Genomic DNA, 57,671 nt, shown 5'->3' with positions numbered 1-57,671 from the left:
AGTAAATAATCTTTTTGCAATCTAGAATTTGGTATTTGATGATAAATTTCCATACTGGGGTGATACCAAACTTCCCATCCTGCCTTTTGGATGTAACATAGTACTTCTAAATCTTCACTAGTGAGCATATTACCAGGGGTTCTACCAGTTAATATGGTTTTTTGTGGTACGCTTTCTAACCAAGCTTGTCGCCTCACAACTAGTCCCGCAGAGGGAGGTAATAATTTCTTTTTAGGTTCGTAGAGTAAAGGTACATCTCCACGTTCTGTAATTGCTAAAAAAGGAGCAATACGTCTTTGAAAATCTTCTGATGGTTCTGTTTCCCAATCTGGATGAATTTGACTACCATAAGCTCCAGCTTGGGGGTATTTTTGAGCAAAAGTATAAGCCTCTGCTACCCAATTTAATAGCGGGTAGTTATCGTCATCAAGAAACCCTATCAATTTACCTGAAGCTTCTGCTACTCCACGTTTTCGTGCGTAAGCTGCTCCTTGTTTGGCTTCAAATACATACTTTAAAGGATAGGGATATCGCCAATTTGCTTGATAACTTTGAACAACTTCGGCAGTATTATCTGTACTGTTATTGTCTACAACAATAATTTCCCAAGTGATATTTTCAGTATGTTGTTGATTTCGCAGTCTTTCTAGTAGTTCAGGTAGGCGAACTGCTCCATTGTAAGTTGGAATAGCAACGGTAAAATCTAGGCTTTTAGTCATGTCTTGATGGTTGTTTTTTTTGAGATTCTACTTTAAAAATGTGAAGAATAAAATGTATGTACAACACTCCTAAATAGAGTGTTGTTTATTTTAATTAATCAATTGCTAAACAGGTAAGATTTAAACTCGGTAATCTGTACCTGATATTACAATTTTGCTATCAAAACGTAGTTATATGTACCGTATTTTTATGGATTTTTTTGCTAAATTTTAATTACACTCACTATCTCTGACTTTGAGAGTTGAGCCTAAAATGCTTTTTACTATCACACATCGCTTTATAGTATTGTTAGATGCAGCAACGACAATTTTTAATCCGGGTGGTTCTGTAGAACCTGTTGGTGGTGTACCAAAGTTTGTAGGTAAAGTCAAAGTCCCCATATAGTCAAAGGTAATTTTTGTAGGTGCAGTTAAACTATATGAGACGGAAGAACCAGCAGTGTTTTCACTAGTAAGATTTGAACCAAGTAAAAATTTATTAGAAGCAACATTTAATTCTGCTAATAAAGGCTTCCATGCAATTTCACTAGACTTGAAATCAGTACCATCATCTTTTTTCGTGCGATAAATAGCAACTTCTATAACTTTGGTTGTGCTATTTTTCTGAAAGCTGACACTGTAACTTAGTTTTTTCTGTTTAGCTTGTTGCTGTGCTTCTTGTATTGCTGCTAAAACAGCATCATTGGCTTTATTTACCTGCTGTCGGTTAACAAAACTAAACCAGCTAGGAAGGGCGATCGCTGCTAAAATACCAATCATTAGAAAGACTACGATTATTTCTATAAGTGAAAAACCATCATCACTTGTAGTTGCTTCATTATGGTTATAGTTAAGTTTTTTGATTTGGATAAATTCATGTGCCAGGGAAAAGCCTAGCTTTGACATTAAAACATCGGTATTTTTCTTGCTTTTCATAGTTCAAAATTACAGAATTTTACAGAAATTAGATATTTATTTACTAAATATAAAACTGCGTCCTTCTACACGAATTTTAGTTGTGGGAAAATAAACATTTTGTGCCTTAGAGTAAATTATTTTGCTTTCATCATCAGTCAGTCGAGCTAGTGCATTTCCACGTAAGTAAATTTCAGCAATACTGCGATTTTCTTCAGTCAAAGAAGTAACACAAGCATAAAAACCTGTCATTGTTATACCGGTTGGAACTACTACCATATTAGATGGACAACTTGCACTTGGTACTTCCTTATTATTTGTAGTAGCACTTTGATCAACAAAATCTATCAAAACTATAGGTTTTTGGGTATATGCTTGTGATGTTTTAGTCCAACTATTCATTTTTTCTGCTAAAGTTTTATCTTTTTGAGAAAGATTTAATACTTGAAATCCATCATCAGGACATTGACTAAAGATGCTAGTTGTATCATAAGCTTTAGTACACTTGCTACCATTTTTATTAAGTACACCATCTTTAATCTGAAATCTAGCAATTCTAGCAGCCTTAGACCAAGGCTTTGCCTTGTCTTGAATTAAATAGTAAGCAACTAAAGAGTTAACAAAAGCATCATCATAAAATGTCTTGTCTTTGAGTTTTGTAACTACCGCATCTTTGGAAATTTCACGTTTCCAAAATACTAATACAGGGATTCCATTTGTGACTGTAGGTAATTGACTTTTAATAGCGTCAACTCCTGTAGCATCATAAATGTAAATAGCTTGTTGTAGATCGCGTGCAATATAATCAGTGGCGGCTTGAATTTCTTGCTCAGAGTTTGCTTTAGCTTGTTCTCTGCGATCTGTTTCTAACATACTTATCATTACCCCCATCAAAGGAGTAATAACTAACACTGCTAATAGCATAGCGACTAAAAGTTCAATTAATGTAAAACCATCATTTGTTGATTGTTTATAAAAATAATTGAATTGTTTTTTTAAAAGCCACTGCAATACGTTCATTGTAATGGTACCTCCGAAATAAAATATTTTGGTTACTGGAATTTATCTAGAACCATGAATTTTTAACTACAACCACCAATGCGAAGACATAAATTGTTGTATGAAGGTTGCCCTGTAACAACATCAGTGGTTATTTCTAGTAATGGTGCTTTGCGATCGCCTAATCCTTCTGCAACTGTCTTTTGTGTTACCTTATTGGGGGCATTTTTTCCCAAAGCACTACTGTCTCGAAAGCCATCTGCTCTGTAAACCCTTATTTCTAGTTGATATCCTGCTGTTGCATCGGTTGTTGCTTTGTTATAACGAAATGCTTGAATTACAAAATCCCGGCTGTTATCACTCGTACATTTGCCATCAGTATTGCCATCTATACAAAATAAATTGTTGGCTGGTGTTGCAGGTACAATACAGTATTTATTTGCATCACAGGTAAGGCTTCCTGCTGTGGGAACACCAGATGGTGTTGTATTTGTCTCTGCTGGAGGATCTATGGTTCTAGCTTGAACACCATCTATGTATGTTTTTGCAGCTTGAGTTGCTAGTTCTACACGTCTGCTTTGTAGGCGAGTCGCTGTAGACATAACTAATACTGGTGCAATGGCAGTTAACAAAATTGCGGCTACAAGTAGAGCTACTAGTGATTCAATAATGGTAAAACCAGACTCGTCTGAATAAGTAAATAATCGTAGTAATTGATGTGATTTCATAGTTACCAATTCAGCTAATTTTTGACTTCAACTCATGATTAAATTTGCTTTTGAGTTATTTAATTTGTCCTCTCCCAGTGTATTTATTACAAATAAGCTGGGAGAGTAATTGCTACCGATTCTTTTTAATCGGGTTTAATTTTGACACTGGCTAGGACGTTGATTTTTTGGTAGAGCATATTTAGTACTCTTTTTCTTACTGGATTCTATTTGTATCTCAAATCCAGTACCGAATCCGTCTTTTGTCGTTGTGTCCTGAACTGCACATAACAGAGCTTGCACCCAAGGATCATCCCGTGACACTTCTCGATAGTATTCATCTGGTGGGTCAGTGGTGGGAATTACAAAGCGTTGGGCAAACAAGTCTGGAGTTTGTGATAAGAGTCCTACATCAAAACCCCAGTTACGTAAAGGTGGCATGTAATAAGGTGCTAGTCCTATACCCGCACTGTCTGAGTGATAGTAGCTATTCTGACGTTCTGAAAATAAACTGTTGGCAACAGCGTTGCCGCTTGGAGATGGCCTTACAAATACTTGGAAAGGAGCCGTAGCGTAAATACTACGTTTAAACTGGATAAATGAACCAAGAATATTAGCTTTAACATCATCCCAGTTCTCTAAAAAGCGAGGAAAGTTATGTAAGCCTCCATTAATTTCATAGTAAGGATTAGTAGTGTTGCCAACACGAATTGGGGTATCACCAGCAGCAATTACCAAGTTAAATGTAGTTTCTGTAGCTTTAGGCAACCACTTAGTATTCTTGACACGCTCACTTTCTGTACCTAAGTCAGTTATTTTGCCGTAGTCTTTTTCGTCTGAAGGGGTGGCTTTAGGTACGTTGATTTGCAAAATTGGCTCTAAAATCGGTTGATCAGTTGATGTAGCACCAGTTGCGAATCTGTAGAATAGGCGAGTTTCTTTGTTGTAGTACTTTCTCGTTAATAGTGGCGGGTTGGCATTCTGATTTTTCTCTACAGTTGTAAACCAGAGAGCATTATCTGTTGCGTTAGGTACAGATCCTGAAGCATCAACTTTACCTGATACAATTCCTAAAGCGACAGGAGGTTTAGTAATTGCTGTTGGATTGATTATGTTGTTATCTACATCAAGTAACCTACCACTCGAATCTCGTTTGAATGCAACTCGACGAGGAAATTTTGTATAATCTTTTTCTGTTGATTTTCCCTGGTCGATTATTTTTGCTGCTTTTGCGGTTGTTCCAGCTATTAGTTTTCCAACATCTTGACCGACTACATCACTAGATTTTTTAGTTGTATCTGCATCTAAACCGATATACCAATCAGTTGCACTACATTCAGCAACATCTAACTTAAAACACATCTCCATGACGTACTCTGGAAAGTTAACACGGCGCTGAATAGGAGTGACGAAATTATTGAAGTAGGAACTGTTAGCACCAGCAGCAGTATTACTACTTGAATAAAGAGTATCTGTGAAATTGCGGGAAGTAACAAAGTTGTTGTCCCAAAAACCACTTTTCAGACGATTGTTTTTGACTGTGGCTGCATCACTAGTATCGGTGCGGTTGTTTCTCAAATCAAAGTCACCATCGCTGCGATACCCTTCCTTAAAGTTGCTTGACAATAAAGTAACAGCGTCAGCTAAAACAGAAGCAGGTCGCCATTTTTCACCTTTATCACATTTAGGTAATCTCGGATCGTTAGGACGGCAAGCGAAGTTGGTATTCGTTGATTTACGTTTATAAAAATTACTCCAGTAATCGCTAGAACTCAGGGTATAGTCAGTAAATTCTTCGTGTTCGTGTTTATTAAACTCACCCTGAATATAAACTGGTAAATCTGTAGTGAGAATTAAGCCTTTTTCTTCTGCTCTGTAATCTGTTTTTCGACTTAAATCTGCGCCATTAACCAACATAATGGCGTTGGGGCGGCGGTTGGGATCAAGTTTATAGTCGGTGGCACTGACGTTAGCACTTGAATCGCTGCTATCGGCTTTAGCATCATCACGGGTAGCATAAATAACGCCACTATTAGGCAACAGGTATTCATCAGACCAGGTATCAGTAATTGCTTGCTTACGAAGTATATCTAGATCAATTTTAGTGGCACGAATTTCTAAAGGCTGACGTTGTTCCATTTCCAGGTCATATTGTCCCGTTGCTGGTGTCAGTTTATCTATGCTTTTGATTTGCCTAGCGTCAAGAAAGGCTGTTTCTTTAATCGCATCATTAGGAACTAAAGTTGCATTCCGCGTAAGAGTACCATCAGCAATTTCTAAGGCACAAATGGTAGAATCAATGGCTGCTTGCTCTGACAGGCTGAGGGGTTTAGATGTTGCTTTTTTCAAAGCCTGACGCAAGAGGGGATTAACAAATTGTCCATTAGGGAATACCAAGTTAGCTTGATACTTCAAGCGTTCTGCCAAACCAACAGTTTTTTTAGCTACATCAGCAGCAGTAGCAGAAGTGCTAAATAACCCATTGGCATCTGTAGTTAGCCCTCTGGTAATATCGGCAGATGATGTCTTAGAAACCTCATAACTAAAGCCATTATTAGATTTGTCTATCTTAGTTGCGTCATTAGGGTCATAACCATCAGTTGTTGCAGTGGTTAAATTTGTAGGGTTGTAGTAGCTACTAACGCAAGCAATTGGCTTTTGATAGTTATCACCAGTTTTTGGATCGTAAGGGTCTTTATTGTAGTGATAAACTGCCGTAGCACGCATGACCAAATGACCACGAGTTTGTTTGCTAGGATTGGTGGGGTCACTAGGATCTGGTACTACCATTGGCATGGTATCAGGCCATACAACGGGTGCGTTGTTTTCTTTTTCCGTTGTATTAGGATTATCAGTAGCTGTGGGCGGTGCTGGTAAATTAGAACCTGCTGGGCTGTATACTCCTGCACCTGTAATTATTCGCAAACCACCAACTACATCTACTGCATCAGCACGAATACTAGCAGCTGATGTTTCCCAATAGCCGTCCCGTCCTGTAACACCAAGGTCTGCTAACTGTCTGACGCGGGTTGTACGGGTACGTGTTTTGTTGCTATCGGTTTTACCATCTTTTTGTTTCCATTTTTCTCCAGAAATTTCTTCTGTAACATCTTCACCAACAAATTCCTGGCGAGTGCTATTCCATCGCAATTCAGGTAGGTTGTTACCTACAAGAATGCGATCGCCTATTAGTACTTCTGTAACAGGATTCTGGTCAACGGTTTCTGGATCAGTGGCTGGTAACTGGGATTTATCTATGGTTAACTGAGTGTTTGTATCTGTGGGGTATACCCAAGCATCTAGCGGACGTAGCGAATCATTATCACCTTGTAGAACTTCACTAGATGTATATAAAGTAGTACCAGTTTTAGTGAGTCCAGATGTACCTAAAGGAACTTCCTTGAATGGTACACGCCTAGTACGCTGACGGAAGTAGACTTCTAATTCTTCTTTTCTGACTTTATCTGTGTCTAAGCCAGGGTCTTTGGTTATGCGATTATAGATGTTATCCTTGACTACCTGCGGATCATTACCTTTATCCCGACTGAATTGAGCTTTGACCAAGAAATCAATGCGTTCTGCGTAAGCTTGGCTGTTGTAGGCAACTTCGTTGGGTAAGTTATTAGTAGATTGATTTGTTTCTACTGTTAGCTTTGTATTGGTAGGAGTAGAATTTTCCTTGAATAAATCTACGGTGCTACTGTCGATTTTATCGTAGTTCTCAGCTATGGCAGTATTTGTCGCTACGTTACCACCAATAATTATTTTGCCATTTTCGCGATCGTAGTAGCAAGACTCTGTACTGCTGACTTGATAGAATTTAATTGAGCCAGTACCACTACCTGTAGCTTGTCTGTTAAAGAAATTACTATTAGTAAAAATCCGTCCATTCAAATTTAAAGCAGGGCCTGGTGTAATCTCTAAATCATCTTCATAAACTACGGCATTGTTGGTCAGTGGTAGTTGTTTGCGATCTTGTTGCAATTCTATAGCTGAAAAGCCAAAGTTACCTTTGTAAGCTTTATATTTACTCTGAATAGTCGTGTCAAAAGTACTAATATCCGTGATAGGAACTGTAGCGGCGTAGATAAAAAAGCTCTTTTTCAATTCTCCAGTGATGACTTTATACCAACTAGAACTACCAACTAAACTTGCACTGGTACTGCCACTAGCATCACACACTTTCCCTAATACTGGAGCAGTTCTGGCCTCAAGAGGACTACGTTTCCGCTCAGGATCACTACCAACGTAAGCGGGGTTACGAAAGTAAACACCATAGAGAGTAAAACTATCAAATTTACCATCATTATCAGTATCTACAGGGAATTTCCACGCTGTTTCTAGTACTTCCTTAGATTCTAAGGCTCCATCAGTGGGAGCTTCGATAGTTTTATCTCCATCTATGTCATATCCTAATGTTACTGAAGTTTCGTCACCTAATGTGTAGTTACTTAGTTTAGTCACTAAGGTTTTATAAAGGGTTGCATCAGATGGTACTGCTCTTGGTAATGTAGGGTCAGTGAATAGTGCATTAAGTTTTGCTTTAGCACGCTCCAAGGCGGGAGTTGCAGCTTGTAGCACAACTTCATTCACTCGCACGTTACTAGCATTTTTAGCTCTTTCAAAAGACCTAAATAAAATGGCGGTAGTCAATAAAACAACTACCAGCGCAACCATCGCCACTGTTGGCAATACAAAACCAGCATTTACAGAGTCTCGTCGTCTCCTACTGAGAAATAAAGTCCGTAGCAGCCAATTAATCTGCTTTTTTAACGTGAATAAAGAGTACTTACTAAGTGTTTTGGAGATGATTTTGATAGTCTTGACTAGCTGGCGTTTTAAAGACATAGCTGCTTTCCTGTCAAGTGGTTTGATGCTAGTTGATTTTTGGGCAATTGTGAAATTTACCTGTTGAGTGATTCTTCAGGTTAAATAATTTTTTTATTGATGCTAATTCTTGCTTAACCTGTTGAGTTAATATCTCAACACAGTAAAACACCAGACAATGATTTTTAAGTTATACCATTGCTAAACTTTTTATATTTTCTGGAAAATACTGATTTTTCCACCTCAATGAATTTGTTGCTGATCTGGGATAAAATACGTAGGCTTCATCTTAACTTTAAAGATGTGTACTGCATTTGCTGACAACTTTATGAAGGTATGTTTGACAAGATAAACTTAGGCTACCCAACTGGAGAAGAAAAAATATCAATTGAAGATAAAAAGTATGAGTTACAGGACGTACGCACAAAGATTGTCTGTGGAGATTGGGTACAGGGGTGAAAGGGTGTTGGGTGTAATGGTTGTAGATACATACACTCCTACACCCTTATACCATCGTCAAAACTCTTGATTTTTCGTTTTTATGCGTAAGTCCTAATTAATTAAAAACCTCCCATTTACAGGGAGGTTAATAGCATCAATAATTAGGATTTTTTTGGCTATTGATACATTGTGTGGCAGTAATTTCAACGAATATCTCGCTTATCCTTGTAATTACCAAAATTGCAGAAGAATTCAGAAGCCAGAACAAAAGTATGTGGCGAAGCACCAACAACAGTGAGAAGCAGCAAATTAAGAATTTTGTGGGAGTTTTAAACCTTTTATTCAGCCAACACTCGCACAGGATTCAGTTCTGAATTCTGGCGACTGACTCCTGAATTCTATTTTGATAATTTCAAACTAGGTATTTATGTACTTCTTGTACACAAATACCATCTCGTTGAATTTGCTTTGCTTGATAATTTAGTAATGGTTCAGGTTAATACCTGCTTCTTTAGCCATTGCTTCTAAACCTTTGATTTCTAAGGTTTTGATAGCTTTGGTAGATATTTTCAGTTTGACCCAACGATTTCCGCCTGGCCACCAAACGCGCTTGGTTTGGAGGTTGACTTGTTGAAGACGCTTTGTACGGCGATGGGAGTGAGAAATTGCAAAAGCGTTATTTGCTTTTTTACCAGTTAGTTGACAGCGACGAGACATAGGAATTTGGATTTTAATACAACCTTTCTATTTTAGGGCTTCGGAAACAGAATCGGGAGAGTGAGTAGTGGGACTACTTGATTAAACCCGAATTTCTCACGCATGAGTGGGGAGTGTGGGGGGTGTAGGTGTTCAAAACCCTTACACCCATTTCAACAGGCAACTTTTCTGTGTCAGCCTGGTGCTAACAGCACTATTTACTGACTTGTTCTGTTAGTTTGGTGAGTACATCGTTAGAACGCTCGACAAAAGATTTCATTCCTTCTGCGTCAAATCCTTTTTGAGACATCAGTGCTAAATCATAAACGTGTTGACAAATCATATTGACTAGCTGACCTGTCGGGGACTCTGCACCATCTTGAATGATGCTACCTTGGTTGAGATTTGCCAAATTTTGAATTAGGGGATGGGCAGTGTTGACCAGTAAGATATGGTCTTCAGGAAATTCTGCGTTTTGCTGCTGCATCATAGCGTTCATTTCTCGCAAGCGGCGAAGAATTTCTGGTAAGAGTACCATTGCTGGGGGTGTGCCTTGAGGATCTTCAGATTTTAAAGCTTCGGTGCGAATGTTAACTTTGGGTTTGTTGAGAGCTTTTTCAAAGAGTTCTTTGATGACTTCACTCTTGGTTTTATTGGTTTTGGGGTCAACGATTTCGCCAGATTTGTCTTGTTCTAGCAGTGTATTATCTAAGTCGGAGTCTACACGGGAAAATTTGACATCATTATATTCTCGTTCCAAGAAGTTAATGAAGTGAGTATCAATGAAGGAGTCCATAAATAGAACTTCCAAGCCTTGATTTTTGTGTAATTCTATGTATGTGGCTTGGCTGGCTTCATCGGTACTGTAGAAAACGCGGTTTTCGTGGCGTTCTTTGTTGCGTTCTAAGTATTCTTTGATGGTGGTGTAGGGAGAGGTGCTAGATTTGGCTGGGCTGACATCTTGCCAAACGTCACCTTCTTGAGACTGTACTTCAACGGCGGGAGTTTCCGTGGCTGTTTGGTCAAATTTGGCAGTGCTGCGGAAGATGATAATATCTTCGACTTGTTTTTTGAATTTTTCGTCGTTGAGAGTGCCAAACTTGACGAAAGTGCCGAGATCCTTCCAAGCATTAATGTACTGCTCACGGTCATCTCGGTACAGTTCTTTGAGGCGATCGCCTACTTTTTTGGCTATGTAATCGCCGATTTTGCGGACGGTGCGATCGCCTTGTAGCGCACTGCGGGAAACGTTCAACGGAATATCGGTGCTATCAATGACACCCCGCATTGGCATTAAGAATTGCGGAATGATTTCGTCACAGTTGTCGCTGACGAAAACTTGATTGCAGAATAACTTGATTTGCCCTTTTGTCACATCCACATCTGGGCGCATTTTAGGGAAATACAAAATACCGTTGATAATAAACGGATAATCTGTATTCAGATGCACCCACAGCAACGGTTCTTCTTGGAAAGGATAAAGATAGCGATAAAACTCTAAATAATCTTCTTTGGTTAAACTGTTGGGAGAATCTCGCCAAGGCGCTTTTTGTCTATTTAATACTTCACCATCCAATTTGATGGGTACTGGCATGAAGTCGCAATAAGTCTTGACAAGATTCTTAATACGTGCAGCTTCTAGATAATCTTCCTCATCTGGCATTAAGGTGAGGGTGATGGTAGTACCGCGAGTAGTGCGGGAAGAGTCATCTAAAGTAAATTCTGGTGAACCATCGCAAATCCAGTGAACTGCTTGTGAACCTTCTTTATAAGATAGGGTATCAATTTCTACTTTTTGTGCCACCATAAACGAAGAGTAGAAACCTAACCCGAAATGACCGATAATTGGTTGGTCTGCTTTCCCTTCATATTTGTGGATAAATTCTTCCGCACTGGAAAAAGCAACTTGGTTAATATATTTTTTGACTTCCTCTGCGGTCATCCCAATACCATTATCGGTAATGGATAGCGTTTTTTTATCTTTGTCAATAGCAATTAGAATTTCTGGTTCGTCTACATCACCATTGTATTCTCCGGCGCGGGATACCATTTTCAGCTTTTGGATCGCGTCTACGGCATTGGAGACTAATTCCCGCAGGAAAATTTGATGATCTGAGTAAAGGGACTTCTTGATAATCGGGAAAATATTCTCAGTATGAATACTGATAGTGCCTTGTTCTAGCATGATTGGTAGTTTTGGATGATAGTATCTGAAATTTTCAGGTTATGGCGCATACACCTTGGTCTACTGCAATTAGAGGTAAATCCAGATAGTACAGCCAGCCATGATACCAATTAGGATTTTAAAAGCATAGCTTAAGCGATCGCACTTTGTTCGAGGCTTGTTTGCCCCCAAGCTATGATGCGGATTTCCCTACCTTTGAGAAAGTATGATACTGAGTGAACAACCTTAATTGTTTTCGGTGGTTTTTTCCAAGACTAAAAAATAGTGATAAGGATTCACAGGATCGGTAAATTCTTGTTTTACCTTTAACCCTGCATTAGTAATTGATTTTAAAATCCGCTTTTGGGGATAGCCTTTTAACCCTACTTCCCAGTAATGCTGATCAGATATGGGTTTTGTACTCCAGAATTTGGGAATTTTAAGTGATAGATATCTTGGTCTGGGTATGTCGGAGACTCTTAATTGTAATGCTAAATATAGGCTATTATAAGGAAGCGAAATTACCAAATATTTCTTTGTGGCTGCTGCCAGTTTTTGTAAAGCTTTTTCTGACTGTTCATAAGGTAGGTGTTCTAAGACTTGAAATAGCACAATAACATCAAATTTATCTTTTGGTAATGCAAAATCTTGTGCTAAATCTAAAGTTATATCTGGGTTGAGATGAGGGTCAATATCTGCTGTAGTTACTTCATAACCATTGCGCTTGAGTATTTCGGTTAATAAGGAATTGTAAATTCCTATTTCTAAAATATGGTTAACTTTTTTACCAAGGGAAAATATCAATCGCAACTGATGGTGATAACTGATGAATCTGTCTTTCGATAAATATTCTGAATTTTTTAGGTCTAATGATGTAATTAGCTGCATAAAAAATTACCTGTTTTATCTAGGTTTAGGGAGTATATGATTCAAGTTTTCCCACAAAATCACTTTAAGTAACAGTTTATAGCGTTTCTCAGTTGAGTGCAGTACACGTAGATAGGGAACAGAGGCTAGGGACTAGAGGCTAGTACAACAAGGCAAAAGTAAAAAGGCAAAAGTAAAAAGAAAGAATAACGATACCACAAGCCTTTTAGCAATTTCTTATGGTCTGTTTATTTACGCCGACCTGTACTAGGGGCTAGATGAATGTACCTAATGGAGATGAAAAACGCTGTAAAGGATAAGTGGGTTCACAACTATTTCATTTTGAAAAAAATTTACTAGCCAGTCTTTGACGCTGCGAGTTGCGTGACAGTCGTCTTCGTTGTAGCGTTGGATGATTTATAAGAAAGAGCGATCGCCTGCGAGATAATTTACCAATCAGTACTTGTACTACAACAGGATGGTTTATAGAACTGTAGCTGTTTGTTGTACAGATTGAAGAAAATGAATCACTTCTTGAATTACTGAATTCTGGCGTAAAATTTTCAGATCATCATTTGTCAATTGCTGGGTAATCGAAGATTGGCTATAGTCTCTTTGAGACTGAGATAGAAGTTGTTTTAGAACTTTATTGGGTTGAGAAGTTGCCAAACTTAGCATTTCTGGAGATGGTTCATATCCTAGCAAGCGAGACAATAGACTTCTATCTTGGAAAAAGATAATTTCTATTGAGGGAACAGCCAGAATAACTTTAACTTGCGTATCAATAGCTACACTTTTCACTATCTCTTCAATACTACTGAGACGTTCCTGAACCACCTCTGGAGCTACTGAATCCGCATCAGCGACAATAGCGATTGGTACTTGTCGGCGAACAACTAAAGAACGCGCCAGTGATTTAATCGCAGATAATCCACCAGCAGCAACAATTTCAATGTTATTCAGTAGTTCTTTTGGCAGAACACGTTGAAGTAATTCAACGTCGGAAGCTCCTTCGCAAACAATGTAAGCGATCATGGAATATCTCTCTCCCTAACGTCATAATCAAAAAAAATATCTTATTATTCAGAATGGTAACAAGGAGGATAAGTAAGACAAGGGGGATAGAGGTTTTGTTGAGTAAACAAATTTTTGGAATAGATTTACAAACTGACTTCTGATTCTTGAATGATGCTGCATTCATTCTGAAAAAAATTTACTAGCCAATCTTTGACACTGCGAGTTGCGTGACAGTCGTCTTCGTTGTAGCGTTGGATAATTTCTAAGAAAGAGCGATCGCCTGTTTCTAACCATTGATCATACCAGTAGATACATTTAGCGCCACTGGCTTCTTTATCGCGCCATTCAAAGCCTAACCATCGCGCAATTACTTTCAGGGCATAACTTTCTACAGGTAAGGCCACACTTTGAATTAATTGTTCGTAGACATCTACAAATCTATTTAAAACAGGATTAACTAAAGATTTTGGTGTGTGATATAGCTTGGCTAATCTTTTAACTGTGTCAAATTCGTAAACACAAAAATGATAAATTGGGGCATCGGGATATTGCCAAACTAAGTTAATAAATTGTCGCCAAACTAATTCTTCATCTTCTGGATTTTCCGCTAAAAAAGAATGAAATTGTTGTGTATTATTTTGTCTATCAACAACTAAAACGCCTAACAGGTAATCTAAATCTAAGTCGGGCTGGGCTTCAATATCAAAATACAGTTCTATAGGAGCAGTAAAGGTCAGTTCTGCTGGCGGTAAGGAACTTGGTAAAATTAACGGACGTTGTTCAATAACCGCTTGGGCTTGAATAGTTAACTTAGTTGCTACTACGCTATCAAACCCTGGTAAGTCTTCTAAGATAGCGGGATTTGTATTGGCTAAAGATTCTAGGGTGGTGAGGGAAAGGGCTTGGAGTTGGGCGTAACGTACGGGTGTGACTCCTGGTAATAAAGAAAGATGTTTTTGTGCTTGGGCGATCGCATAACATTGACTATGCCAGTGGCAAAGATTACACTTTTGCCGTGAAATAAACATCTCTGGCGGTTCTGGTGATTTGATTGCTGCAATGAACTCCTCTAGAATTTGCAACATCTGGGGTGTCCATTTCGCCAAATCTACGGGATAGCTAATGTCTTTGGTACGTAAGATTAACCAAGCTTTATCAGGGGTGACTCCCTGAATTGTGGCTAAGGCTTGGGCGTGAAATGCTGACACAACTTGATATTCTTGTTTGGGACGTTTACCAAGTTCCATATTTGCAGGAACATACATCCAATCACCAAAGCAAGACTCTCCTGACTGTTTTACCAGTAAATCTGGACGGCTGAGGAGTGTATAGTTTTCGCTGGCGGTTTCTACCCAGTCTTGATAATTGCTTAACAGTACTCCCTGGTAAATATACTCAACACCACGCTGCATTAATTCTAATGTGGCGGCTTGGGCTGCTTCCCGATTTCCTTGTGGATATTGCGGTTTTTCATAGTCAAACCCTGCCAAAATCCCTTGATGATAGATAACTTTGTCTTGTTGCAATTTAGACAACAAGTCATTCGGTGCATCTCTCAGGCTTTTGTCAGCATTAATATCTAAAATTGGTCGGCGTTTACAGCGTTGGTATTGTAGTAAATGTTCAGCATTAATCAACATTAATTTAAGCTAACAATAATTGTGGCTTTTTGGGGTTGAGATCAAGGTTACAGGTTACAGTTTACAGAAATTATTCTGTTCACTTGTCGCTGTTCCCTACCCCAAGGGTTGAGAGTAAAAATATTGAGATTCGACACATGACTAGTGTTTCTGCTATCCAAACTGACTTGCATCACCATCGAGATCAATTTCCCGCTTTAGCTAATAAGCTTTATTTTAACTACGGTGGACAAGGGCCGTTACCCAAACAGGCAATTGCAGCCATAATTCAAACTGAAACTCATATTCAGCAGTTAGGCCCCTTTGGTAATGAAGTTGGACGCTGGATAGGTTCTTATATTCAAACTATCAAACAAGCGATCGCCACGGAACTCAACGCCCCCCCTGAAACTATCACTCTGACAGAAAATGTGACTGTGGGCTGTAATATTCCTTTGTGGGGACTTGATTGGCATCCAGGCGACCATCTGTTATTGTCGGACTGTGAACATCAAGGGGTAATTGCCGCAGCTAAAGAAATTGGGCGACGGTTTCATGTAGAAGTTACCACCTGTCCGTTAATGGCAACTTTAAATGCAGGTGATCCGGTGGCGGTTGTTGCCCAAAATTTACGCCCCAATACCCGCTTAGTAATTCTCAGCCACGTCCTTTGGAATACTGGCCAAGTTCTGCCCCTTGACAAGATTATAGAAGTATGCAGAGATAACCATTCTTTAATATTAGTAGATGCTGCCCAATCTGTAGGTTTATTGCCGTTAAATTTAACGCAATTGGGGGCAGATTTTTATGCGTTTACTGGGCATAAATGGTGGTGTGGCCCGGCGGGTGTGGGTGGGTTATATGTCAAACCAGAAGCCTTAGAAAAACTTGCGCCGACATTTATTGGTTGGCGTGGTGTGATTAAAGATAGTCAAGGACAGCCGATAGATTTGTTTCGTGATGGGCGGAGATATGAAGTCGGGACATCGGCTTATTCATTTTATGCGGGATTGGTAGAGGCGATCGCCCTGCATCAAAAATGGGGTACAGCCGAGGAACGTTATCAACAAATTTGTCGCAACAGTGAATATCTCTGGCGTAAATTATCCGTCTTACCGCAAATTAAATGTCTGCGAACTTCCCCACCGGAAAGCGGTTTAGTTTCCTTTCAATTTGTCCAGCATGATTCTCAAACTAGTTTCAAACTAGTGCAGTTTTTGGAAAATAACAAGATATTTACCCGTACAATTGCTAAACCTGATTGTGTTCGCGCCACCGTTCACTACTTTACTTTAGAGTCAGAGATGGATGAGTTAGTCGAACAAATAGAGAAATTTAGTCAATAGTCAAACGACTAAATAATTAAGATTTCATACTTCATACTTCACACTTCATACTTTTCCATGAAACGCCCCATCTTATATGTAGCTATAACTAATCACGGTTTTGGTCATGCTACTCGTACAGCATCGGTAGCGGCAACTATTCAAAAGTTGTGTCCTGATGTACTTTTAATTATGGTGACGACCGCACCGCGTTGGTTGCTGGAGTCATATATCGAAGGTGATTTTATCCATCGTCCCCGCGCTTTTGATTTGGGTGTTATACAAGCTGATAGTTTGACAATGGATAAAGACGCAACTTTAGCAAAATTATTAGAAATTAAAAAGCAGCAAAATTCTTTAATTGCATCGGAAGTTAATTTTATCAGACAAAATCGGGTTGATTTAATTTTGGCTGATATTCCGTTTCTTGCGCCTTTGTTTGCCAAATCTGCAAGTATTCCTTGTTGGATGATGAGTAACTTTGGTTGGGATTTGATCTACAGAGATTGGGGTGGTGAGTTTGTGGCGATCGCAGATTGGATTAGTGAGTGTTATTCTAAGTGCGATCGCTTGTTTCGTTTACCCTTTCATGAATCAATGTCGGCTTTTGAAAATATCATCGATGTGGGTTTAACAGGTGGTTCACCACGTTATTCTGCCGATGAATTACGCGCTAATTGGGGCATAACTGCACCACAAGATAAAACTATTTTACTCACATTTGGCGGCTTAGGTTTACAACAAATACCTTACGCAAATTTGCAAAATTTCCCAGATTGGCAATTTATCACCTTTGATAAATCTGCACCAGATTCAACAAATTTATTCAAAATTCATGATAATAAATATCGCCCTGTAGATTTTATGCCAATTTGTGGACGGATAGTTTCTAAACCGGGTTATGGTACTTTTTCTGAGGCGACAGGTTTAGAAGTTCCTTTAGTGACAATTCCCCGTGATGATTTTGCCGAAGCCAGTTATCTTTTAGAGGGAATTACTAATTACAATCATCATCAAATTGTCACCCCCGCAGAATTTTTTACAGGTGATTGGAATTTCCTCCATGAATTACCCCAACCACCACAGCAAAGCCAAAAAATTGCCAAGGATGGAAATGAAGCGATCGCTCAGGCTATTATCGAGCGAATAAGGTAGGTTTTTGATGGGACGAGGGGGACAAGGGGGAATTTTGACTGGTTTAGGTTCACAACCCTTACACCCATAAACCCTTACACCCTTAAATCTCTATACTGATTTACCTCCGGAATTAATGCTTGTGCGATAAGGATAGATATGGCGCATTTCAAAGCGACATTGTTCCCATAGTGGTAATAATGCTTGTTTAGCTACATTTAATTGACCTTGCGAGTGATTAATTTTGCCATTTTCGATAATCCAAATAAATATTCGTGTAATTAAATCTGCTTCCCAACTAGGAATATATTTACAATTATTTATCTTGGCAACTTGGTTATCTAAACAATAAATAACATCTTTAAAATTCCAAATTTCTTGTCTGGATATCTCGGCTGAGGGATGTTTCCAGATTATTTTTTGTAAGTTCATTGTGATATAATCTAAGCCTGCGATCGCAGTATCGGTATTCCTCACTAAATCGGTGAATACTTGATAATATTGCTGTAAACAACCAGTGGCAATATTTACAATATATGCTCTTAACCATACTTGGATATCCCGCAGATAAGGCAGAAAATCTTTAACATCATTTATTTCTTTAAATGCTGTATGTTGACTAGGGTAATTTAAGATATTTTTCTCTAAATCAAATTCTAAAATTTGAAATTTTTGCGAGTGATAACTCATCACTTGCGGAATATATTTTTCGATTAACCAAGTTTTTGTATATTTAGCTGTCCATGTACCTCTTATCCCGATATCTTCTTGCCAAGAATTAAGGTTACTGCTTTCTAATGTGGCGATGTGACTATCGTTGATTTCGTACAATATATCAACTTGATTATTAGATAACGCCGAGTAAGCATTACTGAAACGCGGCACAATAAAAGCATGATCCCTAATTCCCCGACTGACGCGAATAGAAGTACTATCTTGGTCAAATACATGCCATTCTGATTTACCTTGAGCGTAATTAAATTTTTTAATAAAATTGTGCATAATTTTCCAGAGTTTTACATCTACAGAAAATAGATGAAAGCCTCTAACATCGGGAAATTCAACAAATTTAAAATCCCAGGTTTCTAAATAATTCTCAAATTCAATAATTTTATTTTGATACGCCTGACAAACAGCATCCACACATAAACATAAATCTGCCGCTTCTAACTCAGATACAATGACTGTTGTTTGTCCTAAATAAGCCTCAAAAGTATCTGTATCTAGTTGTTTTAAAAAACGACGACAACCCCATTCAGGCTTAGTGTAGAGTCCCGTCATTAATTGACCTAAAATTTGCTGATGGTTGAGGGAAATTTTCAACCCTCTCAGCATCACGCTACTAAATTGAATTACACAATCACCTTTGCCAAAAGCCTGTGGTAAATTGCACTCCATCAGCACTTTTGGTTTAACAACAGTTAAGTGATTACCTTTTTTTAGTAAACAAGGTTCAAACTCAGCCTTTTCTAAAATATGGCTAAATTCTTGATGTCGTCTTAAATATTTTTCTATGCTGCTAAATTCAGGAGATTTAAAATTATTGACTGTAGTTTTAGGAATTTTTCTAACTAAATCAAAATTAAGCTGATAATAAAGATTTTCAGCAACTTGACTATTTCTCAATGTATCAATTATCCCATCAAATATCAATTCTTCTCGATGGTAAGGAAAATATTTGAATATTTTGAGACTATATCCATTAGTAATGATGAAAAATATAGGTTTGAGATAAGTGCTGTAAAATTTAGCTTGGGTAATAGCTTCAGAAAAATATTGTGTATTTGGTGCTAAATAAATAATAATTATCAATGATGTGTCAGAATTTTGCTGAACTACATCATCGGTAGCAAAATAAATTTGAGAATTTTTGAGTTGTTTGGCTGGGTTCTCTGAATTATTACTGGTTAAACTATACTTACTCTGCCGATATGAATCTGGATAACCCAAATATTGAAACATCGGCAAAATAAACTTTTTTTCGACATCTCCTTCAGTTTGTAAAACACGAATATCAAATACTTGTATCCACCTAATAAATAATTGCAGCGAGTCAGGAATATACATTAGAGAATCCTGCGAATACTCTGTCAGTTGCCACAGAGATTTTAGATTTTGCCAAAAATATTAGATAAATTCTATGTGCGTTGATACAAAAAGGGCGTGGGGAGTGGGGAATAGGGAGTAGGAAAGAACTTAGCCCCGACGAATGGAATTTGTGGCCATAAAAAACAAAGTCCGCACTTCGACCCTTCTCCTGCCGGAGACGCTACGCGAACGACAAGCTCAGGGCATCGCAAGCTCAGTGAACACCTACGCGGACTTTCTAAAAACCCGCGCAGGCGAGTTTCGTTTGTATAGCCCCAGACTTCAGTCTGAGGGCTATGTGCCGATACCAATTCTATAAATGAGAAGTAGAGACATTGTATACAACGTCTCTACAACAAAATCAACTAGCATCTTCATTGAGAAGCGGGATTATTTGCTATGGTTTCCAAAAAAGTCAACCCTAAACTACAGCAGCGACTTTTTCTAACAATCCTTGAAATAAACTTAATCCATCACTATCACCAAGCATCTTATCAGATGCCCTTTCTGGGTGTGGCATCATCCCCAAAACATTGCCTTGGCGATTGCAAATCCCGGCAATCTTGTTGAGTGAACCATTGGGGTTCTCGCCTGCATAGCGGAATACCACCTGGCCATTGTCTTCTATTGCCGATAAAGTGGCTCTATCAGCATAAAAGCGCCCTTCTCCGTGGGCAATGGGTAGGGTGATGGTTTGTTGACTGGTGTAAGCTTGTGTCCAAGGAATATTTGTATTTTCGACTTTTAACGGGACGCGATCGCAAATAAAATGCAAATCTCGATTTCTCGTTAATGCCCCAGGTAACAGCTTGGCTTCAGTTAATACCTGAAACCCGTTACAAATACCGAGGACAAACTTACCTTTTTGCGCGTGTTCAATCACCTGCTGCATCACAGGCGAAAATCGAGCGATCGCACCACAGCGCAGATAATCACCATAACTAAAGCCTCCTGGGATGATAATTACATCCAAATCAGCTATGTCGGTGTCTTGATGCCAAACCATGCGCGTTGGTTGACCTAACAAGTCTCTGGTGACATAAGCCACATCGCGATCGCAATTAGACCCTGGAAAAACAATAACGCCGAATTTTGTCATTTGTTATGTGTCATTGGTCATTTGGATATGGACAAGTAAAAATTAAAAAGGCAAAAGTAAAAAGGCAGAAGATTTAGTCCTTTTTACTTTTACCTTTTACCTTTTACCTTCTAAAACACTCCCGTCTGCGTTTCGACCTCAATTAAGTCAAATCGATAGTTCTCAATTACAGGATTGGCTAACATTTGGTCACAAATGTTATCTAAGTCCCTCCGTGCTTTAGTCTCATCCTGAGAGATGATGGTAAGTTCTATGTACTTACCAATCCGCACGTTTTCAACTGTTTCGTATCCCATCTGCTTGAGACCAGATTGTACAGCCACACCAGCAGGGTCTAGGACTGAAGGACGAAGCGTTACATGAATTTTGGCTAAATACTTCCGTTGCACAGTTTTTTTGCTGAATGCTGCGATCGCTATACTATAACTTTCTGTTCCAACTGAGTGAAAATAAGATTGTGAAACAGTTAAAGTTAATTTATTAGATAGCCAGTATAACAGCTTCCACTACAGTGGCGAATATCCACAACTACTTATGAGAGCCATACGCACCCGCAGTCAAGAGCGGATTTTAAACCTACTGAAAAGCGTCAAACAAGGCATTTCCGCCCAAGACATTTATATTGAATTGCGGAATCGCAATCAAAATATGGGTTTAGCCACAGTTTACCGTTCCTTGGAAGCTTTAAAACTTGAAGGTTTGGTGCAAGTGCGAACTTTAGCTAATGGTGAAGCCCTCTATAGCTTAGTACAGCAGGACAAACACCACCTCACCTGTCTGCAATGTGGTATGTCAATTCCTATTAATCAATGTCCAGTCCACGACCTGGAAGACCAATTACAAGTAAGCCACAAATTTAAAATTTTCTACCACACCTTAGAATTTTTCGGTTTGTGTGATCAGTGTCAGGTTAGTCAATAGTCATTTGTCCTTTGTCATTTGTTACTAATCTCTGACACTGTTCTCAGTTAACATAATAGCTGATGGGAAAAGTAACACCAATGACTAATGACTATTGACCAATGACCAATGACTATTGACCATTCACATCAGGTATTTCCTTACCCAGCCAAGCGTTAGAATCTACATTAGTGTCAGACACTATTGAGCGAATACCCTCAAAAGCCGCCGGAATTGTGCGGGGATCGATAAACATGACTTTGCTGCTATCGCTTTTACCAATAGTCGCGCCCATATCGAGATAACCCAACGCAAACAGAACTTCTAAAGCTTTACTCGCGCTGGGTTGAGAATTAATTTTTTGGGCGATGATTTCGGCTGATTCCGCAATGGCTTGGGCTTTGAGAACTTGTTGTTGACGTTCGGCTTGGGCTTTCAGAACAATGGCTTTTTGTTCAGCTTCAGCCTGCAAAATTAATGATTTTTGCCGCGCTTCTGCATCGAGAATTTGGGCTTCTGCTTTACCTCTAGCACTATTAACTGCGGCTTCCCGTTCACCTTCAGAATTTAAAATTGCAGCCCGTCTGCGGCGTTCGGCGGACATTTGCAATTCCATTGATTCGCGTACTGCTTGGGAAGGAATAATATCTCGCAGTTCTACCCGTGTGACTTTCACTCCCCAAGGGTCGGTAGCAATATCTAAATCTCTCAATAAAATTTCATTAATTTGGGAACGGGCAGTAAAGGTTTCATCTAACTCTAGTTGTCCCATTTCTGAGCGAATTTGAGTTAGTACTAAGTTGGTCATTGCTGACTGAAGATTTTCAACTTTGTACCAAGCTTTTTCCATATCAACTATTCGCCAGTAGACCACCGCATCTACTTCAATACCCACGTTGTCACGGGTAATACATTTTTGTGGCGGAATATCTAAAACCTTTTCGCGGATGGTTTGTTGGTAAACGATTTTATCTAAAAAAGGCACAACAAAATTCAGTCCTGGTTCGAGCTTTTTGTTATAGCTACCCAATCTTTCTACCAAAGCTTCATTACCTTGATTGACCACTTTTACAGAACCAGCCAAAGTAGAACCACCAAGGGCTAAAAAAATTAATAACAAAAACTGTTCCACTGTAAATCTCCTGGTTATTAAATCTCTTAGTTGTTAACCTTTATACTTCACACTTCATATTATGAATGCAACAAATTTTCTGGCATGACAATTAACGTAGTACCTTCTCTTCTGACTACGTAAACACGTTGGTGGGGAGCGATATCAAGTTTGTCATCATCACATTTAGCCCGCCAAGAATTGCCTTCATATAGCACTCGTCCAGTTTTGCCTGCCGGAATTTCTGTTAAAGTTTCCGCTACAATGGCATCCTGAATTTTTGATTTGCGTCGTTGCGGTTGTAAATATCGCCGAGATAGTACTATTAAAATTGTGGACAGCAATAGCCAAATTGCTACTTGTAGCCATAAACTCAAACCAAATTGGGAAAGTAGCGCCACCGCAAAGGCACTAATACCCATCATGAAGGCGACAAAAGCCGACGGTAAAAACAGTTCTAATAAACACAAACCTGAGCCAGCTAGGAGCCAAATTAAAGTAGAACTTGGCATAGCGCCATCCTAGAAACTACATTTACGAAAAAGATTTCTAAGATTAGATTCACTGAGAAATCGGTGTTTTACAGAAAACTAAATTTGTCTTGTGAAAATTAATTGTGATTAACATCGATGACAAGATGTAGCCAGAGGTACACAAAACCAGTCTATTCTAGGCAGCAAGGCTTTGACATCTAAATGTAATCGAAGTTCACTAAAAAAGTGCTGAGTTGAAAGTGCTGAGTGCTGAGTTAAATCAGAGTAGCATTACTGAAGAGTTGAGTGGTGGAGCGATCGCACCTTATAAATTCTGAATATTTACCTGATAAAATCAGGTGGAGCTTTTGAATTAGGTCACAAGCCTTGTTAGCAGCATTACTTTATGGTCAGGAAGATTTACGGTTAGAGCAAGTAGCTGACCCCACACCAGCAGTCGGTGAAATCGTGATTCAAGTGGGTGCAGCGACAACTTGCGGTACAGATTTGAAAGTTTGGCGGCGTGGTGGTCATGCCAAGATGTTGAAACCACCAACGCTATTTGGTCATGAAGCCGCAGGGACAATTGTTGCGGTGGGTGCAGGTGTGGGTAATTGGCGAGTGGGCGATCGCGTTGTGGCCAACAACTCTGCGCCTTGCATGGAATGTTTTTTTTGTCAACGCCAAGAGTATTCTTTATGCCCGAATTTAACTTGGAATAATGGCACATTTGCCGAATACTTAAAAATTCCTGCACCCATTGTCCAGCATAATTTATTGCACCTGCCCGATGAATTACCTTTTGCATTGGCGGCGATGACTGAACCATTAGCTTGTGTATTGCATGGTGTCGCTCGTTCCCATATCAAACCCAAAGATAAAGTAGTGATTTTGGGAGATGGGGCGATTGGCTTGATGTTTGTTGCGGCATTGGCTGATAAGGTTGAAGTATTACTCTGGGGAGGAAGTGACCAAAGGCTAGAAATCGGTCAAAAGCTTGGTGCAGCACAAACATTTAACTATCATCAAATTTCTGATATTCCGGGTGTGGTGAAAGAACTTACCCAAGGCTGGGGCGCAGATGTAGTGATTGAAGCTACTGGTGTACCTAGTGTATGGGAAACTGCGATTGCCTGCGCTCGTCCTGGCGCAACAGTCAACTTATTCGGTGGCTGTCCACGAGATACAACAATTACAGTCAATACAGAACAATTACACTACAGCGAACTTACATTAAAAGGCGTATTTCACAACACACCGAAATATGTGCGATCGGCACTTGCAATGATAGCCAGTCAAAAACTACCTTTAGAATTACTCATAAGTGAAAGCCGACCTTTAAAAGATTTAGAACAAGTCTTTTATGATATGAAAGCACGTCAAGTCATTAAAGTTGCAATGGTTTGTAACCAGAATTGAATTTTTCTATGATTGACCATAAAAATGAGTAGGGAAGCCACCTAAAACAATGGCTCCCCTACACTCAGTATTACAAAAGTTTTACCGCGCCCAAGGTGTTATTCTGACAGTTTTACTGTGGAATTAAAAACTTAGCGACGGTTTGCACATCTTTGTCACCGCGTCCAGAACAGTTAATGATAATTCTGGGACTGCCGTTAAGTTGGGGACAGAGAGTGTCGAGATAGGCGATCGCATGAGAAGTTTCCAAAGCTGGGATAATCCCTTCTAAGCGGGACAGTTTTTGAAATGCTGCCAAAGCTTCTGCATCTGTCACACTGTAATATTCTGCCCGATTCGTATCTTTTAAATAACTGTGTTCTGGCCCTACACCGGGATAATCTAACCCCGCACTAATTGAGTGCGCCTCGGTAACTTGTCCATCTTCATCTTGTAGTAGATAGCTCATCGCGCCGTGCAGAACACCAACTCGACCTTTTGTCAAGGTGGCGGCGTGTTTCTCTGTATTCACACCTTCACCAGCAGCTTCTACCCCAATTAACCGCACAGATGGTTCATTGACAAACTCATAAAACAGTCCCATTGCATTGGAACCACCACCCACACAAGCCAAGAGAATATCCGGTAAACCACCCCACTTTTCTAAAGCTTGGGCGCGAGTTTCTTGACCAATCACCGCGTGAAAATCTCGCACCATCATTGGGTAAGGATGCGGCCCAGCTACAGAACCAAGAATGTAATGAGTTGTTTCAACGTTTGTCACCCAATCCCGAATCGCTTCCGAAGTCGCATCCTTGAGCGTACCTGTACCAGCTTCCACCGGACGGACTTCTGCTCCCATCAACCGCATTCTAAACACGTTCAAAGCTTGGCGTTCCATATCATGAACACCCATGTAAATCACACATTCCAAGCCAAATCGGGCGCAAACTGTGGCTGTTGCAACACCATGTTGTCCAGCGCCAGTTTCAGCAATAATTCGCTGCTTACCCATGCGCTTGGCTAACAATACTTGACCCAAAGCGTTATTAATTTTGTGTGCGCCAGTGTGATTTAAATCTTCCCGCTTTAAATAAATCTGCGCCCCTGTACCATCAGGTCGGGCATAATGAGCAGTCAGCCGTTCGGCAAAATACAATGGTGTAGCGCGTCCCACATAATCCCGCAGCAGTTGTTGGAGTTCTGCTTGAAACTCTGGGTCATGACGATATTGCTGATAAGCTGTTTCCAATTCAGCTAAAGCAGGCATCAGGGTTTCCGGGACGTACTTACCGCCAAAGCGTCCAAAGCGTCCTTGTGTATCGGGAACCTGAGTAGTTGTGGAAGAATTTGGAGAGAGGGGAGTAATAGTCACGGAATTATCTTGATGACAAGTAAAGACTTCATTAATTATAAGGAGTCTGGGGTGGATAAGTAGCTCAGTGTTAAAAGATTATCGCTATGGCACAGCAGAAGGCAGTGGTTCGGCTTCGCGGTAATCGAGCGAAGTCGAGATTCACCGACCAGGCAGGAGGCAGGAGGGAAGAGGGTTATAGCTTTGTTTACCTTTTTTAACTCAGTTTTGTTTTTTCCAACTGATAATACTAATTTGTAATTCGTCATTCAAAACCAATTCTCTATTCAAGATACCTTTGCTTTAAAAACGGTAAATTGCGAACCACTGTTAAACTCGCCTTACCTGACACCATAATGGATGTAGTAGAACTGAATCACTACCGCAATTTTGTATGTCTGCTTCAAAATCAAACTCTGATAAAAAGATTGTCTATCAAGAATTCGGTAACGATAACTCCGCCGCTATTGAAAGACCAATTCAGGAACTTCCACCGCAACAACAAAACTTGAGAATCCAAGCAACCCGCACCGGACGCAAGGGAAAAACGGTAACGGTGATTACTGGGTTTCAAAGCAAGCCGGAAACTTTAGCAGATTTAGTCAAGCAGTTAAAAACCCAATGCGGTACAGGTGGGACAGTCAAAGAGAACACCATCGAAATTCAAGGCGAACACAAGCAGAAAATTTTAGAGATTGTTACCAAATTAGGTTACAAAGCCAAACTCAGTGGCGGTTGAGGATTCAAGTACTAGTAGGTTGGGTGAAGGCGCACGACATATATTGACAAAAATACGGTAAGGGAATTGCATGAAAATAAAGTACCAGTAAACCGAGTTTCGACTCCGCTCAACTCTCGATCTTTGAGGGTTGAGCGAAGTCGAAACCCGGCTGGTTGGGACACTATTAACCCGCAGATCCCTAAGTCTATATTGCGCCGTAACCCAACATCAAATTAGAATACTTTGCCAACATAATTCAGTAGATAACATAAACGCAGTATTCTGAATTTTTATGTCATTTGTTGGTTTCCTCTTCTACTGCTGCGATCGCTTTTAATGAAAAGAACGCATTAAAATATTAACTCTCATCCTCTTCTAGCGCCTTTTGTATGGCTTTCCTGCAAAATTCTGGCGGATCATCTTTGGCTTTTACTGCTTCCTTCATCTCCTTAGTGACACGAAAATTTAGTTGCTCGGTCAAATCTCTACTTTCTGGATTACCGAAATTTTCTGGTTTACCTTTTGACTTAGGCATTTATGTAGAAATATAAATAAGGCTTGAAGCCGATGTTAGCATCGGTTTAGGATTTTTAATCGGTAGTGTTACCAAGCTGGAAACTAGTTCACTACCGAACCACTTTTGTAAATGGCAATTTCTATTTTATGTTTACGCGAACAGAATTAGAACTGTTGACGCTGGCTCAACTGAAAATTTTGTGTAACCGATACGGTTTACGTTCCACTGGTAGCGGTGCTTATAAAGATAACTACATTACTACCCTGATGGCGTTTCCGCTATTGGCTATCCAACAAATGGAAAATAATAAAGGCTTGAGGATACCATCATTTGCAAACTACGAAAATCTGAGTGCAACGCTAGATGAGATGAATGAACCAACAACAGAGCAGATAGCTCTTATTAGAATCTCAATGGAAGGTAGAAGGATGCAAATACCGCAGAGATATCAGCAGGAAAAACTGCTGCATCGCTATCATGCTAAAAATCATCTAGAACAAGTCATCACTCTTCTGGGAATGCAGTAAATTACTGTACTGGTAGGTTGGGGAACTACCTTTGCCTGGATTTCTCACAAGAGAGAAATCCAGGGGTGTGGGAGGGGTGGGAGGGGTGGGAAGTGTGGGAGGATGGTGAAAAAATCTTTCCCCCCACACTCCCCACACTCCCCACACTCCCCTCTCTCCACACCCGCTACCCATACGTGAGAAATTCGGGCTTTAGTGTTTAAGTTCTACCTAACCTACGAGAAATGACTATCAATGAAGACTTGTTGATAGCGATCGCACTGATGTTCACCGAACTGTAGGATAAGATTACTAATAAATTAACAGGCAAGAGGCAGATAATGTCAGTCGTGAAAGTTGAAGTACAATTATCTTCCGAAGAGTTGCTCAAAGCAGTTGAGCAATTAAACTTGTCTGAGTTAGAACAATTTGTAGCGCAAGTGATTGTTTTACAGGCACAACGTAAAGCTACTAAACTGCCACAAGCAGAAGCGGAATTATTACTCAAAATTAATCAAGGCATTCCTGTAAACCTTCACAGAGATTACCAAGAATTGATTGCTAAACGAGATGATGAAATTCTCTCTGAAGATGAGTATCAAAAATTATTGCAATTAACTGAGGAAATCGAAAAAATCCAAGCACAGCGTCTAGAAAATTTAGCAGAATTAGCAAGTTTGCGTGGCATTTCTCTAAATACTTTAATGGAAAATTTAGATATTCACGCAACAAACCATGTCTGAAAATAGAGTGACTGCACAGCAGAAAAAGTTGGTGGTTCAGCGAGCTAATGGATGTTGCGAATATTGTAGAAGCCAAGAACGCTTTGCTCTTCAAGCTTTTTCTGCCGAGCATATTATTCCCAAAAGTCAAGGCGGAGAAACAAATATAGATAATTTGGCTCTTTCTTGTCAGGGTTGCAACAATCACAAATATAATAAAATCGCAGGTTATGACCCGGTAACAGGCGAAACTGTGCCTCTATATCACCCACGTCAACAATTATGGAATGAGAATCTTGCGTGGAATAATGACTTTACACTAGTTATTGGTTTGACTGCAACAGGCAGAGCTACGATAGAAACCCTACAGTTGAATCGAGAAGGAGTTGTGAATTTACGTCGAGTATTATACGCAATGGGTGAACATCCTCCAGAATGTTAATGTTTGATAACAATTTTGAGTATATGTTCAGTCTCTTGTGCGTCTCCACAGCACTTGCTAGAACGCAAAAACAGCCCCGTAGGTAGCATCAGATGGACAATATTCTGGCAATGCTATCTTTGAGGAGTATAAATATAGTCTGACAGGAGGCTTATATGGACTTAATTAGGCTTGTAGCGGCGGTTTTTCTACCCCCTTTGGGAGTATTTTTACAAGTAGGTTTGGGCAAAGATTTTTGGATTAATATCCTTTTAACGTTTCTAGGGTATATTCCGGGGATTGTACATGCAGTTTGGATAATCGCCAAGAAATAATTGCGATCGCTTGATGATCACCCATTATCGATAGTACGTAAGCAATCGTGGTTTTCATCAAGCATTGTGACAATTTTGGCAAAACCTGAACTTTGTGCCTCAGTGTATTGAGAAAATATTCATTGTTCAGGTAATAATACTACTTCCCCAAGACGTGAAGACCGATCTAGTTAGTTGCGCTCTGCTTTTTACAATAACCATATAAGAATTTGTTTTCTCTGCGCCTCATCTTTGGAGTGGTTATTCAAAAAGCCTATGCAACCTACTAACCCTAACCAATTTACCGAAAAAGCCTGGGAAGCGATCGCCCACACGCCAGATATTGCTAAACAATATCACCAACAACAAATCGAAAGCGAACACCTGCTCAAAGCACTGCTAGAACAAGAAGGTTTAGCCAGCAGTATTTTAACCAAAGCGGGTGCGAATTTGCAAAAAGTCCGCGATCGCACCGATCAATTTCTCCAGCGTCAGCCAAGGGTGTCTGGTACAAGTAGTTCTGTGTTCTTGGGACGCAGTTTAGACACCTTGTTAGACCGGGCGGAGAACTATCGCAAAGATTTTAAAGACGAATATATTTCTATTGAACACTTATTGCTGGGTTATGCCAAAGATGACCGCTTTGGCAAAAGTCTACTCCAAGAATTCGGGTTAGACGAAGGCAAGCTGAAAAATATTATTAAACAAATTCGTGGGAGCCAGAAAGTGACCGACCAAAATCCAGAAGGTAAATACGAAGCACTGGAAAAATATGGACGTGACCTCACCGAAGCCGCCCGCAAAGGTCAACTCGATCCGGTGATTGGTCGGGATGACGAGATTCGCCGTACCGTCCAGATTCTCTCCCGCCGTACCAAAAATAACCCGGTGTTGATTGGGGAACCTGGGGTTGGTAAAACTGCGATCGCGGAAGGACTTGCCCAACGCATTGTAGCTGGTGATGTTCCCCAATCTCTGAAAGACCGCAAACTCATCGCTTTAGATATGGGTGCTTTGATTGCGGGGGCAAAATTCCGGGGCGAATTTGAAGAACGCCTAAAAGCAGTTTTAAAAGAAGTTACCGAATCTGGCGGAAATATAGTTCTATTTATTGATGAAATTCATACCGTTGTCGGCGCGGGTGCAACCCAAGGGGCGATGGATGCGGGTAACTTGTTAAAACCGATGTTGGCGCGGGGTGAGTTGCGTTGTATTGGGGCGACAACTTTAGATGAGTATCGCAAATATATCGAAAAAGATGCCGCTTTAGAAAGACGCTTCCAACAAGTTTATGTTGATCAGCCCAGCGTTGAAGATACGATTTCGATTTTGCGCGGCTTGCGGGAACGCTATGAAAACCACCACGGGGTGAAGATTTCTGATAGTGCTTTAGTTGCTGCGTCTACATTATCGAGTCGGTATATTAGCGATCGCTTTTTACCAGATAAAGCCATTGACTTAGTAGACGAAGCCGCCGCCCGGTTGAAAATGGAAATTACTTCCAAACCGGAAGAACTCGACGAAATCGATCGCAAAATTCTCCAATTAGAAATGGAGAAACTATCTCTGCAAAAAGAAAGCGATGCGGCTTCCCGTGAACGGTTGGGAAGACTCGAAAAAGAAATTGCTGATTTCAAAGAAGAACAAAGAACTCTCAGCACTCAATGGCAGTCTGAAAAAGATATTATCAACAAAATTCAGTCTGTTAAAAAAGACATTGAACGGGTAAACTTAGAAATTCAGCAAGCGGAAAGAGACTACGACCTCAACCGCGCGGCAGAATTAAAATATGGGCAATTAACTGATTTACACCGCAAACTTGAACTAGCCGAAAGTGAACTAGCCAACGCTCAAAGAAGTGGTAAATCTTTACTGCGGGAAGAAGTTACCGAATCTGATATTGCGGAAGTTATTTCTAAATGGACAGGAATCCCAATTAGTAAATTGGTGGAATCCGAGAAAGAAAAACTGCTGCATTTAGAAGATGAATTACATCATCGAGTAGTGGGACAAGCGGAAGCCGTGACAGCAGTCGCCGATGCAATTCAGCGATCGCGTGCTGGACTTGCTGACCCCAATCGCCCCATCGCCAGCTTTGTTTTCCTCGGCCCTACAGGTGTGGGTAAAACTGAATTAGCCAAAGCCTTAGCAGCGTATATGTTCGACACTGAAGACGCACTGGTGCGAATTGATATGTCGGAGTACATGGAAAAACACGCCGTGTCGCGGTTAATTGGTGCGCCTCCGGGATATGTAGGTTATGAAGAAGGCGGACAACTCACCGAAGCAATTCGCCGTCGTCCTTACGCCGTGATTTTGTTTGACGAAATTGAAAAAGCCCACCCCGATGTATTTAATATTTTCCTGCAAATTTTAGATGATGGGCGCGTCACCGATGCTCAAGGTCATACTGTGGACTTCAAGAACTCAATTATCATTATGACCAGTAACATCGGTTCGCAGTTCATTCTTGATATTGCTGGGGATAATTCTCGCTACGACGAAATGCGTCATCGAGTCATGGAAGCAATGCGGAATAGTTTCCGGCCAGAGTTCCTCAACCGGATTGATGAGTTGATTATCTTCCACAGTTTAGATAAGAAAGAACTGCGCCATATTGTCCAATTGCAAGTGGGAAGATTAAGAGACAGGTTGAGCGATCGCAAAATATCTCTCAAACTCTCCGATCATGCGCTGGATTTCTTGGCGGAAGTCGGTTACGACCCTGTATTTGGCGCACGTCCACTCAAACGGGCGATTCAGCGCGAGTTAGAAACCCAAATTGCCAAAGCCTTACTCCGCAGCGAATTCCACGACGGCGACACCATCTTTGTCGATGTGCAGAATGAACGCTTGGCGTTTAGTCGCTTACCTGTGGAAGTATTTAGCAGCTAATTTGTAAATATTTCGCGCAAAGGCGCAAAGGCGCAAAGGCATAAAGGGTGTCTTTGCGTTTTTTTATGGGTTGTTATCTGGTTCTGTATATTTGCAGAAAACGTTAATGCCGATTTTGAGGATATATAAGACTACAATTGTGGCGATCGCGGCATCAATAGGAATACCATGAACAGCCGCCACAGTGACTAACGAGCCAATAATACTATTAAGTAAAGCAGCACTACCAGGGTTTTTCGTATATTCTTTAATTTTGCCTTGTAAACCTTCATCGCCGCATATTTCCGCGCGAATTTCATTTAGGGTCAATTGTAATAAAGATTTATTTTTACCGAAAGCTGTTTTTCCAAATTGCTCTTGCCAAAGTTCATCAAAACTAGCTTCTAAATCACCGTTATTTTGTTGTAGAGTCGTGAGGGCTTTTTGTGCTTGCTCATCTGCGATAATTTGTTGCAATTCTTGAAGTTCGGTAGGAGATAATTGTGTAGTCATATCATGCCTCATCGTCATGCTTTTCTAAAGATGCGATCGCTGTTCCTTGAGAATGATGATTTTTTTGGTTTCTCACATAAGAAACAGCCTTTTCTAACTGCTTACTACCTAATGACAATACACCATATCCGCGCTGCCAACTGAAAAGTACTGAATTATTTGATATATGATGATTTTGATTTAAAAAATGAGTGCTACTACCTTTAATATTTTTGACGAAATCAGCTATAGATACACTAGGCGGTATTGAAGCTATTAAATGGATATGGTCTTCTATGCCGCCAATCGCATGAATAATACTATTAAGAAAATCTGCTTTTCCAATAATGTAATTATAAAGTTCAGTTTCTTTCTCAGGCGTAATCAGAGGTTGGCGTTCTTTTGTTGCCCATACGAGATGATAATAAAGCAGCCAGAAAGCCATGATATTTTTGAATATAAAAAGGAATTTATTGATTATATTTTTTTATTAGTAAATCTGCCAAGTCCGCCTGAGAATAAATTCCCAGGCTCATAGCAAAAGTCCGTTGAAACGGACTGATAATTTATATAAATTAATTTTACTGACTTATTCATCAGTTGTTTTCAGACAACTTACCCTATGAGCCTGGGGTTTATAACCCTAGGCGGGTATGGTTTGTACACAGCGTAATGTCTACGACAAACCCCACAGCGTCTACACACTTACCAATCATTGCCTTTTGTTATCAAAGTCACGATGTTGATTCAAAACATTACAACGTTGGTGCAGAAAATTACAACATTCATTCAAAACGTTACAACCTTGGTGCATAACATTACAATATTCATTCAAAATGTTACAACGTTGATTCAGAAAATTACAACATTCATTCAAAACATAACAACGTTGATTCAAAACATTACAACATTTGTGGCAAATGCTTATATCTTCGTCACTAATACTTAAACAAAACTTATGAGTAAATCACCCTAAATTTTATAAAATGTTAACAACGCAAAAACCAACCCAGATAGCAAATGTTAACCAACTATATTCAAGCAGCTTTGCACCAGGCTACTTATGAACTTTTAGAAGATGGCACTTTTTATGCAGAAATCCCAGGACTGCAAGGATTGTATGCCAATGCTACCACACTTGAAACTTGCCGAGACGAGTTAAAAGAAGCTTTAGAAGAGTGGATTGTCTTAGGTTTACAGTTAGGGCATAGTTTACCCGTGATAGATGGAATTTCTCTTTCTATTAATAAGGATGTGGCTTAATGGCTACTTTTGGTGCAATTAGTCGGCGGGATTTGATTTATTACCTGAAACAACTTGGTTTTGAAGGGCCATATTCAGGTAAAAAGCATCAATTTATGATTAATTAAGGGCGAACTGAAATTAATCATTCCTAATCCCCATGAAGGAGACATCAGTAAAAGTTTAGTGGCAAAAATATTAAAACAGGCACAAATTAGTGAAGATGAATGGGAAGCACTCTAAAAAATATCGAGCTTGTTACCATCTACACTACATCGATTTTATCTTTGAGTTTGTCAGCTTGTATAGTGTTTTTCAGTTTCCATACTCAGCAAGAAAAAGAGGTTACTGATAACTGATAACTGATAACTGTTACAGCCTATCTCGCGCCTGCCAAATTGCCTCACGCACTGCACCCGCGAACTCTTCACCCGTCACCTCGCGCCAAATAGCTTGAAACTGACTTTCACCTAACTGCTTGAGTATACGGGCTAAAGCATAAATATAATAACCAATCAAATCTTGATTATGATTATGCTCTAGTTCAATAGCCAAAGCACGAATGTAAATTTGCAAAGCCTCAGCGTAATTTTCTTGAGCTTCTAAAACTCTTCCCCATTTACCCAATGTTAGCGAAGCCCAATACCAATCACGGAATTGCTCATAAACTTCCCAGGCTTTTTGATAATAGTCAATTGCCACATCAAATTGCCGTTGCTTTTCGGCTACCATACCCAGCTGGTAATATTCAGTAGCAACACCGTACAAATCCCCGGCATCTTCTTTTATCTTCAGCGCCTTGTTGTAATAATCAACAGCCACATCAAACTGCCTCTGCTCTTCGGCTACTCTGCCCAGTTGGTGATATTCTTTAGCAGCTCTGTAGAAATCCCTGGCATCTTCAAATATCTTCAGCGCCTTGTTGTAGTAATTAACCGCCACATCAAACTGCCTCTGCTCTTGGGCTACGATGCCCAGATGGTGATATTCTTTAGCAGCACTGTACAAATCCCCGGCATCTTCTTTTATCTTCAGCGCCTTGTGGTAATGAGCAACAGCCACATCAAACTGCCATTGCTCTTCGGCTACCATACCCAGTTCGTGATATTCATCAGCAGCACTGTATAAATCTCCAGTATCTTCAAATATCTTCAGCGCCTTGTGGTAATGAGCAACAGCCACATCAAACTGCCGTTGCTCTTGGGCGATTATGCCCAGTTGGTGATAGTCACTAGCAGCTCTGTACAAATCCCCGGCATCTTCTTTTATCTTCAGCGCCTTGTGGTAATGATCAACAGCTACATCAAATTGCCGTTGCTGATAGGCTACATTGCCCAGTTGGTGATAGTTACTTGCAGCTCTGTACAAATCCCCGACATCTTCAAATATCTTTAACGCCTTGTTGTAGTAATCAAGAGCCACATCAAATTGCCGTTGCTCTTGGGCTACCCTGCCCAGTTGGTGATAAATAACAGCAATTTTGTTATTCACTGAGGGTGAGGGGTTGTTTAAAGCTATTAATTCATCCAAAATTTCTTGATAAACTTTTCTCGTACCAGCCAAATCAGCACTTTGCAGTGCTTCATTAGCTTTGTTAACTCGCAAAGACATCCAGAAATCAACAGCATCTTTATTCTTTGCCTTCGTATCTGCTAAGTACATACCAATTTGCTTCAGCGCCCGTTGTAGCAGTGACTTAAATTCGGGTTTGCGTCCTAAACGCTCATACACTTTTCCCAAGACTTGCAGAATCGATTCTGCATAAGCCCATTCCTGCTGATGTTCAGCAAGGCGTAGATTTTGCAACAGATTTGATTCTTCGAGCCGCAGCACAAAAGTTGCCAGTTCAGCCTTGCTGATCAGTTCTGTATCGTATTTATCCGCCAAATAAGCGTAGAAAATTAACAACTTTTTTTCGAGTTCGTTAATCACCTCCTGGGAAGCTATTGAGTTTAACTGCTGACGCAAATACCAAGGTAGTGCTGGGTGAATTTTGTAGATAGTCTCATAACCCAAATATTCCAAAACACCTGCGGCTGCGGCTTCATTGAGAATTCTCATCCAATCTGGTTTTTGCAAGTTCTCCCCAAACACCGCTTGATAAGCTTGTCCATAGCTATCATCAGGATTTTTTGAAAAACTATGCAGCCAATGTGCATCAACCCGTTCTGAAAACAGTGCCAAAAATGGTAAATGTTGGCGTGTACGTTCTGATAACTTGGCAAAAGAATAATCCAACGACACCGTTAACGACTTCTCCCTACCTTCCTCCTCAGCACCTTTAAAAGTATCCAACCCCAGCCGCAACGCTTCAATTAACTGAGTTGGTGTCTGCGTCTTTAAATGCGGTAATACCACCCGCAAAGATAAGGGATGTCCACCCAGCAATTTCAATAACTCTAAATACTCTTCTGGTAGGTTCTTTCTCTCCACACCTACAGTTTGCAAAATCTTGGCGGCTAACTCTTGGGCATCGGCTTGAGATAAACCCTGCAAATTGATTAAACTATACCCACAATCAAGCCAAGGTTCTGCGCGGCGACTGGTAATTAATACCCAAGATTTCCCACCTTGTAACTCCTTGAGAAATTTTTTGAGATTGTTTCTTTCTTCTGCACTCAGTAAAGGTTCATTCCCCGTTGGAAAACCATTCACAGGTTCAAAATTATCCCAAATCAACAAACAAGGCTGAGATTGCAAATATTTTAAGACTGCTCGTTGTTGTTGCGCTGCCTCATACTGGGAAAACTTATCTCCCCAAACGACTCTTCCGACTTCGTTTATTACCCGACTCAGTGACGCGCCAGACTCAAAGGAGGTAAAAAATATCTGCTTACGCCCCTGAGTTTCATCTAACCATTGGGCAAACCCTGTGGTTAGCTCAGTTTTACCTACACCTCCCATACCTTGCAACAGCACAATATTATTGTGGCGAAATGCTCGCTCTAACCGTAAAATGTCGTAGTCTCGCCCAATAAAACCGTAGCGCCCTTGTTCTGGAAACCCGAATAAATTGCTGATGGGTTCTGCCAAAAAGTCATCAATATCAGTAAAATCTTCTGTTTGATGATTGACTTTTTGAAACGGTGTGTAAGTTTCCTGCTGGTACAAAACCGGAACCATCCAGTCAGCTAAGGGTAAATCACCTTTAGGACTGGGACGCAAACGTTGATTTATTACTTGTCGCCTTGCTGCGGCTACAGCGTTGGATACATCGGTTCCCGTGACTAGTTGCTGGTAAAATCTGCCAATGAAATGTTTGGCTGCTTCGGCTTGCACGTTATAAGCCATTGCAACTACGCCCTTTGTCCCCAAAGATACCAAGCGCGTCGCCACAGAAGAAAAACTACCATCTCCTTCTTGGGCTGATTTACAAGCATTCAACACAAAAATCGGCACACGACAATCATTTAAACTTTGAGCAATTTGGGCAGCAGTAATAATTTGGGGTGAACCATCGGTATTTTCAAACACCAATACTCCCTGCCCCTTGCTACCATAGGAATGTTGAAATCCGGTGCTGTTTTCGTCAAAGTCCCCATGTCCATCAAAATGGACGATATGGTAAAAACCTTTATGAGCATTTAGTTCTTGCTCGAATGTCTCAAAGCTAGGTGGACGCAGCACTTTCAGGTTGACATATTTTTGAATTGGTTTTAGGGCTTCGAGTAGAGGACGGGCGATAGTTTTTAAAGCGACATCTTTTTCGCCATAAGGACGGGAAACTACTAGTAAAATATTTAACTTGTCTTGGGGTAATTCTTGGAGATGCGATCGCACTGCATAACCGTTGAGACTGCGATACATTCCCCTTAAAGACGGTGCCAGAAATTGATAATCAGGGGTATACAGCAACTCCCAAGGCAAATTTAGCACTTTGGGGTCATCAGAAGAAATATTAATTTCGCATTTATCTAGACCTTCCCTTGTAGCTTCTTGAAAAAAATCCCAAGCTTTAGTGGTGCGGGGAAACACTAACTCAAATAACTGCTGTCCCCACGCTTGAAACTTTTGCTCGATTTTCTCGGCTTGCTCAGGGAAAATACCGTAAGGAAAATCTAAATACTCTTCTAAATACCAACGTAATTCGGTTAACGTCTGTTCATCAAATGGATGCTCAAAGGTGACTGGAGGTGCTGAACGTGGCGCAGATTGTTCTCGTTGCCAAGAAAGTTGGATTTTGTCCTCTTGATGAGTAATCCGCAACCAATTCTGCGCCATAACTACCTCTACCACTGGTTAGTTAATCTGATGGTAACTTAACTCAGTAATTCACGTAGAGTTCGGTTGATTACGTAAAATCCATACTATATTTGATGGTCTGTTGCCAAGCTTTCCTGGCATCTTGGAATTTTATGATACTGCGCTGCGATCGCCTCTCAATCACCTGCTACTTCATTTCGCTGCACGATAGTTAGCATCTAACCAACAGCGAGGTAAGCTTTCCCCAGAAGGAAAAACGAGACTTTCTTTGGTAAAAGTATCAATATCTTGTTCTTCTTGACCTTCTTGGTCTTTTCCATGCACGATATTAACATTCGGGTCAATTAATTCTTGAATATCAGTAATTTTGACTAAATCGCTCGTATCTTTGATTTGTAGCAACATATAATTTATCTCCAAAAATATTTATCGAAAATAGGCAGTATGAAACACATCTCGCCTTGAACTAAAGTTCCAGGCTGATAGCTAAAGTCCACACTTTGTGGACTGGAAGTTATTTTTAGTTGAGTCATCTGAAGATGACTCGATGCTCTGAGACTCGGAATTTATTCCGAGGCGGGACAGATGCACTACACGAATATTTGTGTTTACACCGTAGCATTTCTATGAATCAGAACTCATTGTTTCATTCAATGTTTAAGTCCTCTCCTTTTAAGGCTACGGTGTACACACAAGTCGAAAATAGGCAGTATGAAACGCATCCCGCCTTGAACTAAAGTTCCAGGCTAATAGCCAAAGTCCACTCAAGTGGACTATAAGATATTTTTAGGTGAGTCATCTTCAGATGACTTGCGCTATGAGACTCGGAATTTATTCCGAGGCGGGACAGATTCACTACACGATTTATAGGCATTCATATCTCTCACCTCCTAAGAATAGGGGTGTTAAAAGAGTAATTTATGGAATAATTAAAATCCCAAAATTAGAATTCTCGTTGATATTTTTCTAAAATATCCACCAGATTGACCTGACATTGCAGGGGTAGCAAATCAATTAGTGCTAGTTCTCTTCTCCCACCGCCTATCTTGACTGATATGGATTCTAATACTTTAGTTACGCGGTCTTCGTTGACATTATTAGAAGTGATTAAAGGATATAACTGTTCAGCGACAACGGTGTGCAGTTTGGCATCTGATAAATAAAGATGCCATTTGGCAATATCTATATAGACATTTTCGCCAATTTCCGATGCTAGGGCTTCTAGTAATTCTGCGGTGTTAGTCTTAGCCATAAAAATCACCCTATATTAAGAAAGAGCTAACGCTCTCAACCTATATATTATTATCGCTCAATTAATCAAGCTAACTCTACCCCCACAGGTTACATAAACCCTAACATTACCTGTACATCTTCAGGTGGATTTAGGCGGTGTGGAAGAATAGTTGGCGATCGCCGCGATATAAACTAAGTGTACCAACAACACTACTGCCCAACCTGCGGTTAAAAACGGCAACCACTCCCATTTAGCGGCTTTCAGGTTATGGAAGAACCAAAGACCAGAATTAATTGTCGCAGCTACAGCAACATGGACAGCAAAATTCATCCGGTCATCTATTCTACGAAATTCAGGATCACTGCGATCGGGTTTGCGAGGCCAACGAGGAGGCATAAATATTTATTACAACTTTGAATACACTTGATTATTTTAATGTGTCAGGATGCAAAGCTGTTAAATCTTTGTGACCTCAACTACAGCGACTTTAACTAAAAGAACTTGTGTAAGCAGACTCTATAGTTTTTAACAACTCTGGAATGTCATAAGGTTTAGCAATAAAATGAGCAATTCCCAAAGAAGAGGCTAATTCGTCGAGATAACCATGTGCTGTGGCTAAAACAACCGCTATTTTTATCCCTTGCGCCTGAATTTGCTGATATACTTCAATCCCGGAGAGCTTTGGCATTCTGTTATCTAAAATTAATAAATCTGGTTGCTCCTTAATCACTGTTTCTAAAGCTTCTTCACCATTTCTCGCTTCTTTTACCTCCCAACCTTCCTCTTCTAGCAAAAAACTCAGCATCGCTCGACTATCATCATCATCATCGGCAATGAGGATTTTGCGCTTATCTGTATTGTTACTGTTCATCTTTGATTTTTGTGATTGGTAGATAAAAAATCTGGGAGGTTGGTGTTGATGGAGAGAGATTCAAGCCTGAATTAACAATGAAACTGACTTGAGCTATTTCAGTGTGAGGAATTACTTTAACTACTACTTTTACTATTCCACCTTTACCAGCACAATCAAAAGCTTGCCAAAAATAACGTAGCAATTGGCGTAAAAGGCTTCTAGGATCAGCCACTACGGTGATTGGTTCATACCATTCAGTAATTATTTGCACCTGACGAATTACAGCTTCCGTTGAGAGAAGATCCACTAAATCAGATATATTAGCAGTCAAGCACACAGGTTGGAATGTGCCAATCTCAAAGGATGCTAAATTGCGCCAGATTTCTGCACGGCGACGAAATATTTGAATTGATTGTTCAGCTTGACGCAGTAATTGTATCGCGTAGTCTAACCGATTAACTGCTACCATCCGCGAAATAACTTCCATTTTTAAGCGTGCAGCTTGATGTGCTTGGATGATATCTTGACGTAATTCTTCGAGTGGTTGATATTCGTTGGGGTTAGACTCTAGAACTCGCCGCACATCTTTTTCTAAGTGAGCAATTAATAATTCTGCTTCAATACCATGAGAAGCACATAGCAATATTTCTTTTAAGCGTTGTCTAGCATCTGCACGCCGGAGAGAGATACTCAAAACTCCGATAATTTCTTGTTTGTCATCCCGTAGCGGAATTCCCTGACAAGTGAACGGATGAAACCCCTCAATAAAATGTTCAGCACTAATAATTTCTATATAATCTGCTTCTGCTAATGGCGTACCAATACCATTAGCACCAGCTACAGCTTCCGATAGCAAAGAACCAGGCCCCGGAAAAGGTTCTGGCCCTTGTACAGTTTGTTTATCACCTACAACATCCAACACGATCGCTTCACTGTCGCCTAACATCACTGCATGACGATCAGTCCCCGCCGCCTGTGAAAGCATCCGAATATAAGGTGCAGCAACTTGAATTAAAGTTTGCTTTTGTTCTATTAAACGCTCTGTATCCAGGATTGAGAGTTTTTCAGCTTGGAGAGCCTGAGAGTTTGCGCCTTGGAGGTGCGATCGCTCCCAAGCACGATAAATATTCGAGCGCAACATCCGAGCCGGAATCGCACCCGTCGATTTGTATAAGCGTCGAGCTTCTAATACATCAACTTCTGAAGGGGACATAAAATCAACATCCCTTAGCTGATTAATTTCAGCTTGATACTTTCATCTTAAGTTGTTATAGCAACTTTTTTTGGATAACTCGCAAATTCTCCTGCTAACCTCAAAATAGAAGTAAACTTATGTAACGCAAAACCTTAATTTTTTATTTATCATTGAGCTTTTCTGATTGTGGTTTTTTCTCAAAAATAATCAACTTCGTAGCCAATAAAATTTATATCAAAATTGCCATATTACAACGTTAATTACAAATACGATAAATATCTTATCCTCTCAATATCAAATCCCATCAGCAATACATCAACCATTTGAGTGACATCTAAATTTATCTGTGTCAGCAATGATTATCCTATTTGATAGAGGAAGCCAATATCGTCAGTGGTGAATATGGTAATAACCATAAAAGATAGGTGGCAAAAATGGCTAAAGCAAACCCAGTAGAAATTCAAAAACACTTAAAAGGAATAGATTATCCTGCTAGTAAGCAAGAATTAGTTCAACACGCTCAAAAGCAAGGCGCAGATCGTAAAGTTCTATCATTATTAGAGCAACTGCCAGATAATGAAGAGTTTGAAAATCCCACCGATGTCAATAAAGCCATAGGTGAGATTGAATAAACTAGTCTAAAATTATTTGTGCGAGATTTTATTTTGGCTGTCATTAGTGATTTATTTTTTGTAATTACAAATGACCAAAGATAATAGGACTTACGCAACTGGCATATTTTTTCTGTAGGGTGTGTGACGCAACGAGAAGATTTGAACGTAGTCATAATATTTATAGCGTCACGCACCAACCACAAATTGTGACACTTACGTAAGTCCTGGATAAATAACTAATGACAGCCACAACGCAAAACTTCTCTAATTTACAGTTCTGATGCAGAATAATCTCCCGATTTCCCACCCGTTTTACTAACTAAATAAATTGATTCAATTTGAATCGACTTTTCCAAAGCTTTCGCCATATCGTATAAAGTCAACGCCGCAACAGACACAGCCGTTAAAGCCTCCATCTCCACACCAGTTTCCGCTTTGGTTTTAACCGTAGCTTGGATGTGATAACCGGGTAATTGAGAATCAGGGGTAATTTCCACAGTCACCTTCTGTAATGGCAGGGGATGGCACAAGGGAATTAAATTTGATGTTTGTTTGGCAGCCATAATCCCAGCTATCCGCGCCGTGGCTAACACGTCACCTTTAGGCGTATTACCCTCTTGAATAGCATTGAACGTTTCCGTCTGCATCCGCACCCTCCCAGCAGCAACAGCTTGGCGTACTGTAGACGCTTTGCCAGAAACATCTACCATCTGCGCTTGTCCTTGGGAATCCAGATGACTTAACTCGGCAGAAAAATTTTTTTCAGAATTGTCTTGCATAGTTGGGGAATATGGTGCTACTATATTTTTCTGGTAGGGGCGTGTAGCTCAGTGGACTAGAGCACGTGGCTACGGACCACGGTGTCGGGGGTTCGAATCCCTCCTCGCCCGTTAAATAAAGCAAAAGTAAAAAAGCAAAAGGCAAGAAGATTATATTCTATTGCCTTTTGCTTTTTCAATTCATAATCTCTGTCATCTGAGAGATATAGTGTATCCGCACAATCATGGAATAATATCAATACTAAAGATTGATGTTTTCAATGGTGTATTAAATGTAAATTACTCTTGCCCAATTTAAAAAATTATTGTGTAAATAAATCTAAAGTTGTGATATGATTTACCGTGTTTAGCCAATTTTACAATTTTTTTGATTACAAAACAAACTTAAACTCTATGCAGGGTAAACAAAATACTTTGAATACTCAATATCCTACTAACCAAACCTATCAATGATATCAACCAAAGATGTCAAGATTAGATTACGTGGTAGTTTGATTTATTTATATATGTATTTTTGAAATTATATAGTTACTATTTTAAGAGGCATAGTGTGAAACAGTTTCTTTTGATCACGGATCTGGACTATACACTTGTAGGCGATGACGAGGCAATGGCACAACTAAATCAGCAGCTAGATTTCCATCGTCAGCAATATGGTACTAAAGTTGTTTATTCCACTGGTCGCTCACCTTTTCTTTATCAACAACTAGCATCAGAAAAGAAACTATTAGAGCCAGATATACTTGTTTGTTCTGTGGGGACAGAAATTTATATAAATGGTAGTCAAGACCCTGATTCTACATGGGCTGACAAACTTTCTCAAGCTTGGGATAGAAATTTAGTAAAAACAATATCTGCAACTTTTACTGAATTACAACCTCAAGCAGAAAGTGAACAAAGAGATTTTAAAGTTAGCTATTTCTTAGATGAAAAAATAGCTGGACAAGTCTTACCAGAGTTAGAAAGTACTTTGTTAGAACAGGGATTAGATATTCAAGTTATTTATAGCGGTGGACAAGATGTAGATATTTTGCCACGTCATGCAAATAAAGGTATGGCAATGACATTTGTACGGCAACATTTAGAAATAGATGTAACTAAAACTGTTGCTTGTGGAGATTCTGGTAACGATATTGCTTTGTTTGCTCACAGGGAGGAGAAAGGTATCATTGTCGGTAATGCAAGACCAGAATTGCTAGATTGGCACAATGCTAACCCAAACCCAAATCGTTATTTAGCAACAGCAAAGTTTGCTAATGCTATTACGGAAGGATTGCAGCATTTTGGGTTTTTGGAATGATTAACTGAGTAAGATACAGAAAAAATATAATTAACCGCAGATGGACGCAGCGAAAAGTTTGCGCGTCCGGGTTTCCCGGCGCAAAACTTTTCAAGACAGATAAACGCGGACAAATCTGTATTATCTTCATGTCGAAAGAACTATAAATTTGGTTGAATAAACATTGATATATGAATTTTAGTTTTTTACATATTTATAGAGAGGCAAAATTTCACCTCTCTACAAATTCAATCTTGCCAACGACTGAATATTTAACTCACGTCAACATTATTCAAAGAAAAGGCATCTTCACCATTTCCGATCGCAAAGCGTAAGGAACCAGTAAGACTTTTATTAGATAAGGTGAGAAAAATTAGTAGTGCTAAAAAAGTTAGTACTGCACTATAACCAAACATATTACGGTAGCCGAAAAACTCACTGAGATAGCCAAATATAGGCGCAGCGATCGCAATACCTAAGTCAAATCCAGCCATACAAATCGCAAAAACTTGACCTCGTTCTTGGGGTAGTGAACGGTCTGCCATCATCGTGACAATCATTGAAATCATCGTACCACCACCACAACCTTCAGCGATCGCAGAGATTAAAAAAGCATTGGTACTATTAGCTTGCCATAGTAATGCACAAGCCAAGGTATAAGCCGCAATTCCAAAGGTAATGAACAAACCTCGACCGAAGCGATCGCTGGCTTTACCGGCAAACACCCTGATTGTAAAACTAGAAATGGCAGCAACTGTGAAAAACCAGCCGCCATTAAAATTTACCTCAGTAGATTTAATAAATAACGACACAAAGACATGCACCGCACCAACAGAACTACCCACCAGTAACATCACCAACGCCGGAATTCTCACCCTGGGACTCACCAAGATTTGCCAAAAATTACTATTTTGGCGTTCTGATTGTGGTTGTGTGTTGACGGGTGGATTGATGACTTGTGATGCACACAATAGTCCAATTACAGCAACTACGGCGGTAAACAAAAATAAAGGTGAGTAGCCAAAACTCGCTTGTAAATATCCTCCCAGTGCTGGCCCAATGGCTAAACCAACGGGTGCTGTTAAACTCATATAACCAATAATTTCACCACGAATAGCCACAGGTGCTAAATCAGCCACCAAAGCACTGAAACCAGTGGTAAATGCGGCAATGCTAATTCCATGAAAAACCCGCAGGAAGAATAATATAGGAATGGACGTAAATACTAAATAACCAAAAGGTGCGATCGCAGCTACGGTGAGTCCAATCAATAAAACCAGTTTACGCCCACGCTGGTCGGCGAGTTTTCCCAGCATTGGACGAAACAGCAACAACCCAATGGCAAAGCCACCCATAACTATGCCAATTTCTTGCTTACTACCACCCACATCTTGAATATATAAGGGTAGCGTCGGTAAAAAAGCAGCAGTGCTTGACCAGAATAACAAACCTGCCGCAAACAAAATCAGTAGGTTTCGCCGGAGTTCGGCATTAAATGTATTCAAAGCTTTCCTTAAAGATTTAGTGCTTCTAAATCTAAATTAGATGCAGCTTGGGCAAGTTGATCTAAATCTGTTGGGTTCTCAAAATAAGGTAAGCAACCCAAAACTGGAATGTGTGTAAATGATTCGATGACTTCTTTTGGTGTCCAGTCGGTAATCTCTGCATCAGTACGCGGTTGAATGCAATTCAGTACAATACCGATGAGATTCACCCGTGACTGTCTAGCTAAAGCCACATTCGCCACAGCTTGAGATATTCCGCCTAGCCTGACTGGTACTACTAAGACTGTTGGTAAACGCCATTCGCCAGCAATATCAGCAACCGTTAACTCGTTAGTGACTGGTGAACCCAAACCACCAGCAGATTCTACCAACAAAAATTCATAGCGCGATCGCAACTCAGATAATGTTTTCCACACCACAGCTAAATCAACTGGGCGATTTTCTTTCGCGGCGGCGATGGGTGGTGCTAGAGGCGCTTGAAAATACAAAGGTGTAATTTCTTCTGGCGATTGTTCTAGCTTAAACAGATTTTGATACCACTCGCGATCGCCAATTCCCGATTGTATTGGCTTCATAATTCCCCAGTGACGCTGCGGATAATATTTTTGCCAATAAGCGGCTAATGCTGTCGTTAAAACAGTTTTGCCAGCTTCAGTGTCAGTTCCAGTAATTAATAGTGTGTTCAACAATCTGCTTTCAAAATATCTAATCTAGTCAAGAGCATTATAAATGAGGAAATTTTGCAAGGGAATCTCAACCAGAGAAACTTCCTTTCTAGTTTAAAAGTGCTGAGTGCTGAGTACTGAGTGCTGAGTGCTGAGTGCTGAGTGCTGAGTAGGGTAAGAATTTTCTTCTACCTCCTGCCCCCTGCCCCCTGCCCCCTGCCCACTGCCTCCTGCCTCCTTTTCTCAAGGAGTATTTTGTACTTCAGGCGTTGCTTGAGGCGTACCATCCACAGGCGGGTTATTGTTACTGTCTGTCGGAGTGGTGGGTGTTGGTGTAAACGCTGGCGGAAATGTTGGTGTTAGCGTTGGTGTTGCTGTTGGTGTTGGTGTAAACGTTGGGGTTATGGTTGGTGTTGGTGTTGGTGTTGGTTGGAGTGGATTTTCTAACGCCACCCTGAGATTATAATCACTTTCACTAACTCCAGACTCTAATGTTAACTGGACAGCATATCTACCGCTTTTTGGCAATATTCCTGTATAAGAGTTTACCTGTTGGGCGCTACTATCAAGCACTTGGCGATTCGGAGCGAGAACAGTCAAAGTAATTCCTGTTCCTTGTTCTAATACCGTAGTTAACTTCGCCCCAGCTTGCCCAAAAAAGGTATATTCCATAACTTGACCAGATTTCAGCGAATTTTCAACTGTCGCGGTGTTTGATGCGTCCAATCTCAGGCGCTTACTAGTAATGCTTGGTTCCGTATTAGCGGGTGTAGCTGTTCCGAATGGTGTACCACCAGAAATTACAGGTGAAGGAAAAGTCTGGGGTGCAGGTGGTGTTGTTTCTGGTTGTCCATTAGACTGACTGCGAATCGAACTCACCAGCGCCCAAGAACCCACACCAGCTAAAATAACTACCGCACTCCCAATTGCACCCAAAGCTAAAGGGTTATCTAACACCGAGTTAGCACGGCTAGGGGGAATTGCTGGGTCTGGTCGGTTAGATGGCTGTGGTGGAATTGCATCGGGACGACGACCAACTGCAATTGTTTGCACATTTGTTACTTGTGGTGATGTAGCTACACCTGATTGTTCAACAAATTGTAATGCTTGAATTACCTCAGCCGCACTTTGATAGCGATCGCTAGGGCTAGGATTTAACATCCGATTAATTACCTGAGCCAACTGCGGACTTACCCTGACAAATCTTTGCCAAGTCCAACTAAGTTGTGTTTCATCAAACAACTCAGATGGTTCTTTACCAGTTAATAAAACTATCGCTGTCACCGCTAACGCATATAAATCACTGCTGGGATAGGCGCGTCCGGTTTGCATTTGTTCGCTGGGCGAGTAACCCAATTTACCCACACTCGTAACATTGATATTAGTATCAGCAGTTTGTAAGCGCGTTGCAATTTCTTTGACGACACCAAAATCAATTAAGACTGGCAAGCGATCGCTATCTCGGAAAATAATATTTTCAGGAGAAATATCACGGTGAATAATACCACGACTATGAATGTGGTCTAATACAGGCAAGAGCGATCGCAACAACTGTAATACATCTGCTTCGCTGAAAGTTTGACCTACAGATTGTTTCTCAGCTAATAAAGCGCGATAAGTTTTCCCCGCCACATAATCTTCCACCAAAAATAAACGGTGGTCTTGCTCAAATCTTTCCCGGAATTTCGGGACTTGCGGGTGTTCAATCTGATATAAAATCGTGGCTTCCCGTTGAAAAAGTTCTTGGGCTTTTTCCCAAGCACCAGCCCCAGATGCGATCGGAATTAATTCTTTAATCGCACACAATTCATTAAAGCGTCGCTGATCTTCGGCTAAATAAGTTCTACCAAATCCTCCTTGTCCAAGGATTTGAATGATCCGATAACGGTTTTGTAAGACAGTACCAATTGAAATTGGGGGTTGCATAAATAAATTCAAATTTAATCATAACCAATAAGAGCGCCCTCACAAAGCTGAGTCTGGAGGACACAATACATAAAATTGACTCAAAATTTCGCTTTGAGGGATAGTGTCAGAGTTTGAGGATTTTGCACCTTCCACCCCTAAATTTTTTACCCTCATACACATCAAATTGCGAACCCATCACTCCCACCTTGGATTTTTCATTTTCATACGTCAGTTACACGACAAATACCTGCGGCGATATTCTACCCTAAGAAAAGCAATAATCCCATTCAGATTAGCAAAACCACAGAAAAAATTGCCCAAATAGCAACAGAGAAATCATCAATGGGAGTTGATGCTGCTGCGGACTAACACCCCAAAAGCAAAATCATAGTTTTTTTAGTTTCCCGGCTAATTTTCCAGATTTGAAAATTTTTGTCCAATTTATAATCCAAAAATAGAGTTTGTCAGTTTATAATTTTGTAGCTGGTATCATAAAATATTCTTCTACCCCAGAAGAATTTAATTTTGGGTATTTCTACTGTCTGAGTTCCTGTTCTACTTCACTTAAGCTGAAAAGAGTTGGTCTCAGTAATCAATACAGTTGGTAGAATTATTACTCTGCCAGACTAATCTAGAGGAAATTTGAGTTGTTGAGAACAGCTCAACCAAGGGGCTAACTAACACACTATATGTCAGTTACGGATTCGATGGTTTGTTTACCACTAAAAACTGAAAAATGGATTGATGGTAGCTCTATTGAGAAATGTTTAAAGTTTGTATGAAAGCTTAAATAAAGCTCACAGATGTTTATTTAGCCTATTCCGGTTAAATCTGGTAATTACCTAAATGATAATCTCGCCATGAATGCACTTCGAGGATCTGCTGTGCTCAGTTCTGCCGCTTTTAAGGTGCAGCCAGCTGCAACAGGACTAACCGACAACCATCGCCTGCGGCTATTTTCTGGCTCTGCCAATATACAACTGTCTCAAGAAGTCGCTCGTTACCTGGGGATGGACTTGGGGCCGATGATTCGCAAACGATTCGCGGATGGAGAACTTTATGTTCAAATCCAAGAATCAATCCGAGGTTGTGATGTCTATTTAATCCAGCCATCTTGTCAACCAGTTAACGATCACTTAATGGAATTACTGATTATGATTGATGCCTGTCGTCGGGCTTCAGCCAGACAGGTAACAGCAGTTCTTCCATATTATGGTTACGCTCGCGCCGATCGCAAAACCGCAGGACGAGAGTCAATCACAGCCAAACTGGTTGCTAACCTGATTACCGAAGCAGGTGCTGACCGCGTTCTGGCAATGGATTTACACGCCGCCCAAATTCAAGGTTACTTCGATATACCCTTTGATCATGTTTACGGTTCGCCAGTCATACTCGATTATCTGACCAGCAAACAACTGCATGACCTGGTAGTTGTTTCTCCTGATGTCGGTGGTGTAGCACGGGCGAGAGCATTTGCTAAAAAACTCAATGATGCTCCTCTTGCCATTATTGATAAACGCCGTCAAGCCCATAATGTAGCGGAAGTCTTGAACGTCATCGGCGATGTCAAAGGCAAAACAGCCGTGTTGGTAGACGACATGATCGACACAGGCGGCACCATTGCCGAAGGCGCTAGATTGCTGCGTGAAGAAGGAGCGCGTCAGGTATATGCCTGTGCTACTCATGCAGTTTTCTCCCCCCCAGCAATTGAACGGTTATCAAGCGGCTTGTTTGAAGAAGTCATCGTCACAAACACGATACCCCTTCCAGAAGACAAACGCTTTCCGCAATTAGTAGTGCTTTCCGTGGCAAATCTTTTAGGAGAAACCATCTGGCGGATTCACGAAGACACCTCTGTAAGTAGTATGTTCCGTTAGCCAAAAAAAGACTGTTATTCAAGTTACAGTCTGGCGTAAATAAACATTAAATTTTGAAGTATGAAGTCGAGAAATAATTCTCCTTCGTGCTTCAATTTTTATTTTTAGGGCATTTTACAGGGCTTACGCACAAAGATTATCTGTGGAGATTGGGTGTAAGGGTGAAAGGGTTTGGGGTGTAAGGATTTTGAATCAGTACACACGCCACTTGGCTCAAGTCGGGAAACCCGCCCACGCCAGTCCCCTATACCCCTGAACCCCTACACCCTTGCCAAAACCCTTGATTTTTCGTTTTGATGCGTAAGTCCTATTTTACAAACCGCTCCAGGCGAATAGTTCACAGAGGAAAAGCTTAAAATTGAAGTGTTCACCCAGCTTGGCATAGCATCTTTAATGAACAGCGAAAAAGTAACCGTGCAGCCTTGGTACACTGTCACTGATGAAGAACTAATGCTGATGAGTTCGCAAAACCCAGAACTGCGGTTTGAACGTAACGCTGATGGAACAATAGAAACTATGCCACCAACTGGGGGAATTTCGGGAAATAGAGAGGCGAAAGCGGTTGCTTATTTGCTGGCTTGGGTAGAAAGTCAAGATTTAGGCGAAGTGTTTGGGCCAAGCACAGGTTTTAAATTAGCAAATACAGCCGTGAAATCACCTGATGCTGCTTTCGTTGCGAAAGGACGCTTACCAGAAAATTGGGATCAGCAAGAAGATGCCTTTATTAACCTAGCACCAGACTTTGTAATCGAAATTCGTTCTAAAAATGACAGCTTGCCAAAACTCAAAGCGAAGATGGCAGAATACATTGCCAATGGTGTGCAGTTAGGCTGGTTAATTGACCGACAAAATCAGCAAGCTTTCGTTTATCGTCGTGATGGTTCCATTACCCAATATCCAGAAACAGCAATTTTGAATGGTGAAGATGTTGTCCCAGGATTTACCCTAGCTTTGGCAAAATTATTGTGATTAATCATGGTTTGGAATTAGACAGGGAGTAATTGCTGATGTCGCTATCAACTCAAATATCTTCCAACCTTTCCCTAGAAGAATTTCTCAACTTACCAGAAACTAAACCAGCGAGTGAATATATTGACGGACGCATCTACCGAAAATCAATGCCCCAAGGAAAACATAGTATTCTGCAAACTCGGTTATCAACTAATATTAATCAGGTTGGAGAGACTCAACAAAAAGCTTTAGCCTTAACCGAGTTACGCTGCACTTTTGAGGGACGTTCCTTAGTTCCAGACATTGCTGTATTTGAATGGTCACGTATCCCAACCGATGAAAACGGAGAAATTGCCAATAAATTTGAAAGCTACCCAGATTGGACTATTGAAATTTTATCACCTGATCAATCACCCAACAGAGTAATTAATAAAATTATTTTCTGTATTAACCACGGGACTAAATTAGGTTGGTTTATTGACCCTAATGATAAATCAATCATGGTATTTCAACCGAACAAATTGCCAGAAGTGAAATATGATGCGGATATTTTACTAGTTCTTGATATGTTAAGTGATTGGCAGATAAAAGCAGTAGATATTTTTAGTTGGTTAAAAGTTAATTCATAGATAAAAAACTTCCGATTTACTTAATAGCCCCCACTCGATTCAGAGGGTAAAATCTTTTATAAGCTTTCCCGATAATTAAATGGCGAGATACTACACCCCAACAACGACTATCGTAACTATAATTACGGTTATCACCCAGTACTAAATATGATTCAGGTGGAATAGTAACTGGCTTTGCTAAATATTGTTTCCCTACTGTACAAACATCCATTAAAGTACGTTGATTAGCCGGAAGATATCTGTCTTCTACTAAGACTTTATTATTAATATAAACTTGTCCATTCTTAAGTTCTACTTTTTCCCCAGGTAGCCCAACTATCCGCTTAATAAAAGCATCTTGATATTGTTCTTTTAGTAGTTCATCTGTAGGCCAAAAGACAATAATATCGCCACGTTGCGGTGTTTGAAAACGATAACTAAACTTATCAACCAGAATTTTATCAGCCTCCCATTGATTTGGAGTACCATGTAGAGTAGGTTCCATCGCACCTGAAGGAGTCCAACGGGCTTCTACTCCGTATGTTCTGATTATCCAACCAATATCTAAAAAACCAGATATGGCGATGAATATGGCCAGTATTAATGCCATATTCTTGGAATTTTCTCGATGAACAGGCGAAAATACATACGTGAAATAGGAAATCACTGCATAAACTATTGGCAATAAAAATAACGAAACACCGGCACAGAGAAGAATTAAAATAATCGCTAATATGCCCAGTAACCATTTGCCGATATAGAAATAACCAATGCCTAAAAATAGATGAGATAAAAAAGTGGCTAACCACGGATCTTTACTTTCTTTACGTATAAGTTCAAATTCTGGAGAATTTTTGCTTTTCGCACAACGATAAGCATCGAAAAGATTCCAGATAGCTAAAACAAACTGAGATAATAATAAAATTAACCCCAGGACAATATTGCCGGGAATTCCTAAAATTAGCCAAAAACTAATAATAAATAACAAAAAATACAGAGCTATAATAATGTAGCCTCTGTTGCGATCGCCAGAATAGATTTGTCCTAAACCTGGAAGTATTTGTGAGAAATTTACAGCCAACCAAGGTTCTCTATTAGACACGAGAATTACCCCACTGCTAATTTAGATATAATACAACAACCAACAGTAAAATTGCGTAATTTTGTCCCAGAGAAGCGATCGCCGACTCTATCCCAAATTGCAGAGTTCTGAAACTGATCGCGGTTGTGCTGCCATAATTTGATTTTAAGCTGGAAGCGATCGCATCTATGCTGATTTACCAAATGCCCATAATAGTTCCACATGCAACCGAGTTTAAAACACTACGCTGATTACTTGCGGATGGCTTTTGAGTTAAATCTTTGTTCCCTTGTTGAAATAATTGACTGGGCAGATAAACTAATTACAGAATATGACCATCCTGAAAATTGGATGATTGAGTTATCAACCAGTGCAGATAAACATCCATTAGATGTTATTCACCTGCTGTATTTGATTCCAGGCGAACCAGATTTAGACATATCCTTGAAATTATTAATTGCTAAATTGGGTCAAATTTATCCCAGACTTTTGCCTGAAAATGGTCGTTTTGCCAAACCTGTACACAGTAAATTATTGCGATCGCTCTATCACTTAATTCTTGATCATAGCTCTTGTGACAAACTAAGAGGCGCTATTTATCAGATTGACATGGATCTTGATTATGTAGAGCAAGGTTATGGAGATTGGTCAGTGATTCAGCAAGACTATGAGGAATTACTTGCAACTAGTTATGATTATCAGTAATAGTAGGCTACCTTACAGCACTTCAGAAAAGTTAACCTAGCTTCACAGAGAAACAGTATAAATGCTTAAAACAGAACTAGAAATTTAAAATTTTGATGAAGAGAAAGGATATCAGCTATAAAATTTACAATTTATTTTTAATCTTAATACCGAATTGAAAAATGATTAGGTAAAGGTTGATTGGTGAAAAGCCTACCAATCAACCTTTACCTAATCCCAAATCTAAAATCCAAAATAGTATTATTCATACTTGTCAGCCTAATCAGCCACAAGTAAACAGAAAAACAATCACTTTAAATATATTTATGATTGCTAAACCAATGTATCAAAGAATCAATTGGATTGACTGTTGGAAAGGCATAGGTATTGCTTCAGTTGTGGTTGGACATGTGATAGAAGGAGGGTTATCCGAATATCTATATTGGTTTCACATGCCACTATTCTTTTTCATAAGTGGTTTTTTGTATAAAGATAAGTATGATTATAAAACATATCTGCATAATAAAGTCTCTAGTCTGCTAGTACCTTATTTTTCGTTTCTGCTTCTTTACAGTGGATTACAAGTTTTTAGTTATGTGGTAAAAGCTATCAGGTCTGGTAATATATTACCTTGGAATGAGCAATTTTCATTTATAGTTGCTTATATATATAATCAAATTTATGGTGGAGCTTTACTAGATAATTGGTTTGGAGTTTTTTGGTTTGTCACATGCTTATTTCTCACTCAGCAGATTTACAACCTAATTTATAAAAAATTTGGTCATTACAACATACTGATGATATCTATAATGCTTGTTTCCTATGGACTAGCAATGGCTGATTTTTGGTTTTTAACAAATACAGGATATTTTTGGAATATCAATGTTGTTTGTATGGCTCTACCTTTTTACTGGCTAGGACACCTGTATGCTCAACACAGATTAGAAAACAAGCGATGGCTAGTCCTTTTATCAGGAATTATATTTGGTACTGCCATAGCTCTTCATCAATTAGGTATTCAACCAAACTCTTTTGCTATGAAAGGAGGGTATTATGGCATTGTATTTTATAGTCCATTAGTTGCCCTAGCAGGTATTATTCTGACTCAGAATCTAGCAAATATTTTGAGCAAAAACAAACACTTATTCAGTTTAATGAGTGTATTAGGAGCAAGTTCAATGATGATTATGTATGTGCATCAGCCAGTCCAATTGACTATGCGAGAAATTCCAATTTTATCTAATGTCTTATTAAGAATAATTACTGCTTTAATAGTCTCTTATATCGGTTACAAAGTAGTACTTAGGTTTAAAATTTTAAGCAGGTGTTTTCTGGGTATTAGCAGCTAGAATTACTCCATCACTTAATTCTTGATCATAGCTCGTGTGACAAACTAAGAGGAGCTATTTATAGCAGTAGTCAGATATATTAGGATAATTTGAAAGCTTGAATGCCAGCAATAGTAAGACTTTTCCTCCTGCCTGGTTGGTGAGCGAAGTCGAACCACTGCCTCCTGGATCTTGACTATGTGGAGCAAGGTTATGGAGACTGGTCAGTGATTCAGCAAGACTATAAGGAATTACTCGTAACTAGTTGTGATTATCAGCAATGGCTCGATTTCCCATTACACTGATTGCTGGTATAGATAGCTACAGTAATCATACTTTTAACCTACACAATTGCAAGGCTCTCAGTAACCTCGTCTCAGAGGTTATGCTTAAACAATTGTAAATTATTTATAAACTTTTCACTTATATTTTAAACTTGCTGAATTTTTCTTCAGCAGTATCTATAAAAATGCCTTGCAATTGTGTCAATTACGCTAGAATTGTTAAAGGTTCTTTACAGAGTTTGCAGAACACCCCCAATTCTGTTAAAACAGCCTAGCACACTTAAAATGTAAATCTAAAAACCCCTCTAGAGTTTAAACTAAGCCTCTATGACGCTCCCAATTCGCAACGTCGCCATTATCGCCCACGTAGACCACGGCAAAACCACCTTGGTTGATGCACTCCTCAAACAATCCGGCATTTTCCGCGAAGGCGAAGACGTTCCGGATTGCGTCATGGACTCTAACGCCCTCGAACGTGAGCGCGGAATTACTATTCTGTCTAAAAATACAGCAGTTCGCTACAAAGAAACGCTGATCAATATTGTTGACACGCCCGGACACGCCGACTTCGGTGGTGAAGTTGAACGCGTACTTGGCATGGTTGATGGTTGTCTTCTAATTGTCGATGCCAATGAAGGCCCCATGCCTCAAACACGATTTGTGTTGAAAAAAGCTTTGGAAAAAGGCTTGCGCCCCATCGTTGTTATCAATAAGATTGACCGCGCTAAAGCTGACCCACACGTTGCTGTGGATAAGGTGTTGGATCTGTTCTTAGAATTAGGTGCAGACGAAGACCAGTGCGATTTTACCTATCTGTTCGCTTCCGGTATGGCTGGTTATGCTAAAGAAAGCATGGAAGCAGAGGCGGTTGATATGCAGCCTCTGTTTAATGCGATTCTCCAACACGTTCCACCACCAGTAGGCGACATCAACAAGCCCCTGCAATTGCAAGTCACCACCCTAGATTATTCTGAATACTTGGGACGGATTGTCATTGGCAGAATCCACAACGGTACTATCCGCGCTGGACAACAAGCGGCTCTAGTTACAGAAAGTGGCGCTATTGTCAAAGGCAAAATCACCAAGCTGATGGGATTTGAAGGACTGAAACGGGTAGAAATGGAAGAAGCAACCGCAGGTTATATTGTTGCGGTAGCTGGTTTCGCTGATGCTTACATTGGTGAAACAATCACTGACCCAACCGAACCCCAAGCCTTACCACTAATTAAAGTGGATGAGCCTACCTTACAGATGACCTTCTGGGTAAACGATTCACCCTTTGCTGGTCAAGAAGGTAAACTGGTAACATCCAGACAAGTACGCGATCGCCTATTCCGCGAACTAGAAACCAACGTGGCTTTACGCGTTGAAGAAACCGACTCCCCCGACAAATTCCTAGTTTCCGGTCGTGGAGAACTGCACCTGGGTATCTTAATCGAAACCATGCGCCGGGAAGGTTTTGAGTTCCAAGTATCTCAGCCACAAGTAATTTACCGTGAAATCAACGGTCAACCTTGCGAACCTTATGAACTCTTGGTTTTAGACGTTCCTGCTGATGCTGTTGGTAGCTGTATCGAACGTTTGGGACAACGCAAAGGCGAAATGCAAGATATGCAGCCCGGAAGTGGCGATCGCACCCAGCTAGAGTTTGTCATTCCCGCCCGTGGTTTGATTGGTTTCCGTGGTGAATTCATGCGGATGACCCGTGGTGAAGGCATCATGAACCACAGCTTCCTAGATTACCGTCAACTCAGTGGTGATATTGAAGCCCGTAATAAAGGCGTTCTCATCTCCTTTGAAGAAGGCGTTTCTACTTTCTACGCCATGAAGAACGCTGAAGATAGAGGCTCATTCTTCATTACTCCCGGTACTAAAGTTTACCGAGGCATGATTGTCGGTGAACACAACCGTCCTCAAGACTTAGAATTGAATGTCTGCAAAACCAAGCAGTTAACTAACCACCGCGCAGCCGGTGGCGATGAACTAGTTCAATTGCAAGCACCAATCGATATGAGTTTAGAGCGTGCATTGGAGTACATCGGCCCCGATGAGTTGGTGGAAGTTACACCCCAATCTATTCGCCTACGGAAGATGTCGAAGAAATTAGCTAAACGCTAAGTAAAGCTATAAATTAATTGATAAAGCCCGCACAAGCGGGCTTTTTAATTTGTTATTTCAAGTGTGTTATGTTATGCACTTAGTAAAGAACTTGCAGATAACTCTGGTGAAAATTATAAAAAAGTGGAAGAGTACTGGGAAAAGATTGAAAATACCATTGGTACTGAAAACCTTGATAAATTTTTGATGATCAATAAATTGTCTCAGAAAAAAGACAGAGATAGAGCAGTTAAAAATTTAGTAGATGAATACACTGAACTTCTAAAAAATAGCTATTCAAATAAAGCAATAAATTTTACTGTTGATCTACTGAAATCAGCAGGGAACTATCAAAAAATTAGAGACTTAGAATTTGAGGATATGGCATTATTCAAAATATTTTCTTCATTATCTCGTCTTTCAGATGAATGGCTACCTCCTATTTTGGCATTTATTAATCGCATGGATAAAGATAAAAATTTTAATAAAAAACATTTTAAAGAGTTTGTTCATATTTTTGAAAAGTGCTATATGCACGGGTGGTTTAAAAAGCAGGTGAGAAGTAAGCGGGAAATGGTTTGCTACTCAGCTTTAGTAGCTATTAACACAGGTCAAAGTCTTTCAGACATACTTAATATTATAAAAAATAATGCTGATAATGAAGGGTTCTTATTATCTCTAGATGATGATATTTATGAGCCATCTCCAAATAGAATAAATTTTATAAAAGCTGTTCTTTTACGAATTGACCAGGAAGTGCAAGATGATAGTGTACAGCACTTGCGTCTGTTATGAGGTACAATAAATTAAAATATAAATACCTCTAAATGAAGTCATACTCTGTCGATCTTCGAGAAAAAATAGTTGCAGCACATCTTCAAAAAA

51 protein-coding genes, 1 tRNA gene and 1 pseudogene (1 of these 53 running past the window's edge) are annotated in these 57,671 nt (G+C 40.0%); 22 read left to right on the top strand and 31 right to left on the bottom strand.

Features of this window, described 5'->3' with window-relative positions; all coding sequences use genetic code 11:
- The 10 genes from hpsE to H6G79_RS10790 form a co-directional block, all read right to left on the bottom strand.
- Positions 1–719: the 5' portion of a hormogonium polysaccharide biosynthesis glycosyltransferase HpsE gene (hpsE, locus tag H6G79_RS10835; protein WP_190588653.1), read on the bottom strand. It extends 247 nt beyond the left edge of the window; the window shows 719 of its 966 coding nt (coding positions 1–719); its start codon is at positions 717–719; its stop codon lies off the left edge, out of view.
- Between the two features lie 210 nt (positions 720–929).
- Positions 930–1,634: a Tfp pilus assembly protein FimT/FimU gene (locus H6G79_RS10830; protein ID WP_190588652.1), complete on the bottom strand. Its 705-nt coding sequence runs from the start codon at positions 1,632–1,634 to the stop codon at positions 930–932.
- Positions 1,635–1,670: 36 nt separating this feature from the next.
- Positions 1,671–2,633 carry a hormogonium polysaccharide secretion pseudopilin HpsC gene (hpsC, locus tag H6G79_RS10825; protein WP_190588651.1) on the bottom strand — a complete coding sequence of 321 codons (963 nt, stop codon included), beginning with the start codon at positions 2,631–2,633 and terminating at the stop codon, positions 1,671–1,673.
- A 62-nt stretch (positions 2,634–2,695) separates the two neighbouring features.
- Positions 2,696–3,340 (bottom strand): hormogonium polysaccharide secretion pseudopilin HpsB, encoded by a 645-nt coding sequence (hpsB, locus tag H6G79_RS10820; RefSeq protein ID WP_190588650.1) that lies wholly within the window; start codon positions 3,338–3,340, stop codon positions 2,696–2,698.
- 135 nt (positions 3,341–3,475) lie between these two features.
- Positions 3,476–8,167: a hormogonium polysaccharide biosynthesis protein HpsA gene (gene hpsA, locus H6G79_RS10815; protein ID WP_190588649.1), complete on the bottom strand. Its 4,692-nt coding sequence runs from the start codon at positions 8,165–8,167 to the stop codon at positions 3,476–3,478.
- Between the two features lie 900 nt (positions 8,168–9,067).
- Positions 9,068–9,304, bottom strand: coding sequence for a 50S ribosomal protein L28 (gene rpmB, locus H6G79_RS10810; protein ID WP_190588648.1), 237 nt, complete (start codon positions 9,302–9,304; stop codon positions 9,068–9,070).
- A gap of 193 nt (positions 9,305–9,497) precedes the next feature.
- Positions 9,498–11,468, bottom strand: coding sequence for a molecular chaperone HtpG (htpG, locus tag H6G79_RS10805; protein ID WP_190588647.1), 1,971 nt, complete (start codon positions 11,466–11,468; stop codon positions 9,498–9,500).
- Positions 11,469–11,693: 225 nt separating this feature from the next.
- Positions 11,694–12,335, bottom strand: a complete 642-nt coding sequence (locus tag H6G79_RS10800; RefSeq protein WP_190588646.1) for a bifunctional 2-polyprenyl-6-hydroxyphenol methylase/3-demethylubiquinol 3-O-methyltransferase UbiG — start codon at positions 12,333–12,335, stop codon at positions 11,694–11,696.
- 462 nt (positions 12,336–12,797) lie between these two features.
- The gene (locus tag H6G79_RS10795; protein ID WP_190588645.1) at positions 12,798–13,349 is read right to left on the bottom strand and encodes a hypothetical protein; all 552 of its coding nucleotides are present in this window, start codon (positions 13,347–13,349) and stop codon (positions 12,798–12,800) included.
- Between the two features lie 125 nt (positions 13,350–13,474).
- A complete protein-coding gene (locus H6G79_RS10790) occupies positions 13,475–14,971 on the bottom strand; it encodes a TM0106 family RecB-like putative nuclease (RefSeq protein ID WP_190588644.1) in 1,497 nt (498 codons plus the stop codon).
- 137 nt (positions 14,972–15,108) lie between these two features.
- Between H6G79_RS10790 and H6G79_RS10785 the strand changes: the two genes are divergently transcribed.
- Both H6G79_RS10785 and H6G79_RS10780 read left to right on the top strand, forming a co-directional pair.
- Entirely contained in the window at positions 15,109–16,296 is a 1,188-nt protein-coding gene (locus tag H6G79_RS10785; protein ID WP_190588643.1) for an aminotransferase class V-fold PLP-dependent enzyme, read from the top strand.
- Between the two features lie 57 nt (positions 16,297–16,353).
- Positions 16,354–17,430 carry a glycosyl transferase gene (locus tag H6G79_RS10780; protein ID WP_190588642.1) on the top strand — a complete coding sequence of 359 codons (1,077 nt, stop codon included), beginning with the start codon at positions 16,354–16,356 and terminating at the stop codon, positions 17,428–17,430.
- 90 nt (positions 17,431–17,520) lie between these two features.
- Here the strand turns inward: H6G79_RS10780 and H6G79_RS10775 are convergent, their stop codons facing one another.
- The 3 genes from H6G79_RS10775 to purS form a co-directional block, all read right to left on the bottom strand.
- Positions 17,521–19,476 carry a type I restriction enzyme HsdR N-terminal domain-containing protein gene (locus tag H6G79_RS10775; RefSeq protein WP_190588641.1) on the bottom strand — a complete coding sequence of 652 codons (1,956 nt, stop codon included), beginning with the start codon at positions 19,474–19,476 and terminating at the stop codon, positions 17,521–17,523.
- Between the two features lie 442 nt (positions 19,477–19,918).
- A complete protein-coding gene (gene purQ, locus H6G79_RS10770; RefSeq protein WP_190588640.1) occupies positions 19,919–20,596 on the bottom strand; it encodes a phosphoribosylformylglycinamidine synthase subunit PurQ in 678 nt (225 codons plus the stop codon).
- A gap of 110 nt (positions 20,597–20,706) precedes the next feature.
- Positions 20,707–20,985, bottom strand: a complete 279-nt coding sequence (gene purS / locus H6G79_RS10765; protein WP_062297125.1) for a phosphoribosylformylglycinamidine synthase subunit PurS — start codon at positions 20,983–20,985, stop codon at positions 20,707–20,709.
- A 145-nt stretch (positions 20,986–21,130) separates the two neighbouring features.
- On the opposite strand from purS, the gene H6G79_RS10760 reads away from it, so the two are divergent.
- Positions 21,131–21,517: a Fur family transcriptional regulator gene (locus tag H6G79_RS10760; RefSeq protein WP_190588639.1), complete on the top strand. Its 387-nt coding sequence runs from the start codon at positions 21,131–21,133 to the stop codon at positions 21,515–21,517.
- Positions 21,518–21,629: 112 nt separating this feature from the next.
- Here the strand turns inward: H6G79_RS10760 and H6G79_RS10755 are convergent, their stop codons facing one another.
- Entirely contained in the window at positions 21,630–22,628 is a 999-nt protein-coding gene (locus H6G79_RS10755) for an SPFH domain-containing protein (RefSeq protein ID WP_190588638.1), read from the bottom strand.
- A gap of 59 nt (positions 22,629–22,687) precedes the next feature.
- Positions 22,688–23,119 carry an NfeD family protein gene (locus H6G79_RS10750; RefSeq protein WP_190588637.1) on the bottom strand — a complete coding sequence of 144 codons (432 nt, stop codon included), beginning with the start codon at positions 23,117–23,119 and terminating at the stop codon, positions 22,688–22,690.
- A 348-nt stretch (positions 23,120–23,467) separates the two neighbouring features.
- Between H6G79_RS10750 and H6G79_RS10745 the strand changes: the two genes are divergently transcribed.
- On the top strand, positions 23,468–24,499 hold the full coding sequence (locus tag H6G79_RS10745; protein ID WP_190588636.1) for a zinc-binding dehydrogenase: 1,032 nt from the start codon (positions 23,468–23,470) through the stop codon (positions 24,497–24,499).
- A gap of 112 nt (positions 24,500–24,611) precedes the next feature.
- On the opposite strand, the gene trpB is transcribed toward H6G79_RS10745, so the two are convergent.
- A complete protein-coding gene (gene trpB / locus H6G79_RS10740) occupies positions 24,612–25,853 on the bottom strand; it encodes a tryptophan synthase subunit beta (protein WP_190588635.1) in 1,242 nt (413 codons plus the stop codon).
- 373 nt (positions 25,854–26,226) lie between these two features.
- Here trpB and H6G79_RS10735 point away from each other — a divergent pair, with 373 nt between their 5' ends.
- Positions 26,227–26,571 carry a translation initiation factor gene (locus H6G79_RS10735; RefSeq protein WP_190588634.1) on the top strand — a complete coding sequence of 115 codons (345 nt, stop codon included), beginning with the start codon at positions 26,227–26,229 and terminating at the stop codon, positions 26,569–26,571.
- 340 nt (positions 26,572–26,911) lie between these two features.
- Here the strand turns inward: H6G79_RS10735 and H6G79_RS10730 are convergent, their stop codons facing one another.
- The gene (locus H6G79_RS10730) at positions 26,912–27,088 is read right to left on the bottom strand and encodes a hypothetical protein (RefSeq protein ID WP_190588633.1); all 177 of its coding nucleotides are present in this window, start codon (positions 27,086–27,088) and stop codon (positions 26,912–26,914) included.
- Positions 27,089–27,216: 128 nt separating this feature from the next.
- Here H6G79_RS10730 and H6G79_RS10725 point away from each other — a divergent pair, with 128 nt between their 5' ends.
- From H6G79_RS10725 to clpB, 5 genes are all read left to right on the top strand, one after another.
- On the top strand, positions 27,217–27,597 hold the full coding sequence (locus tag H6G79_RS10725) for a hypothetical protein (protein ID WP_190588632.1): 381 nt from the start codon (positions 27,217–27,219) through the stop codon (positions 27,595–27,597).
- 320 nt (positions 27,598–27,917) lie between these two features.
- Positions 27,918–28,319, top strand: a complete 402-nt coding sequence (locus H6G79_RS10720) for an STAS/SEC14 domain-containing protein (protein WP_190588631.1) — start codon at positions 27,918–27,920, stop codon at positions 28,317–28,319.
- Positions 28,312–28,740, top strand: a complete 429-nt coding sequence (locus H6G79_RS10715; protein ID WP_190588630.1) for an HNH endonuclease — start codon at positions 28,312–28,314, stop codon at positions 28,738–28,740. Before H6G79_RS10720 ends, H6G79_RS10715 begins: the two co-directional genes overlap by 8 nt.
- A gap of 155 nt (positions 28,741–28,895) precedes the next feature.
- Entirely contained in the window at positions 28,896–29,054 is a 159-nt protein-coding gene (locus H6G79_RS10710) for a YqaE/Pmp3 family membrane protein (protein WP_190588629.1), read from the top strand.
- Between the two features lie 255 nt (positions 29,055–29,309).
- Positions 29,310–31,928 carry an ATP-dependent chaperone ClpB gene (gene clpB, locus H6G79_RS10705; protein ID WP_190588628.1) on the top strand — a complete coding sequence of 873 codons (2,619 nt, stop codon included), beginning with the start codon at positions 29,310–29,312 and terminating at the stop codon, positions 31,926–31,928.
- Between the two features lie 63 nt (positions 31,929–31,991).
- Here clpB and H6G79_RS10700 read toward each other — a convergent pair whose 3' ends face one another.
- Together H6G79_RS10700 and tnpA are read right to left on the bottom strand one after the other, a co-directional pair.
- Positions 31,992–32,420: a hypothetical protein gene (locus H6G79_RS10700; RefSeq protein ID WP_190588627.1), complete on the bottom strand. Its 429-nt coding sequence runs from the start codon at positions 32,418–32,420 to the stop codon at positions 31,992–31,994.
- Position 32,421: 1 nt separating this feature from the next.
- Positions 32,422–32,844 (bottom strand): IS200/IS605 family transposase, encoded by a 423-nt coding sequence (tnpA, locus tag H6G79_RS10695; RefSeq protein ID WP_190588626.1) that lies wholly within the window; start codon positions 32,842–32,844, stop codon positions 32,422–32,424.
- 227 nt (positions 32,845–33,071) lie between these two features.
- Between tnpA and H6G79_RS10690 the strand changes: the two genes are divergently transcribed.
- Complete coding sequence (locus H6G79_RS10690) at positions 33,072–33,215, top strand: hypothetical protein (RefSeq protein WP_190588625.1); 144 nt, start codon at positions 33,072–33,074, stop codon at positions 33,213–33,215.
- Between the two features lie 204 nt (positions 33,216–33,419).
- A complete protein-coding gene (locus H6G79_RS10685; RefSeq protein WP_190588624.1) occupies positions 33,420–33,662 on the top strand; it encodes a type II toxin-antitoxin system HicB family antitoxin in 243 nt (80 codons plus the stop codon).
- Positions 33,663–34,013: 351 nt separating this feature from the next.
- Here the strand turns inward: H6G79_RS10685 and H6G79_RS10675 are convergent, their stop codons facing one another.
- From H6G79_RS10675 to H6G79_RS10650, 6 genes are all read right to left on the bottom strand, one after another.
- Positions 34,014–37,862, bottom strand: a complete 3,849-nt coding sequence (locus H6G79_RS10675) for a tetratricopeptide repeat protein (protein WP_190588623.1) — start codon at positions 37,860–37,862, stop codon at positions 34,014–34,016.
- A gap of 174 nt (positions 37,863–38,036) precedes the next feature.
- Entirely contained in the window at positions 38,037–38,249 is a 213-nt protein-coding gene (locus H6G79_RS10670; protein WP_190588622.1) for an acetyltransferase, read from the bottom strand.
- Positions 38,250–38,787: 538 nt separating this feature from the next.
- Positions 38,788–39,096: a DUF3181 family protein gene (locus tag H6G79_RS10665; protein ID WP_190588621.1), complete on the bottom strand. Its 309-nt coding sequence runs from the start codon at positions 39,094–39,096 to the stop codon at positions 38,788–38,790.
- 120 nt (positions 39,097–39,216) lie between these two features.
- On the bottom strand, positions 39,217–39,474 hold the full coding sequence (locus H6G79_RS10660; protein ID WP_190588620.1) for a hypothetical protein: 258 nt from the start codon (positions 39,472–39,474) through the stop codon (positions 39,217–39,219).
- A gap of 91 nt (positions 39,475–39,565) precedes the next feature.
- The gene (locus tag H6G79_RS10655; protein ID WP_190588619.1) at positions 39,566–39,949 is read right to left on the bottom strand and encodes a response regulator; all 384 of its coding nucleotides are present in this window, start codon (positions 39,947–39,949) and stop codon (positions 39,566–39,568) included.
- Positions 39,939–41,144: a sigma-54-dependent Fis family transcriptional regulator gene (locus H6G79_RS10650; protein ID WP_190588618.1), complete on the bottom strand. Its 1,206-nt coding sequence runs from the start codon at positions 41,142–41,144 to the stop codon at positions 39,939–39,941. Before H6G79_RS10650 ends, H6G79_RS10655 begins: the two co-directional genes overlap by 11 nt.
- Positions 41,145–41,560: 416 nt before the next feature.
- On the opposite strand from H6G79_RS10650, the gene H6G79_RS10645 reads away from it, so the two are divergent.
- Complete coding sequence (locus tag H6G79_RS10645) at positions 41,561–41,758, top strand: DUF2795 domain-containing protein (RefSeq protein WP_190588617.1); 198 nt, start codon at positions 41,561–41,563, stop codon at positions 41,756–41,758.
- A gap of 251 nt (positions 41,759–42,009) precedes the next feature.
- Here H6G79_RS10645 and moaC read toward each other — a convergent pair whose 3' ends face one another.
- Complete coding sequence (gene moaC / locus H6G79_RS10640; protein WP_190588616.1) at positions 42,010–42,519, bottom strand: cyclic pyranopterin monophosphate synthase MoaC; 510 nt, start codon at positions 42,517–42,519, stop codon at positions 42,010–42,012.
- A 37-nt stretch (positions 42,520–42,556) separates the two neighbouring features.
- Between moaC and H6G79_RS10635 the strand changes: the two genes are divergently transcribed.
- Positions 42,557–42,630, top strand: a tRNA-Arg gene (locus H6G79_RS10635).
- A gap of 439 nt (positions 42,631–43,069) precedes the next feature.
- Positions 43,070–43,819: a sucrose-phosphate phosphatase gene (locus tag H6G79_RS10630; RefSeq protein ID WP_190588615.1), complete on the top strand. Its 750-nt coding sequence runs from the start codon at positions 43,070–43,072 to the stop codon at positions 43,817–43,819.
- A 251-nt stretch (positions 43,820–44,070) separates the two neighbouring features.
- On the opposite strand, the gene H6G79_RS10625 is transcribed toward H6G79_RS10630, so the two are convergent.
- The 3 genes from H6G79_RS10625 to H6G79_RS10615 form a co-directional block, all read right to left on the bottom strand.
- Positions 44,071–45,303, bottom strand: coding sequence for an MFS transporter (locus tag H6G79_RS10625; RefSeq protein ID WP_190588614.1), 1,233 nt, complete (start codon positions 45,301–45,303; stop codon positions 44,071–44,073).
- 8 nt (positions 45,304–45,311) lie between these two features.
- Complete coding sequence (gene bioD, locus H6G79_RS10620; RefSeq protein WP_190588892.1) at positions 45,312–45,989, bottom strand: dethiobiotin synthase; 678 nt, start codon at positions 45,987–45,989, stop codon at positions 45,312–45,314.
- Between the two features lie 222 nt (positions 45,990–46,211).
- Positions 46,212–47,894: a serine/threonine-protein kinase gene (locus H6G79_RS10615; protein ID WP_190588613.1), complete on the bottom strand. Its 1,683-nt coding sequence runs from the start codon at positions 47,892–47,894 to the stop codon at positions 46,212–46,214.
- A gap of 842 nt (positions 47,895–48,736) precedes the next feature.
- Between H6G79_RS10615 and H6G79_RS10610 the strand changes: the two genes are divergently transcribed.
- The 3 genes from H6G79_RS10610 (at position 48,737) to H6G79_RS10600 (ending at position 51,333) form a co-directional block, all read left to right on the top strand.
- Positions 48,737–49,753 carry a ribose-phosphate pyrophosphokinase gene (locus H6G79_RS10610; RefSeq protein ID WP_190588612.1) on the top strand — a complete coding sequence of 339 codons (1,017 nt, stop codon included), beginning with the start codon at positions 48,737–48,739 and terminating at the stop codon, positions 49,751–49,753.
- 393 nt (positions 49,754–50,146) lie between these two features.
- Positions 50,147–50,722, top strand: a complete 576-nt coding sequence (locus H6G79_RS10605) for a Uma2 family endonuclease (protein ID WP_190588611.1) — start codon at positions 50,147–50,149, stop codon at positions 50,720–50,722.
- 38 nt (positions 50,723–50,760) lie between these two features.
- A complete protein-coding gene (locus H6G79_RS10600) occupies positions 50,761–51,333 on the top strand; it encodes a Uma2 family endonuclease (protein WP_190588610.1) in 573 nt (190 codons plus the stop codon).
- A gap of 16 nt (positions 51,334–51,349) precedes the next feature.
- Here the strand turns inward: H6G79_RS10600 and lepB are convergent.
- Positions 51,350–51,898, bottom strand: a pseudogene (gene lepB / locus H6G79_RS36670) (signal peptidase I); the annotation flags it as partial.
- 521 nt (positions 51,899–52,419) lie between these two features.
- On the bottom strand, positions 52,420–52,617 hold the full coding sequence (locus tag H6G79_RS10590) for a hypothetical protein (RefSeq protein ID WP_190588608.1): 198 nt from the start codon (positions 52,615–52,617) through the stop codon (positions 52,420–52,422).
- Between H6G79_RS10590 and H6G79_RS10585 the strand changes: the two genes are divergently transcribed.
- The 4 genes from H6G79_RS10585 to H6G79_RS10570 all read left to right on the top strand — a co-directional run bounded on the left by H6G79_RS10585 (position 52,616) and on the right by H6G79_RS10570 (position 57,581).
- Positions 52,616–53,098, top strand: coding sequence for a hypothetical protein (locus H6G79_RS10585; RefSeq protein ID WP_190588607.1), 483 nt, complete (start codon positions 52,616–52,618; stop codon positions 53,096–53,098). The genes H6G79_RS10590 and H6G79_RS10585 overlap by 2 nt on opposite strands.
- A gap of 176 nt (positions 53,099–53,274) precedes the next feature.
- A complete protein-coding gene (locus tag H6G79_RS10580; RefSeq protein WP_190588606.1) occupies positions 53,275–54,426 on the top strand; it encodes an acyltransferase family protein in 1,152 nt (383 codons plus the stop codon).
- Between the two features lie 590 nt (positions 54,427–55,016).
- Complete coding sequence (typA, locus tag H6G79_RS10575; protein WP_190588605.1) at positions 55,017–56,807, top strand: translational GTPase TypA; 1,791 nt, start codon at positions 55,017–55,019, stop codon at positions 56,805–56,807.
- A gap of 63 nt (positions 56,808–56,870) precedes the next feature.
- Positions 56,871–57,581: a hypothetical protein gene (locus H6G79_RS10570; RefSeq protein ID WP_190588604.1), complete on the top strand. Its 711-nt coding sequence runs from the start codon at positions 56,871–56,873 to the stop codon at positions 57,579–57,581.
- Positions 57,582–57,671 lie beyond the last annotated feature (90 nt).

The organism is Anabaena sp. FACHB-83 (assembly GCF_014697485.1).
Classification (GTDB): domain Bacteria; phylum Cyanobacteriota; class Cyanobacteriia; order Cyanobacteriales; family Nostocaceae; genus Nostoc_B.
The sequence above is the reverse complement of the archived record's forward strand: the minus strand, read 5'-3'. Positions and strand labels throughout refer to the sequence as shown.

What these genes read in the sequence shown, in the direction of transcription:
- H6G79_RS10830 (WP_190588652.1), bottom strand. Translation starts at nt 1,634, where the DNA reads ATGAAAAGCAAGAAAAATACCGATGTTTTAATGTCAAAGCTAGGCTTT.
- hpsC (WP_190588651.1), bottom strand. Translation starts at nt 2,633, where the DNA reads ATGAACGTATTGCAGTGGCTTTTAAAAAAACAATTCAATTATTTTTAT.
- hpsB (WP_190588650.1), bottom strand. Translation starts at nt 3,340, where the DNA reads ATGAAATCACATCAATTACTACGATTATTTACTTATTCAGACGAGTCT.
- hpsA (WP_190588649.1), bottom strand. Translation starts at nt 8,167, where the DNA reads ATGTCTTTAAAACGCCAGCTAGTCAAGACTATCAAAATCATCTCCAAA.
- rpmB (WP_190588648.1), bottom strand. Translation starts at nt 9,304, where the DNA reads ATGTCTCGTCGCTGTCAACTAACTGGTAAAAAAGCAAATAACGCTTTT.
- htpG (WP_190588647.1), bottom strand. Translation starts at nt 11,468, where the DNA reads ATGCTAGAACAAGGCACTATCAGTATTCATACTGAGAATATTTTCCCG.
- H6G79_RS10800 (WP_190588646.1), bottom strand. Translation starts at nt 12,335, where the DNA reads ATGCAGCTAATTACATCATTAGACCTAAAAAATTCAGAATATTTATCG.
- H6G79_RS10795 (WP_190588645.1), bottom strand. Translation starts at nt 13,349, where the DNA reads ATGATCGCTTACATTGTTTGCGAAGGAGCTTCCGACGTTGAATTACTT.
- H6G79_RS10790 (WP_190588644.1), bottom strand. Translation starts at nt 14,971, where the DNA reads ATGTTGATTAATGCTGAACATTTACTACAATACCAACGCTGTAAACGC.
- H6G79_RS10785 (WP_190588643.1), top strand. Translation starts at nt 15,109, where the DNA reads ATGACTAGTGTTTCTGCTATCCAAACTGACTTGCATCACCATCGAGAT.
- H6G79_RS10780 (WP_190588642.1), top strand. Translation starts at nt 16,354, where the DNA reads ATGAAACGCCCCATCTTATATGTAGCTATAACTAATCACGGTTTTGGT.
- H6G79_RS10775 (WP_190588641.1), bottom strand. Translation starts at nt 19,476, where the DNA reads ATGTATATTCCTGACTCGCTGCAATTATTTATTAGGTGGATACAAGTA.
- purQ (WP_190588640.1), bottom strand. Translation starts at nt 20,596, where the DNA reads ATGACAAAATTCGGCGTTATTGTTTTTCCAGGGTCTAATTGCGATCGC.
- H6G79_RS10760 (WP_190588639.1), top strand. Translation starts at nt 21,131, where the DNA reads ATGAGAGCCATACGCACCCGCAGTCAAGAGCGGATTTTAAACCTACTG.
- H6G79_RS10750 (WP_190588637.1), bottom strand. Translation starts at nt 23,119, where the DNA reads ATGCCAAGTTCTACTTTAATTTGGCTCCTAGCTGGCTCAGGTTTGTGT.
- H6G79_RS10735 (WP_190588634.1), top strand. Translation starts at nt 26,227, where the DNA reads ATGTCTGCTTCAAAATCAAACTCTGATAAAAAGATTGTCTATCAAGAA.
- H6G79_RS10730 (WP_190588633.1), bottom strand. Translation starts at nt 27,088, where the DNA reads ATGCCTAAGTCAAAAGGTAAACCAGAAAATTTCGGTAATCCAGAAAGT.
- H6G79_RS10725 (WP_190588632.1), top strand. Translation starts at nt 27,217, where the DNA reads ATGTTTACGCGAACAGAATTAGAACTGTTGACGCTGGCTCAACTGAAA.
- H6G79_RS10720 (WP_190588631.1), top strand. Translation starts at nt 27,918, where the DNA reads ATGTCAGTCGTGAAAGTTGAAGTACAATTATCTTCCGAAGAGTTGCTC.
- H6G79_RS10715 (WP_190588630.1), top strand. Translation starts at nt 28,312, where the DNA reads ATGTCTGAAAATAGAGTGACTGCACAGCAGAAAAAGTTGGTGGTTCAG.
- H6G79_RS10710 (WP_190588629.1), top strand. Translation starts at nt 28,896, where the DNA reads ATGGACTTAATTAGGCTTGTAGCGGCGGTTTTTCTACCCCCTTTGGGA.
- clpB (WP_190588628.1), top strand. Translation starts at nt 29,310, where the DNA reads ATGCAACCTACTAACCCTAACCAATTTACCGAAAAAGCCTGGGAAGCG.
- H6G79_RS10700 (WP_190588627.1), bottom strand. Translation starts at nt 32,420, where the DNA reads ATGACTACACAATTATCTCCTACCGAACTTCAAGAATTGCAACAAATT.
- tnpA (WP_190588626.1), bottom strand. Translation starts at nt 32,844, where the DNA reads ATGGCTTTCTGGCTGCTTTATTATCATCTCGTATGGGCAACAAAAGAA.
- H6G79_RS10690 (WP_190588625.1), top strand. Translation starts at nt 33,072, where the DNA reads ATGTCTACGACAAACCCCACAGCGTCTACACACTTACCAATCATTGCC.
- H6G79_RS10685 (WP_190588624.1), top strand. Translation starts at nt 33,420, where the DNA reads ATGTTAACCAACTATATTCAAGCAGCTTTGCACCAGGCTACTTATGAA.
- H6G79_RS10675 (WP_190588623.1), bottom strand. Translation starts at nt 37,862, where the DNA reads ATGGCGCAGAATTGGTTGCGGATTACTCATCAAGAGGACAAAATCCAA.
- H6G79_RS10670 (WP_190588622.1), bottom strand. Translation starts at nt 38,249, where the DNA reads ATGTTGCTACAAATCAAAGATACGAGCGATTTAGTCAAAATTACTGAT.
- H6G79_RS10665 (WP_190588621.1), bottom strand. Translation starts at nt 39,096, where the DNA reads ATGGCTAAGACTAACACCGCAGAATTACTAGAAGCCCTAGCATCGGAA.
- H6G79_RS10660 (WP_190588620.1), bottom strand. Translation starts at nt 39,474, where the DNA reads ATGCCTCCTCGTTGGCCTCGCAAACCCGATCGCAGTGATCCTGAATTT.
- H6G79_RS10655 (WP_190588619.1), bottom strand. Translation starts at nt 39,949, where the DNA reads ATGAACAGTAACAATACAGATAAGCGCAAAATCCTCATTGCCGATGAT.
- H6G79_RS10650 (WP_190588618.1), bottom strand. Translation starts at nt 41,144, where the DNA reads ATGTCCCCTTCAGAAGTTGATGTATTAGAAGCTCGACGCTTATACAAA.
- H6G79_RS10645 (WP_190588617.1), top strand. Translation starts at nt 41,561, where the DNA reads ATGGCTAAAGCAAACCCAGTAGAAATTCAAAAACACTTAAAAGGAATA.
- moaC (WP_190588616.1), bottom strand. Translation starts at nt 42,519, where the DNA reads ATGCAAGACAATTCTGAAAAAAATTTTTCTGCCGAGTTAAGTCATCTG.
- H6G79_RS10615 (WP_190588613.1), bottom strand. Translation starts at nt 47,894, where the DNA reads ATGCAACCCCCAATTTCAATTGGTACTGTCTTACAAAACCGTTATCGG.
- H6G79_RS10610 (WP_190588612.1), top strand. Translation starts at nt 48,737, where the DNA reads ATGAATGCACTTCGAGGATCTGCTGTGCTCAGTTCTGCCGCTTTTAAG.
- H6G79_RS10605 (WP_190588611.1), top strand. Translation starts at nt 50,147, where the DNA reads ATGAACAGCGAAAAAGTAACCGTGCAGCCTTGGTACACTGTCACTGAT.
- H6G79_RS10600 (WP_190588610.1), top strand. Translation starts at nt 50,761, where the DNA reads ATGTCGCTATCAACTCAAATATCTTCCAACCTTTCCCTAGAAGAATTT.
- H6G79_RS10585 (WP_190588607.1), top strand. Translation starts at nt 52,616, where the DNA reads ATGCAACCGAGTTTAAAACACTACGCTGATTACTTGCGGATGGCTTTT.
- H6G79_RS10590 (WP_190588608.1), bottom strand. Translation starts at nt 52,617, where the DNA reads ATGTGGAACTATTATGGGCATTTGGTAAATCAGCATAGATGCGATCGC.
- typA (WP_190588605.1), top strand. Translation starts at nt 55,017, where the DNA reads ATGACGCTCCCAATTCGCAACGTCGCCATTATCGCCCACGTAGACCAC.